46 protein-coding genes (1 of these 46 running past the window's edge) are annotated in these 57,671 nt (G+C 43.1%); 18 read left to right on the top strand and 28 right to left on the bottom strand.

Features of this window, described 5'->3' with window-relative positions:
• The 4 genes from NH399_RS19745 to NH399_RS19760 all read left to right on the top strand — a co-directional run.
• Nucleotides 1–958, top strand: a 958-nt coding sequence (locus NH399_RS19745; RefSeq protein WP_253042919.1) for a hypothetical protein, incomplete at its 5' end; no start/stop codon positions are given.
• A gap of 97 nt (nucleotides 959–1,055) precedes the next feature.
• Entirely contained in the window at nucleotides 1,056–3,827 is a 2,772-nt protein-coding gene (locus NH399_RS19750) for a hypothetical protein (protein ID WP_253042920.1), read from the top strand.
• A gap of 292 nt (nucleotides 3,828–4,119) precedes the next feature.
• Nucleotides 4,120–4,662 (top strand): gamma carbonic anhydrase family protein, encoded by a 543-nt coding sequence (locus NH399_RS19755; RefSeq protein ID WP_253042921.1) that lies wholly within the window; start codon nucleotides 4,120–4,122, stop codon nucleotides 4,660–4,662.
• A gap of 68 nt (nucleotides 4,663–4,730) precedes the next feature.
• The gene (locus tag NH399_RS19760) at nucleotides 4,731–5,909 is read left to right on the top strand and encodes a methyl-accepting chemotaxis protein (RefSeq protein WP_253042922.1); all 1,179 of its coding nucleotides are present in this window, start codon (nucleotides 4,731–4,733) and stop codon (nucleotides 5,907–5,909) included.
• On the opposite strand, the gene aroE is transcribed toward NH399_RS19760, so the two are convergent.
• Nucleotides 5,901–6,890 (bottom strand): shikimate dehydrogenase, encoded by a 990-nt coding sequence (aroE, locus tag NH399_RS19765; RefSeq protein ID WP_253042923.1) that lies wholly within the window; start codon nucleotides 6,888–6,890, stop codon nucleotides 5,901–5,903. The two genes, NH399_RS19760 and aroE, sit on opposite strands and share 9 nt — an antisense overlap.
• A 120-nt stretch (nucleotides 6,891–7,010) precedes the next feature.
• Between aroE and NH399_RS19770 the strand changes: the two genes are divergently transcribed.
• Nucleotides 7,011–7,373 carry a DUF3192 domain-containing protein gene (locus NH399_RS19770; protein ID WP_253042924.1) on the top strand — a complete coding sequence of 121 codons (363 nt, stop codon included), beginning with the start codon at nucleotides 7,011–7,013 and terminating at the stop codon, nucleotides 7,371–7,373.
• Nucleotides 7,374–7,415: 42 nt separating this feature from the next.
• Here NH399_RS19770 and NH399_RS19775 read toward each other — a convergent pair whose 3' ends face one another.
• Both NH399_RS19775 and NH399_RS19785 read right to left on the bottom strand, forming a co-directional pair.
• Entirely contained in the window at nucleotides 7,416–8,375 is a 960-nt protein-coding gene (locus NH399_RS19775; RefSeq protein ID WP_253042925.1) for an esterase-like activity of phytase family protein, read from the bottom strand.
• Between the two features lie 178 nt (nucleotides 8,376–8,553).
• The gene (locus NH399_RS19785; RefSeq protein WP_371876104.1) at nucleotides 8,554–10,485 is read right to left on the bottom strand and encodes a S8 family serine peptidase; all 1,932 of its coding nucleotides are present in this window, start codon (nucleotides 10,483–10,485) and stop codon (nucleotides 8,554–8,556) included.
• Between the two features lie 336 nt (nucleotides 10,486–10,821).
• On the opposite strand from NH399_RS19785, the gene NH399_RS19790 reads away from it, so the two are divergent.
• Nucleotides 10,822–11,343, top strand: coding sequence for a 3'-5' exoribonuclease (locus tag NH399_RS19790; RefSeq protein WP_253042926.1), 522 nt, complete (start codon nucleotides 10,822–10,824; stop codon nucleotides 11,341–11,343).
• A 29-nt stretch (nucleotides 11,344–11,372) separates the two neighbouring features.
• Here NH399_RS19790 and NH399_RS19795 read toward each other — a convergent pair whose 3' ends face one another.
• Nucleotides 11,373–11,753, bottom strand: a complete 381-nt coding sequence (locus NH399_RS19795; RefSeq protein WP_253042927.1) for a hypothetical protein — start codon at nucleotides 11,751–11,753, stop codon at nucleotides 11,373–11,375.
• 121 nt (nucleotides 11,754–11,874) lie between these two features.
• Between NH399_RS19795 and NH399_RS19800 the strand changes: the two genes are divergently transcribed.
• From NH399_RS19800 to NH399_RS19815, 4 genes are all read left to right on the top strand, one after another.
• A complete protein-coding gene (locus NH399_RS19800) occupies nucleotides 11,875–12,771 on the top strand; it encodes an AraC family transcriptional regulator (protein ID WP_253042928.1) in 897 nt (298 codons plus the stop codon).
• A gap of 128 nt (nucleotides 12,772–12,899) precedes the next feature.
• Nucleotides 12,900–13,634, top strand: coding sequence for a hypothetical protein (locus tag NH399_RS19805; RefSeq protein ID WP_253042929.1), 735 nt, complete (start codon nucleotides 12,900–12,902; stop codon nucleotides 13,632–13,634).
• Between the two features lie 349 nt (nucleotides 13,635–13,983).
• Complete coding sequence (locus NH399_RS19810; protein WP_253042930.1) at nucleotides 13,984–14,589, top strand: PEP-CTERM sorting domain-containing protein; 606 nt, start codon at nucleotides 13,984–13,986, stop codon at nucleotides 14,587–14,589.
• 173 nt (nucleotides 14,590–14,762) lie between these two features.
• Complete coding sequence (locus tag NH399_RS19815; RefSeq protein ID WP_253042931.1) at nucleotides 14,763–16,466, top strand: hypothetical protein; 1,704 nt, start codon at nucleotides 14,763–14,765, stop codon at nucleotides 16,464–16,466.
• A gap of 39 nt (nucleotides 16,467–16,505) precedes the next feature.
• Here NH399_RS19815 and rsmD read toward each other — a convergent pair whose 3' ends face one another.
• Nucleotides 16,506–17,126 (bottom strand): 16S rRNA (guanine(966)-N(2))-methyltransferase RsmD, encoded by a 621-nt coding sequence (rsmD, locus tag NH399_RS19820; RefSeq protein ID WP_253042932.1) that lies wholly within the window; start codon nucleotides 17,124–17,126, stop codon nucleotides 16,506–16,508.
• A 70-nt stretch (nucleotides 17,127–17,196) separates the two neighbouring features.
• Between rsmD and ftsY the strand changes: the two genes are divergently transcribed.
• The 6 genes from ftsY (at nucleotide 17,197) to NH399_RS19850 (ending at nucleotide 23,079) form a co-directional block, all read left to right on the top strand.
• Nucleotides 17,197–18,507 (top strand): signal recognition particle-docking protein FtsY, encoded by a 1,311-nt coding sequence (ftsY, locus tag NH399_RS19825; RefSeq protein WP_253042933.1) that lies wholly within the window; start codon nucleotides 17,197–17,199, stop codon nucleotides 18,505–18,507.
• A 112-nt stretch (nucleotides 18,508–18,619) separates the two neighbouring features.
• Entirely contained in the window at nucleotides 18,620–19,288 is a 669-nt protein-coding gene (gene ftsE / locus NH399_RS19830) for a cell division ATP-binding protein FtsE (protein WP_253042934.1), read from the top strand.
• Nucleotides 19,285–20,259, top strand: coding sequence for a permease-like cell division protein FtsX (ftsX, locus tag NH399_RS19835; RefSeq protein ID WP_253042935.1), 975 nt, complete (start codon nucleotides 19,285–19,287; stop codon nucleotides 20,257–20,259). The genes ftsE and ftsX overlap by 4 nt, the downstream gene beginning before the upstream one ends.
• Before the next feature lie 318 nt (nucleotides 20,260–20,577).
• Nucleotides 20,578–21,435, top strand: a complete 858-nt coding sequence (gene rpoH, locus NH399_RS19840; RefSeq protein ID WP_253042936.1) for an RNA polymerase sigma factor RpoH — start codon at nucleotides 20,578–20,580, stop codon at nucleotides 21,433–21,435.
• Between the two features lie 307 nt (nucleotides 21,436–21,742).
• Nucleotides 21,743–22,576 carry an ABC transporter substrate-binding protein gene (locus NH399_RS19845; protein WP_253042937.1) on the top strand — a complete coding sequence of 278 codons (834 nt, stop codon included), beginning with the start codon at nucleotides 21,743–21,745 and terminating at the stop codon, nucleotides 22,574–22,576.
• Nucleotides 22,577–22,692: 116 nt separating this feature from the next.
• Nucleotides 22,693–23,079: a hypothetical protein gene (locus tag NH399_RS19850; protein WP_253042938.1), complete on the top strand. Its 387-nt coding sequence runs from the start codon at nucleotides 22,693–22,695 to the stop codon at nucleotides 23,077–23,079.
• 43 nt (nucleotides 23,080–23,122) lie between these two features.
• Here the strand turns inward: NH399_RS19850 and NH399_RS19855 are convergent, their stop codons facing one another.
• The 4 genes from NH399_RS19855 to trxA form a co-directional block, all read right to left on the bottom strand.
• On the bottom strand, nucleotides 23,123–23,845 hold the full coding sequence (locus NH399_RS19855; protein ID WP_253042939.1) for an FAD-binding oxidoreductase: 723 nt from the start codon (nucleotides 23,843–23,845) through the stop codon (nucleotides 23,123–23,125).
• A gap of 12 nt (nucleotides 23,846–23,857) precedes the next feature.
• Complete coding sequence (ubiD, locus tag NH399_RS19860; RefSeq protein ID WP_253042940.1) at nucleotides 23,858–25,330, bottom strand: 4-hydroxy-3-polyprenylbenzoate decarboxylase; 1,473 nt, start codon at nucleotides 25,328–25,330, stop codon at nucleotides 23,858–23,860.
• A 43-nt stretch (nucleotides 25,331–25,373) separates the two neighbouring features.
• On the bottom strand, nucleotides 25,374–26,633 hold the full coding sequence (gene rho, locus NH399_RS19865) for a transcription termination factor Rho (protein ID WP_253042941.1): 1,260 nt from the start codon (nucleotides 26,631–26,633) through the stop codon (nucleotides 25,374–25,376).
• A 224-nt stretch (nucleotides 26,634–26,857) separates the two neighbouring features.
• A complete protein-coding gene (gene trxA / locus NH399_RS19870; RefSeq protein WP_253042942.1) occupies nucleotides 26,858–27,184 on the bottom strand; it encodes a thioredoxin TrxA in 327 nt (108 codons plus the stop codon).
• 257 nt (nucleotides 27,185–27,441) lie between these two features.
• Between trxA and rhlB the strand changes: the two genes are divergently transcribed.
• Entirely contained in the window at nucleotides 27,442–28,722 is a 1,281-nt protein-coding gene (gene rhlB, locus NH399_RS19875; protein ID WP_253042943.1) for an ATP-dependent RNA helicase RhlB, read from the top strand.
• A gap of 24 nt (nucleotides 28,723–28,746) precedes the next feature.
• Nucleotides 28,747–30,240: an exopolyphosphatase gene (locus NH399_RS19880; protein WP_253042944.1), complete on the top strand. Its 1,494-nt coding sequence runs from the start codon at nucleotides 28,747–28,749 to the stop codon at nucleotides 30,238–30,240.
• A gap of 16 nt (nucleotides 30,241–30,256) precedes the next feature.
• Here the strand turns inward: NH399_RS19880 and ppk1 are convergent, their stop codons facing one another.
• The 19 genes from ppk1 to NH399_RS19975 form a co-directional block, all read right to left on the bottom strand.
• Nucleotides 30,257–32,419, bottom strand: a complete 2,163-nt coding sequence (gene ppk1 / locus NH399_RS19885; protein WP_253042945.1) for a polyphosphate kinase 1 — start codon at nucleotides 32,417–32,419, stop codon at nucleotides 30,257–30,259.
• 88 nt (nucleotides 32,420–32,507) lie between these two features.
• The gene (hemB, locus tag NH399_RS19890) at nucleotides 32,508–33,515 is read right to left on the bottom strand and encodes a porphobilinogen synthase (RefSeq protein WP_371876105.1); all 1,008 of its coding nucleotides are present in this window, start codon (nucleotides 33,513–33,515) and stop codon (nucleotides 32,508–32,510) included.
• A 98-nt stretch (nucleotides 33,516–33,613) separates the two neighbouring features.
• Entirely contained in the window at nucleotides 33,614–34,519 is a 906-nt protein-coding gene (gene hemF / locus NH399_RS19895) for an oxygen-dependent coproporphyrinogen oxidase (RefSeq protein WP_253042946.1), read from the bottom strand.
• A gap of 11 nt (nucleotides 34,520–34,530) precedes the next feature.
• Nucleotides 34,531–35,097 (bottom strand): Sua5/YciO/YrdC/YwlC family protein, encoded by a 567-nt coding sequence (locus NH399_RS19900; protein ID WP_253042947.1) that lies wholly within the window; start codon nucleotides 35,095–35,097, stop codon nucleotides 34,531–34,533.
• Between the two features lie 136 nt (nucleotides 35,098–35,233).
• Complete coding sequence (locus tag NH399_RS19905; protein WP_253042948.1) at nucleotides 35,234–38,086, bottom strand: hypothetical protein; 2,853 nt, start codon at nucleotides 38,084–38,086, stop codon at nucleotides 35,234–35,236.
• A gap of 8 nt (nucleotides 38,087–38,094) precedes the next feature.
• A complete protein-coding gene (locus NH399_RS19910) occupies nucleotides 38,095–39,474 on the bottom strand; it encodes an ATP-binding protein (protein ID WP_253042949.1) in 1,380 nt (459 codons plus the stop codon).
• Nucleotide 39,475: 1 nt separating this feature from the next.
• Nucleotides 39,476–43,756, bottom strand: coding sequence for a contractile injection system tape measure protein (locus NH399_RS26015; protein WP_253042950.1), 4,281 nt, complete (start codon nucleotides 43,754–43,756; stop codon nucleotides 39,476–39,478).
• Nucleotides 43,753–46,224 (bottom strand): hypothetical protein, encoded by a 2,472-nt coding sequence (locus tag NH399_RS19920; RefSeq protein ID WP_253042951.1) that lies wholly within the window; start codon nucleotides 46,222–46,224, stop codon nucleotides 43,753–43,755. The genes NH399_RS26015 and NH399_RS19920 overlap by 4 nt, the downstream gene beginning before the upstream one ends.
• A complete protein-coding gene (locus tag NH399_RS19925) occupies nucleotides 46,221–47,024 on the bottom strand; it encodes a hypothetical protein (protein WP_253042952.1) in 804 nt (267 codons plus the stop codon). Before NH399_RS19925 ends, NH399_RS19920 begins: the two co-directional genes overlap by 4 nt.
• Before the next feature lies 1 nt (nucleotide 47,025).
• Nucleotides 47,026–51,063 (bottom strand): hypothetical protein, encoded by a 4,038-nt coding sequence (locus tag NH399_RS19930; RefSeq protein ID WP_253042953.1) that lies wholly within the window; start codon nucleotides 51,061–51,063, stop codon nucleotides 47,026–47,028.
• Nucleotides 51,064–51,077: 14 nt separating this feature from the next.
• The gene (locus tag NH399_RS19935; protein WP_253042954.1) at nucleotides 51,078–51,500 is read right to left on the bottom strand and encodes a GPW/gp25 family protein; all 423 of its coding nucleotides are present in this window, start codon (nucleotides 51,498–51,500) and stop codon (nucleotides 51,078–51,080) included.
• Nucleotides 51,501–51,503: 3 nt separating this feature from the next.
• Nucleotides 51,504–51,803, bottom strand: a complete 300-nt coding sequence (locus NH399_RS19940) for a PAAR domain-containing protein (RefSeq protein WP_253042955.1) — start codon at nucleotides 51,801–51,803, stop codon at nucleotides 51,504–51,506.
• Nucleotides 51,804–51,815: 12 nt separating this feature from the next.
• Entirely contained in the window at nucleotides 51,816–53,606 is a 1,791-nt protein-coding gene (vgrG, locus tag NH399_RS19945) for a type VI secretion system tip protein VgrG (RefSeq protein WP_253042956.1), read from the bottom strand.
• A 4-nt stretch (nucleotides 53,607–53,610) separates the two neighbouring features.
• Nucleotides 53,611–54,309, bottom strand: a complete 699-nt coding sequence (locus NH399_RS19950) for a LysM peptidoglycan-binding domain-containing protein (protein WP_253042957.1) — start codon at nucleotides 54,307–54,309, stop codon at nucleotides 53,611–53,613.
• 1 nt (nucleotide 54,310) lies between these two features.
• Nucleotides 54,311–54,499, bottom strand: coding sequence for a DUF5908 family protein (locus NH399_RS19955; RefSeq protein WP_253042958.1), 189 nt, complete (start codon nucleotides 54,497–54,499; stop codon nucleotides 54,311–54,313).
• 5 nt (nucleotides 54,500–54,504) lie between these two features.
• The gene (locus NH399_RS19960; RefSeq protein ID WP_253042959.1) at nucleotides 54,505–54,978 is read right to left on the bottom strand and encodes a phage tail protein; all 474 of its coding nucleotides are present in this window, start codon (nucleotides 54,976–54,978) and stop codon (nucleotides 54,505–54,507) included.
• A gap of 52 nt (nucleotides 54,979–55,030) precedes the next feature.
• Nucleotides 55,031–55,489, bottom strand: a complete 459-nt coding sequence (locus NH399_RS19965) for a phage tail protein (protein WP_253042960.1) — start codon at nucleotides 55,487–55,489, stop codon at nucleotides 55,031–55,033.
• A gap of 83 nt (nucleotides 55,490–55,572) precedes the next feature.
• Nucleotides 55,573–57,162, bottom strand: coding sequence for a phage tail sheath C-terminal domain-containing protein (locus NH399_RS19970; RefSeq protein WP_253042961.1), 1,590 nt, complete (start codon nucleotides 57,160–57,162; stop codon nucleotides 55,573–55,575).
• Nucleotides 57,163–57,181: 19 nt separating this feature from the next.
• Nucleotides 57,182–57,671, bottom strand: partial view of a hypothetical protein gene (locus tag NH399_RS19975; protein ID WP_253042962.1) — the 3' portion only. Its footprint extends 365 nt past the window's final position; 490 of the gene's 855 nt are visible here — the last part of the coding sequence; the start codon falls outside the window, past its right edge; its stop codon occupies nucleotides 57,182–57,184.

Raw genomic sequence — 57,671 nt, forward strand, 5'->3', positions numbered from 1 at the left:
TGCTGATGCTGATGCTGATGCTGATGCTGATGCTGATGCTGATGCTGATGCTGATGCTGATGCTGATGCTGATGCTGATGCTGATGCTGATGCTGATGCTGATGCTGATGCTGATGCTGATGCTGATAACAGCGTACCCTCCACAACATCAGAATCACAAGTATTATCCGACAATAAATCGCACTCCCCCCAGACAGAAATAAAACCAACAACACAACCTGTGTCGTTTGCATCAGAACTTAAACGAGGCTTGGCTATAACACTCGATCAACTACAATCAGGTATCACCGGCTGGAAACACCGTGATGTGCCTGTTTTTGTTTATGGCGTTGATGTGAAGGAATGCGAAGATGATGAACTAAGAGAGAATTTTCGCCATCGCATACATCTTACGACTTGTTGTACAGCATTGGAGTCATCCACTCAATCAGCCTGGGCGGGTACCAATCTGGCTCAAATAGAACTACCGAATCAAACCTCTGAACTGAGTGTCTGCGAGTTTTGCTTATCTAAGCTCAACTACCAAGGTTTTAACCTGGAGCCAGCTGATATTGCAACAAACTTTAACTTTGATGAATTTGTCCAATGTTATGATTCGCATTATTTCCCAACACCCAACTCGAGCGAAGAGAAAGACGCACTAACAACACTTCGCAATCGCTACCTGGAGTGGAAAGAAAATAATCCGCAGACTTCTCTGACCTGGGAGCAAATGCGTCAACACATCGATCCGAGTTGGCATGGGTTACTTTATTATTTTCAACAGCATGAATTATCCCTACCCGAAATCTACTACTCAGTCCCCACAGTAGATGGCGAAAGCTACAGCGCAATAATCGCCTGGCCAGAACTTAAACGCATTATTGTTGCCGATTACGAAGCCGAGCAGACGGCGGTTAACAAAGACGACTGGGAAGTTTGGACTTATAGCCAGGTGATGAGCAGTTTGTCTGCATAAACAGACTGCCCACCGAGCGCACACTTGCGCTATAAATCTCTTTCTTTGATATCAAATCCATATATAATCAGAGCATAATTTATACAAGGTGTGCTCTATGCGTTTATTGTGTGTTTGGTTGTTATGCTTTTTAGCGGTTATTGTTAACAATGTCTGGGCCTTCGATCCTTCCTTAAATTGGCAAACCCTTAGCAGTGCTCACTTTAAAATACACTACAGTGATGATCAGGAAGCCCTGGCCAAACGCACTGCCCGCCTGGCAGAAGCAATACACAATAAATTAAGTAAAGAAATCAACTGGCAACCCGAACAAAAAACCCATCTGATATTAACGGATCACACCGATCTTGCGAACGGTTACGCAACCTTCTTCCCTTTTAACCGTTCAGCTCTGTTTGTACATCCACCCAGCGCAGGCGCAATGGATTTTAACTCCTGGTTAGAAACCTTAATTCGCCACGAATACACTCATATTCTGCATCTGGACAAGAGCCACGGCCCAACAGAAAACCTGAAAACCGTATTAGGTCGATTTGCTTTTCTGTTTCCTAATAGCTACCAGCCATCCTGGTTAGTTGAGGGTTTCGCAACTTATCACGAAACGGATGCAACCCTGCATCGAGGTCGTGGTCAAAGCACTCTATTTGCCATGATGATGAGAGCCGAGCTCAAGCATGGGTTTAAATCGGTAGCAGAAGTTAATATGGCAAGTAGCAGTTGGCCACTCAATGCTCGCTATCTTTATGGTTATTACTTCTTCGAATTTTTAAGTGTGACTTATGGTAAAGATAAAGTGCAGTCACTTATCGAGAACTACAGTAATAACTTTATTCCTTTTATGTTAAACACCAGCTTTGAGCAAAACTTTGGCAAAGATCTCAATGCGTTGTGGAAAGACTTCGAAAGTTATTTGCGCAACAAACTCATGACCGTCAACGCACAACACTCTATCGAAGCGCTAACCGATGATGGCTTCTTTAAATCTGACTTTGCCATGAATGATGATGGTGAGCTGTTTATTGTTAAAAATGACGGTGTCCATCAAGCCGCTTTGATTAAACGCTCAAATAATGGTGACGAACAGCATCTGGTGGATATCAATATCTTCGCGAATATCGATCATCATCCCATCCAAGGTCTATTGATTGCTCAGCCCGAGTATTGCGATGAGTTTCGCCTTAATTACGATCTCTATCACTACAATGAACAAACTCATGACTTTACTCGCTTAACACGCTGCGCTCGTTATACTGAAGGTGTCTGGAGCAGCGATGGCGACTACATTATTGCACTCAAAGCAGAAAATGGGATCTTTCAGATTGATCGACTTTCGACAACAGGCCTTGTTGCAGAAACCCTATGGAAAGGCCAACAGGATGTCATCGTTTCTCACCTCACTTTGTCGAAAGATAACAAGACTCTGGCGGCATCGGTTCAGCGCTCAGGGCACCCTCGGGCTAACATTGAGTTATTCTCGATGGATACACGACAATGGCAGCGGCTACTAGCAGACAATGCTCACCAATGGCATCCAGATTTTATTGCCAATGATACTGCCATTCGTTTTAGTTCTGATCGTGATGGATCTTTTAATAGTTATCGCTGGGATCTAACAGAGCAGCAATTAACTCAGGAATCGACCAGCACCCAGGGTTTATTCAAAACACTCGCCCATGAAGGTAAGCACTTCTCTATTGGGTACACCCATAAAGGCTATGAAATATTCTCCTATCAGCCGACGGCTCAACCCATCGAGCTACAAACAGAATCTCGCTGGCATATCCCACCGCTGGTCACTCCAACCGAAGAAATAGACTTTACTATCACGCCTTATTCATCCTGGGACAGCCTGGCGCCTAAATGGTGGTTTCCCTTTGTTGTTGGTGATGGCGAGACGCTGGAAGTAGGGGCCCAAACCAGCGGCCAGGACGCGCTCGAAAATCACTTCTACTTCGCAGCGGTAAGCTTCGATGTGGAGCGTCTGTTCCCCAACTTATTTGCCAATTATTGGTTCAATCATCAGTGGGAATTTAGTATTCGTAATACCTTCGATGTAGATCCCGGCCCCAATATCGACTTCTTTGAGCGAGAACGAAAAGCCAAACTGGGTTATCACATTCCCTGGACCTTTGTGAATCATCAATGGGATCTGGAATTTGCAGTATCTGCTGAACATTCATCTTTTGGTCGTTGGTTCAATGACCAGGCTTTCTATGATGCTAAATTTAAAAACACCCTGGGCGGTATCGTATTGAGCTATAACTCCGCCCAATACTTTGCCCGCTCAATCAGCGCCAACGATGGTCGCAGCTTACGCCTGAGCCTTGCCAGCAGCGATATTTTTGATAGCAGCTTTTATGGCAAATCAGCGGTACTCGACTGGCGTGAATATATTCAACTGGTGGATGAGCATGCGCTGGCTCTGCGCTTTGTCGCCGCCAGCGCAGAGCGGGGCAGCCAGATATTTGAAATGGGCGGTAATTTTAGCGACTCCTATTTTCAGGTCTCACCCGGCATCATTCAATACAGCTATGCACTGCGAGGATACGAAGAAAACCTCTCGGCACTCAGAGGACGTCATTTACGATTAACCACGGCCGAATGGCGCTTGCCCATCAAACATATAGAACGCACTGCCATGGTACCGCCCATAGGGATAGAGGAACTCTCTGCTTCGGTGTTTTATGATCGTGGACGGGTTTTTGGTGGGGCAGGTGACAATACGTTTAGTAGCGCGGGTGTTGAACTGCACGCCCAACTAAGATTGTTTTACTTTTTGCCCATAACACTTCGGCTCGGCTACGCTGATGGTCATGATGACCAGCTAGGACAACAAGAAACTTATCTGAGTTTTGGTACCAGCTTCTAAGCCAAGGATACCCGTCACTTTTTAGACTTCTGTGGGAGACCGCATCCACCCACAGAAGCCGTTTAATGCGCCTAAGCCCAAAGGCTCTATCTAGAGGCAAAAAATCAATATGGACTCCTATCTGCCAAGTTTCGCCATGACGATTTTTTAATCACAGATTTTTGAGCTAAGATCCAGACATCAGGCCCTGGATAGCTTGTGGAAAACTTAACAAGCTGCTTGCTGTTTTGCAGCAAACCATTACAATTCAGCCACTAATAATAAAATACAAGTCAACATATAGAGGATTATCATGGCCGTACGCGCTTTTGGTGACATAAATCCAGAGTTAGGGCAGCGAGTATTTGTCGACCCTACCGCATTGGTAGTGGGTGCTGTATCCCTTGGTGACGACAGCTCGGTATGGCCGATGGCAGTGATTCGAGGGGACGTCCATTCCATTAAAATTGGCGCCAGAACCAGTATTCAGGATGGTGCAGTTTGTCATGTGACTCACGCTAGCCATTACAATCCTGACGGGCACGATCTGGTTATTGGTAGTGATGTGACCGTCGGCCATAAAGCGATGCTCCATGGTTGCCGAATCGAAGACAGAGTATTAATTGGTATGGGCTCTGTGGTTATGGACGATGTACATATTCACTCTCACGTTGTCTTGGGTGCTAATAGTGTTGTTCCACCAGGACGAGAACTGGAAGGTGGATTTTTATGGGTTGGCTCGCCAGCGCGCAAAATTCGCGAACTCACTGATGAAGAAATCGCATTTTTTGAATATTCAGCAGCGAACTACGTAAAACTCAAAGACCAATATCTTATCCCTCCGAAACAAAATTAGACTCCTCCTCTCTGCTTTTTCTATTCTGGGCTACACTTAGGTTCATAGCGTTCTTTTACTAGTAGCCCATGGAATCCAAATCATTTGATATAAAACCCATTCTTGTCAGTATTTGTGCTCTGGGAGTTTTGGCTGCGGTTTTATTTGAGATGAAGTGGATGGCTATCGCCTTTGTTATTGCACTGTTAGTAGCCGTTGCTTTTAGTTTAAAGAAATCAACCACACCAACACCGGAAGTGCCAGTAATCATGCCAGACACCCAGAACAACTCGGATGATTTAGAAGCATTAGAGCAGATCGTTAGTTTTAACGAAAATGAGCTTGCGCTTATCAACGAGCGTTTAGAACAAGCAAGTGAAATAATAGACAATGCTGGCAGCCAATTGTCAGGTAGCTTCACCGGGCTTCACGGTTCCTCAATGTCACAACAGCAGTTATTGTCGGAACTGATATCAGAGATCTCGAAATTGACCGAATCGGTGAATGTAGAACATCTGGAGTTAAATAACTACGGTGACACCATCCGCCATTTATTCTCCACTATGGCACAATCCATCGACGAAGCGCGTAAAGTGGGCGACGATATCAATCGTAAGTTTTCCGTTGTCATGTCTAACCTCGACAAAGTGAACTCACTGCTCAATGACATCAATGGCATTACCGAACAAACCAACTTGCTCGCACTTAACGCAGCCATCGAGGCAGCAAGAGCAGGTGAGGTTGGACGCGGCTTTGCCGTGGTAGCCGATGAGGTACGAGCCCTGTCACGTAATACTCAGGAATTCAGTAACAACATCGCCATACAGATCAAAGATATGAGCACATCGCTTGCCGATATCGATAAGCATGTCGAAAAGATATCAAAAATGGACGAGCATACGGCTCATGACGCCAGCAACAAAATCGAGAGTTTATGGCAAGAAGTCACCGAAACAATTAATATCGCACAAGACAAAAGTAATCACGTGAATGAGCTGGTCGAAAATATTAAGAATCACATTAACGAAGGCATTACCTCATTGCAATTTGAAGATATGTTGCAACAACTGCTCGCCTATCTAAGACAACGGGTATCTGAGATGACGGATTTTGCATCACAATCTCGCAGCATATTAATAGATAACCGAGAGCAAGAGTCCATAAAAAGCTTTCGCGAATTACTCAACAAAAAAACGCAAGAACTTCAGGGTATGCGCTCAGCCGTCAACCAAAAATCAATGGACTCGGGTGACGTTGATCTATTCTGACGGGATCGTGAGTGTCTGAGTATCTGGCATTTTTCCATGCCAGCAGAAAAAAGAGAGAGCCGCCTGCTCAACCAACATTCCCCAACCATCATAACTTGCCAGGCACCCTTTGTTTTGGCAATAGCTCAAAAAAGCCTCCGCTCGTTGACCGTAGCTTATGTCATAAACACATACAGAAGACCAATCACTTAAGTTCAATTTTTCTAACCACACCTCGCCTTGCGACGACATAGTATTGATAACCAGATCAATCGAAGACAAGGCGTCTTGTTCTGTATTCAATACCGATAAATTGGAGTACTCAGCAAACTGTCGTTTCAACTCCAATGCCTTTGACAGCGTCCTGTTTACCAAAAAAACATCAGCTCCTGCCAGCAATAATTGCGGCAAAATTGAACGCGAAGCTCCACCTGCGCCAAGCACCAGCACCGCTTTTCCTGCTATAGAAATATCCTTATGTTTCAAGTCGTTAATTAAACCAGCCCCATCGGTGGTGTCGCCCAATAACTGTCCTTGCTGAGTCATAGACAGGGTGTTCACCGAACCACAGGCAGCAGCCACATCACTGAGTTGGTCGCAAAGAGCATGAGCAGTTTCTTTGAAGGGTAAGGTGATATTAAGACCAATACCGCCTTGCTCGAAAAATCGACGAACTCTGGTCTCGAAATCCTCGGGCGTTGCAAGAATCTTTTGATAGTCGAGCGATAGCCCGCATTGCTTAGCAAAAGACTGATGAATAACTGGTGAGCGACTGTGCTCGATAGGATTACCAACGACGGCACAGGTTTGTTTTTTGATATCGGTCATGGCTGAAAAAATATGAACAGTAGGATTCTGTTCAGTGTATCTCGGCAACTTTCCCTTGTCATTAAGCTTGGATTCACCTGAAGCAGGTATAATAACTAAAGCTTCTGTAGTAGCGGAGCCATTAGCCAGTATTCGAACAAGTGTTATAAATTTTGTTACTTTTCTGATGAACATCGTTGCATTTTTCTCATTATCATATTGGAAAGTGCAACCCATCGACCACTCGAAGGTTTATATGTCGATGGAATTCGAATAACGCATACACCATACCTGACACGGGGGAAGTCAAAGAAAATGATTAAGCAAAGTATCGTTGCCATCATCGCAGTATCAATGTTAAGCGGATGCGTAATCGCCGTAGGCGGTGATCATGACCGCTATTCTGGTGACTGGAAAGAAACCCAAGAAAAAAATCGTCAACTGATCAGCCAATTGCAAATCGGTTCATCCATTGCTCAAGTAAGTGACATACTTGGCGAAGCTGCAGACTCAGAAGGGTTTGAAAAAGACGATGGCCGTTACACCATCTTATATTATCGTACTCAACACCGTCATTCGGATGGTGAAACAACCCGAGACGAAACAACGCCCGTTATTTTTAAAGATGGCAGACTCTTAGGTTGGGGTACGTCTTTACTGCACTCCGTTGCACCTTAAATAGAGTATTAGCCATCGGAAGCTATCCGATGGCTTTTCTTATTATTGAGTAAAAGGATTTTTAAACAGCCATAATGCAGGACGATTATCTTTGGCATTCGACAATCGGCTATCACCATTATTGTCAATAATAATGGCAAGTTGGTTTTCGTTCATTGCTACACCTTCTGCCAATCCATAAATATCTTTATCGTATCCCCATTCTATAGAACGAGATATTTTTTCAAATGAGAAACAACGCTCTTTAGTCAGCTCAGGCCATTTCCTCTCACATATTTGATATTCATTTCTCTCTAGCGTATATAATTTTTTATCGCGAAAATACAGACCAGTAAAATCAACATTAACACCTTGTTCTGTTTTTATTCCTTTCGAATCTACAGTTATCTGAGAATCGCTTTCTGAATCAATTTGAATAAAAGCTCTTGGCTGGCGTTCTGCAACAACAAGTAATGAATCATCTGTTATCGTGATCCCTTCAAGGTAAGCGTTGTTATAAGCAAACAATCCCTTCTCAACGCCTTGTTGATATAAGTTTTTTGCAATCCACTGATAAGTTCCATCTTGCGCAACTTTTAACACCGAAAAATAATACTCGCTCGCCAAATAAATATTGCCTTCTTGATCGCAAGAAATACCTTCCCAATCAAAGCCACCAGTAATACCAAAGAGTTCAGCAAAGAATCGCTGTACCTGCATAAGAAATGGAAAGTCAGATGATGGAGGTTCAGGAACATCGGCTAAGGTTTTATACACCTTAGTATTAACGGCAGGGGAATCTTTCTGGATAGCTAGCTCGAAAACAACACGGCTGTGTTTATCTGAGACAAATAGCCAACGTTCATTGCAATAAGTTAAACCCGAAGGCTCTAGATTGTCGACACCATCAATAGCATACCCGCTAATCCATTCTAGTTCTGGAGTCGTTGCTTTGATAGGCGCAATAAAAAAGATAAGTAAGATAGATAAAAATATAACAGCGCTATACTGACGGGCAGACACAATGAGTTCCTTCACATGACCAATTTAATTGGCGGCATCATACCACGACAAAACATTGGGTTGGAAGAAAGCCCAGAAACAAGAAAGCGATTGAGCGGACCATTTACTGGGGGTGCAATGATTCACTCAACCACTTTCAAAACTATCTGGAGTGCAAAGCTATTACACTCCCTATCGATTACTGGTGCTTACCAGAAAGCGATAAACCATAGAAGGTACGATAAGCTCGAAGACCGATGTACCATTTTCCAGCTTGTGGATTACGGATAGTACAGGCTTCGTTATTACCATTTTTATAAGGGCGACAAGCGTAGCGGTTTGTGCCTGGAACCTGGCCATGATTTAGATACAGATCCGCATCACCATAACCACCAGTAATGTTAACATTTAGCTCAGATGTACCAGCAGGAACATCAATCACATAATATAACCACTGACCACGACTTGCATATAAGTTGCTATCGGTAAATTCGCCACCAGCATTACCGCCACCATTTGACTCATCATAAGATACTTTTAAGTTAGCACCAGAGAAAGCCGCATAGCCACGCAACATGATTTGATAGCGTCCAGTGTTTGGCTGATCGATAACACAAGTTTCGTTGTTGCCATTTTTGTAAGGACGGCAGTCGTAGCTAGAAACACTTGGCTTTGCACCCGACTTAACATAAAGGTCAGCATCACCAGAACCACCAGACAACGAAATACTTAAGTTGCTAGCACCTGCAGGAACATCAACGTAATAGTGAAGCTCTTCGCCTTTTGCCGCTGAGGTAGAAACACTCTGGCCATTAGTTAGCTCATCATCACCAGGCTGGCCACCGCCGCCTCCACCACCATTACCACCAGAACAACCATTCTGATTTAAGTAGTCATAAGCTGATTTCGCTTGCACTAAACCAAAACCATAAGCTTGGTCACGACCATTAGCTCCAAGATCTTGAGCTGTTGCGTTTAATGCCTGACGAATATCTGCATTAGTACAGCTTGGGAAGTGACTCCATACTAATGCCGCTACCGCAGATACGTGAGGTGTTGCCATTGAAGTACCCGACCAGGCCGCGTAACGATTGCCAGGCAATGTTGAATTAACATTAACACCGGGAGCTGCAATTTCTACCTGTGAATTTTTCTGCGAGAAGTTGGCGACATTTTTATTTCGATCAATAGCAGCAACAGACATAACCATGTCGTATGAAGCAGGAAAAGAAAACGCATCATTACCACTTGCTGTTCCATCATTACCAGAGGCAGCAATTAATAAAACACCATTGTCGTATGCATCTTGGAACGCTGCTCTTTCTGAAGAACTTTGTCCACCACCGCCTAAGCTCATGCTAATGACTTTTGCGCCAGAGTTAATACACTGCTCTACAGCAACGGCCATATCAGAGCCATAAGCCCAGTTTCCACTATCGTTAAATACTTTTACGATATGCAAACCAACTTGGTCACTAGGATTTACACCAACAACACCAACGCCGTTATTACCAATAGCAGCAATGGTTCCTGCAACGTGAGTACCATGACCATGGCCGTCGTTATACCAGTCTCCAGTGTCATAACCTGTACCAGTGTTATCACTACCACTGATGTTAGAACCATTGTATGGACGCAAATCTTCGTGGTTGCGATCATAACCTGTATCAGTAATACAAACTTTTACCGATGCAGTATTCGCATCACTGACTTTGTCACCTTGAACCATTCCAATACCATAAGGTACCGATTCAGCTTGAGGAGAAATACTAGAATTAACCAATGGCTCAGGATAATGACGCAATGGATCTTTTTCGATTGACTCAATCACACCAGAGCTTTCTAAGTTTTTCATTTGCTCTGCTGTCAGGATAGCAGCAACAGCATTGCCACGAACAAGAGTCTGTTTAACTTTACCGCCGATGGATGCAATACGTGATTTATTTTTTTGCGCTCTTTGTGCTCGCTCGTATTTGCTCATCATTTTTGTAGAAGTTGCGTTGCCATCCCAACCTTCTTTAAATTTTACTACGTAACGCTCGGGCTGATTAGCCGAAGCAGCACATGCAGTAATCACGAGTGATGAAACGATCGCTTTTTTAAAATGATGACGTAGAGTATTTTTATGCACGCTATTTCTCCTGAATATTTATTATCATCTATTGATAGATAATGTCCTTAAGAGACTTCTAACATCGACGACAAACCAGACTAGAAAACTCTCAATTCGAGTAATGGCAGGCAGACTAAAGTTAAAATAATTTTTTTATTGGAAGCAATTCACATTTTTATCGACAAATTTATTTTCTTTTTTGTTCGCGTTTGTAATTTGATAACCCGGTCTCAAATGAATAAATAATTTGCCTGCGCTAATAAATATTCGTAACGGAATAAAACTTTGTGTAAAATTCACATTATCAAATAACCTATTTTTTGAATGGACTTTAACAAGGAGCAACTAGCCCTTATGACTATTTTTGTAGTGGATGTAGAAAGCGACGGCCCTATTCCAGGTGATTACTCTATGATTTCTTTTGGTGCTGTTGTATTAGATGAATCACTGGAACATACTTTTTATGGTCGTATGAAACCCATCAGTGATCAATGGATTCCTGAGGCACTCGCTGTTTCTGGATTTAATCGCCAAGAAACACTCGAATTTCCAACACCAGAAAAAACTATGAACGAGTTCACACAATGGATTGCCGAACATGCTCGTTCACGACCACTGTTTTTTAGTGACAATAATGGTTTCGACTGGCAGTTTATCAATTGGTACTTTATTCATTTTACGGGTAGCAATCCTTTTGGTTTTAGTTCAACCAATATAGGGTCGTTATATAAAGGCATGGTGGGAGATATGTTTAAAAACTTTAAACATTTAAGAAAAACCAAACACACGCATCATCCCGTAGATGATGCAAAAGGAAATGCCGAAGCATTACTGTATATGAAAAAAGAAATGGGTTTAAAAATCAGTTTGAAGTAAAGCGGCTCTCACCGCTTTACTTTATAAAGTTACTTAATCACATCCAGATCATACCAAGGAGTGGGATTAATAGGGCAACGAAAACGTACACCGTCCTTGGTGATCGTTACTTTGGAGACTCGTTGCTCACCTGGCTCTAGAGGAAACATATCTAAAGTTTCTTGAGACTTAAAATTCTGTATCTGAAAACCGACCAATTTATCGGACTTGTTGGTTACGACAAACTCGTACTTACCAGGCTTTAGGCCTGCAACCGTTTCATGAGCCGAAAAATAACCGCTGTACTCATCCAGATGAATAACTGTTACGCCATCCGCTCGGGTTTTAGGCGTTCCGGCGTGGGTAATAGAGGATAAGGTAACTGCCAGCAAGACCAGACCAATAACACTTAACTGTCGAAATATTTTCATGTTTAACTCCTAATTCACCAAAGGGGGATTGATTAATCACATACAGGAGTTACTATAAACTTTTAAAAAATACGAGCTATGCCTATTAGTATCGATTTATTAGCAGATCGTCCAAACCATTATGAAAGAAGACGCTTTAAGTAATATTTTACGAGGTTTACGCTTAACCGCCGAAATCTACCTTCATACCGACTTTTGCGGAACCTGGGCGGTCGACACATCAGGGCAGCGTCAGGTGCCTTTTCATCTGATTAACTCAGGTCAAGCCTGGCTCCATCAACCAGATCAGAAACCAATACCACTTAGCAGCGGCGATCTGGTGGTGTTTCCACACGACTCACCTCATACTCTGTCAAACTCAGCGGTCGAGCCTGACAAAGCACTCGTTAATCAACTTACCGACAATGCTCAGGACTTACCAACCACCAATATGGTTTGCGGCTTCTTTGATTTCAACAGCAGTCAATCGTGGCCCTTACTCGATTCTTTGGACAATACCATTCTGTTGTCATTACAAGACACTCGCAAAATAAGTAACACCATGATTCTGATGAATTTACTGATCAGCGAGTTAGAAAATCAGCAGCAGGGTAGTGGTGTTGTGGTGGATGAACTGGCCTATGTTTTGTTTATTCACATACTGCGCAGCCAAATAGAGAAGGGCATCAATCAGGGTCTACTGGCAGCCTTGTTTGATCCCAAAATAGGAATAGCACTGAATAAAATACATCAGCAACCGTCAACCAGCTGGACGCTGGAACGGCTAGCCCAAGAAATAGCAATGAGCCGATCTGCCTTTGCCGATAAATTTAAACATCTGGTCGGAAAGACCCCTATGCGTTACCTCGCAGAGTGGCGCATGCGGCAAGCATCTGAACTTTTAATGTCCAGCGATCTTAATGTTGCGCTAATTGCAGAGGAATGTGGTTATCAGTCAGAAGTCGCGTTTCGTAAAGCATTTAAGAGCATCATAGGTCAAACACCAGGCCAATTTCGCAGCACTTTGCTTAAGGAATAAACGCCCAAAAAACATAATCTCAACAAGAGGTTATATTTAGCAAAAATTGACATGCTCTTGCTAAAAGCTTGGTTTATACTTAGCGCCCAATGAAGGACACTCTCTATTTCTGCAAGAAGGAATTTGCTATGCAGCAGCGTATCTTGGTATTGCTTATCAGTCTGGGCTTATTACAAGCCTGCACCCAACCTTTGCCTTCTAATAAACATCATTATGCAGGCCATTGGAAAAACCATCAGACCTCTCTGCAGATTTCTACCGAGGGGAGGTTAAACTACCAATCGACAAAAGCGCAGCAAGAATATTCTGGCTCAGTTGATCAACTGACCGACAAAGCTATTAAAGTAAGCCACTGGTTTTCTAAGCAGTCACTCATTGTTAATGAGCCTCCTTATTTGGAAGATGGCTACTGGACAATGATCATTAATGGAGAAAAGGTATTTCGTACTGATGAGCAAGGCGAGTTACCTAAGCCAACGCAAGTCCCTCCTATTGCCAGATTACAAGCATTATCAACCAGTCAGTTACATCAACTTGCCAATGCCATCACCCAGATGGATTACAAAGATTATCTTGATCAGATGTCAGATGACTACAAAAACCAGTTTACAGAACAACAACTTATCGAGCTTTATCGCCCCTTTTCTGAGCGCAATATCGACATTAGCCAATATATGATTGGAGACATACAGCTGGTCGAAGAACCGAATCTGAACGAAGAAGGCGTACTGACCATAAAGGGAAAGTTTGATAACAACGACACGCCTTTATCACTCAAATACGATGTTTCCTTTATCTATTATCATCCCCACTGGAAGTCTCTGGGTATGAACATCGTAATTAATGCAGAAGAAAGTATTTAAGACGCTTTAGCGAGCTTTATATAACACTTTTGTGTCAAAATGTTTTACAAAAAACCATCTCATAAATAGGTCTTCTCGGGAAAAATCTCCAAACCGCGATATCAATCTTAAATATTTGAACCACTTTCAATAGTGATAGTATAAAAAACCACCTCAAAATCTCATTTTGATAAAATCGTACAAAATATTGTCATCGAAATTTACAAAGGCTCATAATCTCAGGCAGCTGTCAACAAAATTATATTTCAACTCACTGATTTAAAACGGTAATTTTCACACTGGCACATCTCCTGCTTAGATAAGAATTGTATTTATACAGAATCCTTCACATTTAATAGGAGATGGGGTAATGAGTAAGCTTTGGAATCGCTTTATAAAATCCGCAGGACTGGTTGCATTATTGGCATTATCAAACTCTGCATTTTCAACTGTTTTAAGCTTTGATGACATCACAGGAAACACAGGTTTCACCAACCTAAATGGCACTAACTACGGACAGCTGAACTGGAGCAGCGACTGGTATATCTTACATACACCAACCTATACTCCTTCTGGTTATCAGACTGGTACCGTTTCTGGTGACTATGTTGCTCTTAATGGTTTTGCTAGTGACGTAGAAATTTCAGACGGTCTGTTTGATTTTGTTGGCGCTTACTTCACAGCGGCTTGGAACGACGGCCTGCAAATCGAAATTACCGGTTTCTTAAATGGTAGCCAGGTTAACCAACAAACCATTACTGTTGATACTTCTGGTCCAACTTGGTTCAACCTTAACTTCACAGGTATCGACTCTTTGTCTTTCCAATCTTTTGGTGGCGTACAGAACAATAACCTGAATGGTTCTGGTACTCACTTCGCAATGGATAACTTCACCTACAATGTACCAACTCCAGGTTCATTAGCACTATTTGCTCTAGGTGGTTTATTCCTGGTAGCGCGTCGTCGCATGTCTTAATCTAAAAAACTGCTCGACCAAAAGCCTGCTTTATGCAGGCTTTTTTATTGCTTTCTTTTTCTCTTCATTTCAATAAGTTATTCATCTCAATATAGATCTATAGTTATGCAATAAGTTGCATACAATTAATCCTCATTTTTTGTGTGAAACACAACTCTATTGCGAGGCTCAGCATGTATCCATCCATATCCCTGCTTATGAGGATATTCCTACTTGGCATCATCAGTATATTTTCAGTTTTCACCTACGCCACAAGCTTTGAAGAACGGCGACAACTCTTTATAGAACACGCACTGGATAATCCCAATGGCGACAGTTTGGTCATCGCCGCGCAGGCAGGCTTACCCCTGAATCAGCAGCATTTACAAGCATTGCTGAATGATCTGGATACCATCGAGTTATCGGATTTTCGCTTAATCAAACTGATACGTATCTTGAACTACACCCGAGACTACGACGCCCAGATATTACCCATTATGTCACGCTTTCCTTATTGGCTGACTCGCGGCGAAGACACCCGTGTTTATTGGTCAGAAAATCACATGATTATGTGGATGTCATCATCTTGGTTGATGTATGAAAGAGAAGGCTGGTCCATTGAAGCCAATTTACGACAACGCTTAGTACATTACTTAAAACTTAAAGTTGAATACGGCTACTACGAGTTTTTCTCGTCGGTGTACTTTCCTTACACCATGAGCGGCTTATTGAATCTGGCAGATTTCGCAGAAGATCCTGAGATCAAAATGCTGGCCACTCAGGCAGTGAAGCGACTGCTTAAAGAGGTGCTTATGGCAACCAATGATCAAGGTGCCTTTTTTCCCGCGGCAGGGCGCAATAAAACAAATAAATACACCAGTGCGTACGGTGCTAACCACAATAAAATTATTTATCTGCTTACCGGAATGGGTCATCCCGCTACGACAGCGTCAACAGGAAGCGGCATACTCGCTACCACAGAAGTAGATATGAATGACGTGCTTAATTCATGGCAACCCCAAGTTAACACTCAACTAATAATGGGGCATTCGTTCGGGCAATTCGATGCTCTATTGGCCCCGCTACCTAAACAGGATAAATACATTTTTCAATGGAGCGCAGGAGGCTACTTTCATCCTGATGTTGCCGAAGATACTTTATGGATGCTCAAGGAATATGACCTATGGGACCATAAAAACTTTGATGAGTTTCCAGGCTTCTCTGGTTTTCCTGGCTGGATCGCCAAAGCAGGCGCCAAAGTTCTTGCATCCATCACTCGCAGCTCTGTATTAACAGGCGCCAAGGTTCATATCTATAAAAACCAATCGAGCATGTTGTCATCAGTGCAAGATTATTGGAGCGGTCGTTTAGGCCATCAGCAATGGCCGTGGGCAGCAACAACTGGAACCATTGCTGTATGGACACAATCAGGAGCAGTAAAAAGTGACTGGCATCAACGCAGCTCATCGAATGTTAATACCCACCTTCCTTATATCAAACAAAACGAAAACGTCGCTTTGATCATGTACAAAGCTAACAATGACTTAAGCCTGTTTGGTTTTAATGACCAGGACGTTTCACTCTATTGGCCCACAGAACGCTTTGATGAAACACGAGCCCATGATCATTGGGTACTAGGTAGAGAGGGGGATAGTTATGTAGCTGTCAGACGTCATTGCAAAGATACTCAACAATCCATTATGGCCTGCGCCATCGACGGACAGACATGGGCAGTTGTTGTGGGCAACCAATCTACTCACGGCAGCTTTGATCAGTTTGAAGCGGTTATTCGAGCAGCTCAATATTCGCAAAAATGGAAATGGAATTGGCGACAATGGCGCTATGAATACTCTGGCAGCATTAAAGTCGATGGAAAATCCCTAGCCAAAACCTGGTAAACCCTAGCAAAGAGGCTGGAGTTCCCTATAAGGCAGGGCTTAAGCCTCTTCTCCCTCTGTTGGCAATTGTGTCACTTCCAACAGATAAAACTCGAGCCCACCCACCTGTTTCTCTTTTGTTAACTCCCAGTTATCAGGAAAAGAAACGGGATCCGAATGTCGCTCTCGCTCCACATAAATCTGTGTGCCTTGCTGCACAAATCGGGAATTATTAATCAGTACCAGAATGTTATCGAGGTACTCCTGGTAAAAAGGCGGATCGATAAAAATGATGTTGTAAGGCTGTTCGTTCTTTTTCGCCACAACCTCGGCACTGGTATTGAATACACGTGCATTCGAAAATTCCAGCTCGCGCAAGTTATTATGGATGTTATCTGATGCCTTACGGTTCTTTTCGACAAAGACAACTTCTTTGGCACCACGCGACAAGGCTTCAATACCTAAGGCTGCACTGCCAGCAAAGAGGTCAAGACAACGTGCACCTTCAATATCGTACATCAACCAGTTAAATAGAGTTTCGCGCACTCGATCCAGAGTAGGTCGCAGACCTGCTGATTCCATAAACTTGATGCGTCGGCCTTTCCAGCGCCCACCAATAATTCGAACTTGGCCAACACGGCCACTTCCACTTTTAGAAGGCTTTCTCGTTGATTGGTGCATTAGGTCTCTACTGCTTTGGTTGCGAAAATGGTACGATAGCGGCCAGTTTTTTACTGAATGCTTTAGCTCTATGTCAGATAGTAACGATTCTAACACAAAGAAAAAGTCCGGTGGCCTGTTTGGCTGGTTTCGACGCGATAAAAAACCAAAAGCCAAGCCTGAAGCCGAGAAAGAGATAGCACCCGAAACAGAAGCCTCCCAAGCCGAGGCAGAAGAGGTAGCACCTGAACCAGAAATTGCAGAGCCAGAGGTGCAAGAAACAACCGTTATTGAGCCTGAAGTTGCTCCAGAGTCTGAGCCTGCTCCAACCCCAGAGGTTGAAACAGTTCAGCAAGAAGATGAAGCGGAATCGACAGAAGTTGCTGAAACGGAAATAGCAGAAGAAGTTGTTGAGGTTGGTGACTCCCCTACAGAGAAGCCAGAAGAAGTTCAGCAGAAGCCAGGTCAGAGCCAGGGCTTTTTTGCCCGCTTAAAATCAGGACTCACTAAAACCCGCTCTAACTTAGCCGAGGGTTTAGCCAGTTTAGTTTTAGGCAAAAAACAAATCGACGATGAATTACTGGAAGACATCGAGACTCAGCTGCTGACTGCCGATCTGGGTGTAGAAGCCACTTCTGCCATCATTGAAGAATTGACTCAGCAAACCGCTCGTAATGAACTAAAAGATTCAGAAGCCTTAATGCAGCGACTCAAGCAATTGCTTCAAGAAATGGTCGAGCCTGTTGCCCAGCCGCTGACTTTTTCTCGAGACGAGCATAGCCCCTATGTCATCTTGATGGTGGGCGTTAATGGCGTTGGCAAAACAACCACCATAGGTAAGCTTGCCAAGCATTTGAAACAGCAGGGTTTGTCGGTCATGCTTGCTGCAGGTGATACCTTCCGCGCTGCTGCTGTTGAACAGCTACAGGTCTGGGGTTCACGTAATGATATTCATGTGGTCGCCCAACACGAAGGTGCTGACAGTGCATCGGTGATCTACGATGCCTTAGCATCCGCTAAATCTAAAAATGTAGATGTATTGATTGCTGATACCGCAGGACGCCTACATACCAAAAGTAACTTGATGGATGAGCTGACTAAAGTTAAACGCGTGATGGGCAAAATCGATCCAACCGCGCCACATGAAGTCATGTTGGTCGTCGATGCAGGAACCGGGCAAAACGCTCTTAATCAGGCGGAACAATTTGATAAAGCCGTAGGTCTCACAGGTATTACTCTGACAAAACTGGATGGAACGGCAAAGGGCGGTGTTATTTTTGCGCTGGCCAGAAAATTCAATATCCCCATTCGCTTTATCGGCGTTGGTGAAGGCCTTGATGATCTAAGACCATTTTTTGCAGATGAATTTATTGAGGCTTTATTTTCTCAAGAAAGTGAGTAGTCGCCAACACCAAAGTCTAGACAAAATGAGTACAATCAAGGCAATCACTTAACCAATTAATGGACCAGTTAATGATTCTGGTCCTTCATAATAACAAGATAAAACGGTTTACATGATTCAATTTAACGGGGTTTACAAGCGCTATCCTAACGGCCATGAAGCGCTCAAAAATGTGAATTTCACTCTAGATAACGGTGAAATGGCCTTTCTGACAGGGCATTCTGGGGCAGGAAAAAGCACCCTGTTAAAACTGATCTGTGTGATGGAGAAATCAACCACAGGCCAGGTTCTAATCGACAATGTGAATGTCAGTCGTGTGGGTCGCCGCAAAATTCCTCATATCCGCCGCAATATCGGCATGATCTTTCAGGATCACCGTTTACTTTTTGATCGCACCGTATTCGACAATGTCGCGCTCCCACTTATTATTGCAGGCTACCCTCACAAAGAAATCGGCCGCCGAGTGCGAGCGGCTCTTGATAAGGTTGGCTTGCTATCAAAAGAAAAACTGCATCCGATCATGTTGTCGGGAGGGGAACAACAACGAGTGGGTATCGCTCGAGCCGTTGTTAACAAACCACCATTACTGCTAGCCGATGAGCCAACAGGAAACCTGGACCCGGAGCTATCCGCCGAGATCATGGGGTTGTTTGAACAATTCAATCAGGTGGGTGTTAGCGTACTGATTGCATCTCACGATTTGGGTCTTATTGCGCGCTTACCTTATCGCGTTTTAACGCTTAAAGAAGGCAGTATCATTCGAGATGGAGCGGACGCATGAGCAAACCAGCAGAAAAAGGCGCCCACTTTTCATCGGGTAGTACACTCTCTTCACGTCTAAAAATGACCTTACGCCAACATGTGCAAGAATGCCGTGGCGGCTTGCGCGAAATTGGGCGCACACCTTTATCAAGCCTGATGACTGTTGCGGTACTGGCCATAGCACTCGCTTTGCCCGGCGTGTTCCATATATTTCTTAAGAACGCGCAAAGTGTCTATCAGAACTGGGATCAAGCCACCCAGATCACGCTTTATCTTAAAGACTCGACAACGGCCAAAGCATCCACCGATCTCGCGGACAGTTTGCGTAATCACGCCAATATCGCGGAAGTTCGCTTTATTGGCAAAGAGCAAGGACTGTCGGATTTTATGCAGTGGTCAGGTTTTGGTGATGCTTTAAACCACCTGGAAGATAACCCACTGCCCGATGTGCTGGTTATCACGCCCACTCAAAGCCACAGCACTCCAGAAAAAGCCGAAGCACTGTCATTAGAGCTAGAAGTACACCCAGAAGTAGACATTGCTAAAGTGGACATTCAATGGCTACGACGACTCTACGCCATTATGAACATCGCCGAAAAAGCCGTGTTTGCTCTCGGTGCGTTATTAAGTTTGGCGGTACTGCTCATCGTCGGCAACACTATTCGCCTGGCCATCCAAAGCAAGCGAGAAGAAATCCAAATCATTAAGTTGGTGGGTGCCACCGATGCCTTTATTCGCCGCCCATTCCTTTATAACGGGATCTGGTACGGCATCTTTGCTGGTTTGCTGGCCCTCATTATGGTCAACGGCAGCGTTTATTGGCTTAGCGATCCGGTACGACAGCTTGCAGGACACTATAACAGCCAGTTTGAGTTGAACGGGCTATCCGCTATAGACGTGCTTAAATTACTTGGTATCAGCACCGCGTTGGGCTTTGTTGGCTCCTGGTTATCGGTTGGTCGTCATATTCGAGAAATCGAGCCACGCTAAACGGGCGCGGCTCCCCAACAATCCTCCGGTCCAGCGCATATAATCATTCTTGAGTAGTGCGACTACCTGATTTCCTTATAAAAAATCCCAAAATGGTATGAAATCACCAGAAGTGTAAAATCTTGTTTCAGTAGGCTTGAATTGAGCAACTTTCGGCACAAAAATGTGACCAAGATAACGGATAAACTATTGAAACTTTTCAGCACTCTGGCACTCTATAGTGGTGAGTGCTAAAAATTAGCACTGGTGAAAGATCAATGCTAGAATTGGCGCTGTGAGTTGATTAAGCTCAGGACGAGCGTTGTATTAGGAGAACCAATGAGTAACCCATTATTATCAAACAGCATGGCTCTTGCAGTCCCTCAGGGGAGTATTGAAGCTTATGTTCAAGCCGTTAATGCCGTATCGGTACTGAGTGCCGAAGAAGAAAACACGCTAGCACGCCGTTTTCAGGAGCAGGGCGACCTCGATGCAGCTCGTCAGCTGGTGCTATCTCATTTGCGTTTTGTTGTTCATATTGCTCGTAGCTACAACGGTTATGGTCTACCGCAAGCCGACTTGATTCAAGAAGGCAACGTAGGCTTGATGAAAGCAGTTAAGCGTTTTAATCCTGATGTAGGTGTACGCTTGGTTTCTTTTGCCGTTCATTGGATTAAAGCCGAAATTCACGAATTTGTATTACGCAACTGGCGTATTGTTAAAGTAGCCACCACCAAAGCTCAGCGTAAATTGTTTTTCAACTTACGAGGTGCCAAACAACGTTTAGGCTGGTTTACTAACGATGAAGTCGAAGCCGTTGCAAAAGATTTAGGCGTTAGCACTGAAGAAGTGCGACGTATGGAAGGTCGATTGAATGCTCGCGATGCAGCATTTGACGCACCGAATGATGACGATGATTCTGCTGCCTTTGCACCAGCACAGTATCTAGAAGATACGTCAGCTGATCCGGCATTAGTCTTAGAGCAAGACAACTGGCAAAACCATCACGAAGCCAAATTGTTGAGAGCCTTAGAAGCTCTAGACGAGCGCAGTCGAGACATTCTTCAATGCCGCTGGTTAGACGATAATAAAACCACATTGCAAGAGTTAGCCGATAAATATCAAGTATCTGCTGAACGTATTCGACAGCTAGAAAAAAATGCTATCAAAAAGTTAAAAGAAGCCATCGTTGGCTAAAGTTAACAACTAAAAAAAGCGTCTATCCAGGCGCTTTTTTTATATCTAAACATTCGAATATCTCAAATCAGCTAATAAGTTGTTACCAAAATAAACACTCTCTAATAACCTACCTCTAATAGCTATATCAATTTGAACTACACTTAAACAATAGTGTTATCTTTTCGCGCCGACAAAGAAAAGCACTGCTGTATTCGCCTTATGTTTATTCACATAAACACGCTGCTTCCGAATGGCTTTTCTTAACATCGGTTAATATTTTTATTTCGTAGTCATTATATTAGGTATCGCCCGGAGGAAATTGACTATGTCCAGATCAGCAATCTTGCTGCTTAGTGTTCTTATCTTCTTGCTGACAGCCTGCAACAGTGAAGCACCACAACAAAAGCAGCAGCCCACTCAATCTAAACCTGCAGCAGCAAGCGTCGAAAAAGCTCCTAAGGTCGACTGTACTCTCAACATGGGCTGGGATCCTTGGGAGCCCTACATGTATTTAAGCCCTGATGACTCGGTGAGTGGTTTAGATATAGAAATAGTCAGAGCTCTTGCCAACAAAGCGGGTTGCGATGTTAAGTTTATTCAAGATGACTGGATGAGTTTATTACAGCAACTTTCTCTGGGTAATATCGATTTGGTCGCAGGTGCATCGGTTACAGAAAAGCGTAAAGAGTATGCTTTATTCTCAGCCCCTTACCGCCAAGAAGAGTTTGCGCTTTATATCCGCAATGGAGAAGGTGAAAAATTTGCAGGTAACTTAAGCTCCATTTTATCCAGCGGCAAAAAAATTGGTATCACAACAGACTACATCTATGGAGAGGAGGTCAATAACTTTCAGGATGATCCCAAGTACGCTGAGCAATTTATCGATGCGGCAGTAGGTGAGGTGAATTATTATAATTTGCTTCAACACAATATTGATGCATTTTTAGAAGATCCTTTTGTTGCTACCTATAACATAAAGCGCAAAGGCATCGTTAAACAAATTGAGCCCCTTGAGCTGAAAATTCATAGTGGCGATGTTCACTTAATGTTTAGTATTAAATCCGTTGATCACAGAGTGGTTGAACGTTTTAACGAGGCGTTAGCATCCATTAAACAAGATGGCTCTTATCAAGCAATACTGAACAAATATTCTATGTAACTTAAGCCCCGGCTTTGCCGGGCCTTTTATTCCTACATTACAACTTTTGCAAACTTCCATTTGTCGGTGCGCTTTGGTACTTTGTTATCATTCCAGGTGCCAAATAAAGAGTACTGATGCAAAAAGTTAAACAGATATTTTTAGTGCTACTAGCCGTTAGTATCGCTTTTGTTTTGGTTAATATTCTTTACTCTTTTATTGAAGGCATTCGACTGGATTGGTATTGCACGGAATTACGCGAAGGCAATGACTGCTATCAACCAGATTGGGTATTACATCCCACATGGCTGATGTCTTTCATAGGTTTTCTGGCTGCTACACTGTCTATGGTATTAACCATTATCTTCATCCCTAAAGAAAAATTTAAAAGTGCGATCCTGACGTTCTTGCTGGGTGCCATTGCCGCATTACCACTGCTACTGACTGGCTATATTCCTTACCTTGTCGCTTTGCTCACAGGCATCGCGGCGGTATTGTTAATAAAAAACAAATACCCCGAATAAATGCCTGCCGCTCAGCGATAAAACAGTGTTGCTATTAAGAGCGTTAAATGTTTTCACCCATCTCGCGTTTAATATCCAACATATCAGAGTAAATCTGCTCTTTAGGCACACCCACATCAAGTAAATCCTGATACACCGCCATCACCATGGCTTCAGAACCACTCACATAGAAATCATACTGAGTATAATTAGACAATTGAGCCAGTGCCGCTTTATGTACTAAGCCGGTCGCACCCTGCCAGCTTTTATCGTCACCAGAAATCACTGGCGTAAAATGGAAATGCTCATAGCTTTGTTGCCACTGTTCGGCCAACGTCTTTAAATAGAAATCACCTTCTGACTGAGCTCCCCAAAACAGGTGCATAGCGCGCTCGTCCTTTTGTGCAAATGCCGACTCTATCATCGCTTTAACTGGTGAAAACCCAGTACCACCGACAATAAATACTGATTCACGAGGTGATTGACGCAAAACACACTGCCCCATAGGAACTTGAACATGGGCTTTCTTGGTGGTTTTAAGCTGATCAAGAATGTGCTCAGCCAGATCATGACCAGGTATCAAACGAATATGTAATTCAAGATGGCTGATTTCTTCTGGAGCATTACCAATAGAAAAGGGGATCCAGCGCCCACCTTCCACCTGAAGCGTCAGGTACTGTCCACCTTGATAATCCAATGTTGCTAACGCATCACTGGTTAGCTTAACTCGGTAAACGTCTTGTCCCAGTAAAGCAATGTCTGCTACCTGGCAAAAAATTTCTTGCACCTTGTGCTCCAATTATTCATCTAATATGTTGAGTTGATCCCAGATGTCATCAACTCGTTGCTTAACATCATCACTCATGGTGATCACTTCCCCCCATTCTCGGGTAGTTTCACCAGGCCACTTATTCGTAGCATCAATACCCATTTTAGATCCCAGCCCAGAGACGGGCGATGCAAAATCAAGATAATCAATGGGTGTATTTTCAATCATAGTCGTGTCTCTCGCGGGATCAACACGTGTGGTGATTGCCCAGATCACATCTTGCCAGTCTCGAGCATTCACATCATCGTCAGTGACTATCACAAACTTGGTGTACATAAACTGACGCAAGAAGGACCAGATCCCGAGCATCACGCGCTTGGCATGACCTGGATATTGCTTTTTCATGGTAACCACCGCCATGCGATATGAGCATCCTTCTGGCGGCAAATAAAAATCAACAATCTCAGGAAACTGCTTTTTTAGAATCGGCACAAACACTTCGTTGAGGGCCACCCCCAAAATGGCAGGCTCATCGGGTGGACGTCCTGTATAAGTGCTGTGATAAATCGGATCTTTGCGCAGTGTGACTCGCTCAACCGTAAACACCGGGAACTCATCCACTTCGTTGTAGTAACCAGTGTGATCGCCAAAAGGCCCTTCTGGCGCCATATCATCAGGATAAATATAACCTTCCAGAATGATCTCAGCGCTGGCAGGAACTTGTAAGTCGTTGGTCTGGCAAGCCACCACTTCGGTTTTAGAACCACGCAACAGACCAGCAAATGCATATTCGCTCAAGGTGTCTGGAACTGGCGTCACAGCACCAAGAATGGTTGCAGGATCGGCCCCCAAAGCAACGGCCACAGGAAAAGGCTCACCAGGATGAGCTTGCTGCCACTCTTTGAAGTCCAGAGCGCCACCGCGATGAGAAAGCCAACGCATAATCACACGGTTTTTACCAATCACCTGCTGGCGATAAATCCCTAGATTTTGACGCGCCTTTTCTGGCCCTTTGGTAACAACCAATCCCCAGGTAATCAAGGGGCCAGCATCGCCTGGCCAACAGGTTTGTACTGGGATTTTGGCCAAATCAATCTCATCACCTTGCCAAACGACCTCCTGACAAGGTGCCTTTTTGACAACCTTAGGTGCCATATTCAGTACTTGCTTAAAAATAGGCAGTTGGCTCCAGGCATCTTTTAATCCCGCAGGAGGTTGCGGTTCTTTCAAAAATGCTAGTAGCTCACCAATCTCACGCAAAGCTTCAGTACTTTCTTGTCCCATTCCCAAAGCCACACGCTCAGGAGTACCAAACAAATTGGCCAGCACTGGCATGGTGTGTCCTTTAGGATTTTCGAATAACAACGCAGGGCCGCCTGCTCGCAAAGTGCGATCAGCGATTTCGGTCATTTCCAGATTGGGATCTATGGATTGAGAAATGCGTTTTAGCTCACCACGCTGTTCCAGCAAGGCGATAAAATCTCTGAGGTCTCGATATTTCATAAGAGGGCGTTAGGAGGGTGCTTAAGAGAGCACCATGAAACGCCTATTGGCGTTTCATGGAGTTGAAAAAGTCTTCGTTGGTTTTGGTCATGGCCAACTTATCGACCAGGAATTCCATCGCTTCGATTTCCTGCATAGGATGAACAATCTTACGTAAGATCCACATCTTTTGCAGTTCGTCAGGTGTTGTTAATAAATCTTCTTTTCGCGTACCAGAACGATTGATATTAATCGCTGGGAACACTCGCTTTTCAGCAATCTTACGATCCAGGTGCAGTTCCATATTACCGGTACCTTTAAACTCTTCGTAGATAACTTCGTCCATCTTGGAACCCGTATCGATAAGAGCCGTCGCAATAATCGTCAAGCTACCGCCTTCTTCGATATTACGAGCGGCACCAAAGAAGCGCTTAGGTCGTTGCAATGCATTGGCATCAACACCACCAGTTAATACTTTACCAGATGATGGAATCACAGTGTTGTAAGCACGAGCAAGACGAGTAATCGAATCTAATAAGATAACAACGTCTTTTTTGTGTTCAACCAATCGCTTGGCTTTTTCGATAACCATTTCGGCTACCTGAACGTGACGACTGGCTGGCTCGTCAAAGGTTGATGCAATCACTTCACCACGAACCGAACGTTGCATTTCGGTTACTTCTTCCGGTCTTTCATCAATCAACAAAACAATCAAGTTGGCTTCTGGGTGGTTTCCGGCAATAGACTGTGCAATGTTCTGCATCATCATTGTCTTACCTGCTTTTGGTGGTGATACCACCAAGGCACGTTGACCTTTACCAATAGGAGCGGCTAAATCAATAACGCGAGCTGTAATATCTTCGCTACTACCGTTACCACGCTCCATACGCATACGATCTTCAGGATGTAGCGGCGTTAAGTTTTCGAAAAGAATTTTGTTCTTAGCATTTTCGGGGCTGTCGTAGTTGATGTTATCAACCTTCAACAAAGCAAAGTAACGTTCGCCGTCTTTAGGTGGACGAATTTTACCCGAGATAGTGTCACCCGTACGCAAATTAAAACGGCGGATCTGGCTTGGTGAAACATAGATGTCATCAGGACCAGCCAAGTAGGAAGAGTCGGCACTTCTTAGAAAACCAAATCCATCAGGGAGGATTTCTAAAACGCCGTCGCCAAAAATGTCTTCACCACTTTTAGCGTGAGCTTTTAGAATTGCAAAAATGATATCCTGCTTACGCAGGCGCGCCATATTTTCCAGACCCATCTGGGTTGCCAGATCATTTAAAGATGCGGCAGATTGTTTTTTCAGTTCCGTTAGATTCATGATAGAAAAATTCTGATTTGTTGATATTAATAGGAAGTTAAATGGTTACAAAAGACGTGTACTATTATCGGGGTCAATCTTCGTCAACGCCCGTATGTCCATGTTTTAAGCCCGAATTGATCTCAGGTCTTAAAGAAAAGCTAAGGCAAACTTAGCATTAAAACTATAGCCTGTCCAGTATCTTTATGGAAATAGAAAGAGGCCGGTGATACCGGCCTGAGAGCTTAAATATTGCTATCTAGGAATGCGATGAGTTGAGACTTATTAACGGCGCCAACTTGCGTCGCTTCGGCATTGCCATCTTTAAATAACATCAAGGTTGGGATGCCTCGAATACCAAACTTAGTCGGTGTATTACGATGCTCATCAATGTTCAGCTTAGCGATTTTTACCTTACCGTCGTACTGTTCTACCAGCTCATCTAAGATCGGCGCAATCATTCGGCAGGGTCCACACCATTCTGCCCAATAATCCACTAAGACGGGAATATCAGATTGAAGTACTTCTTGTTCAAAACTATCATCGGTGAGGTGGACAATTTTGTCACTCATTTGCCGAGTTCTCCTGTGAAAAGTCAAATTCTGTTAACTAGAGTATAATTGGGCTAAGTGTGACAAATTTCAAGGGAAAGCGCAAAAGCTGCTTTCAAAGGCAGAAAAAGCACATTACACTGCCCCAACTGGAGTATACACATAGGCTGACAAGGCCCAACTATAGCCAAAGTATTTCAAAGTGCAGCCAACACCGTTGCACTTTAAAAGGCGACAGGTATATAAGCTCACTAGAAATAAAATAAGGCCACAAGCCTATGACAAAGCATTTATCGAAAACAACGTTTAAAACCATTGGGTTAGACCCACGCCTGGTAAGAGCCCTGGCGGATATGAATTACACCCATTGCACCCCCATTCAAGCCAAAAGTCTGCCCATTGCCCTAGAAGGCGAAGATGTATCAGGCCAGGCACAAACTGGCACCGGCAAAACCATTGCCTTTCTTCTTGCCACTCTCGACGAGTTATTAACACTACCTCAAGATGCCAACCGCCAAGTTAATGAACCTCGCGCCATCATCATGGCCCCGACTCGTGAGCTAGTGGTACAGATCTACGAAGACGCTCAAAAACTCATAAAGCACACACCAATCACTGTCGGTGCTGTTTATGGTGGTACCGCCTACGATGAACAACGTACTATGCTGGAGCAGGGAGTCGACGTTTTAATCGGCACCACTGGCCGACTGATCGATTACTACAAGCAAGGCGTCTACTCATTACAAGCCATTGATGTGGTGGTGTTAGACGAAGCGGATCGTATGTTTGATCTGGGCTTTATCGCCGACATTCGTTATCTGTTCAATCGTATGCCAAAACCCGAAGAGCGGCTGAATATGTTGTTTTCGGCCACCTTGTCTCATCGCGTCAACGAGCTTGCTTATGAACACATGAACTCCCCTAGACCGGTTTCTGTAACACCAGAACAAGTCACCGCCACGCGAGTAAAAGAAGCACTCTACTATCCAAGCAATAACGACAAAATTGCTTTATTGTTGGGTTTGCTGAACAAACATCAACCACAAAAAGCCATGGTGTTTGTGAACACCAAGCGCGAAGCCGAAAATGTCTGGAACACCATCAAAAGCAATGGTTGGAAGATCGGCATGCTGACAGGTGATGTGCACCAAAAGAAGCGCCTGATGCTATTGGATCGCTTTAAAGAGGGCACGATTTCAGTCATGGTCGCGACCGATGTCGCCGCTCGAGGCTTGCATATTGATGATGTCACTCATGTTTTCAATTATGACCTGCCCGATGATCCCGAAGATTATGTTCACAGAATTGGCAGAACCGCTAGAGCAGGTGCCGAAGGCGATGCTATCTCTTTTGCTTGCGAAGACAGTGCGTTTTCTCTGCCGGCCATCGAAGAATATATTGAGCATCCTATTCCGCGTGCTGAGGTCACAGCCGATTTACTCCCCGAAGTGATCGCGCCACCACCACAGCGTCGACGTCGACGTCCACCCAATAGAAACAGCGGACAGCGTAGAAGAAATAATAATCGAGACAAGTCCTCTCAAAATAACTCAAATTAACAGTCGGAGTGGTTATACGGTTATATGAGTATCGAAAGTGGGTTAAACATTGCTGTTTTGGATCTAGGCTCCAATAGTTTTCATTTAACACTCGCCAAGGTTCTCAACAACGATGTAAAAGTACTGGGCAAGTTTAAAGAAAAAATTCGTCTGGCAGCGGGTCTGGACGAACAGGATAACTTAACCCCCGATGCTCAAACCCGCGCACTCGAGTGTCTCAAACAATTTGCCCAACGTTTGCAGGGACTCGATAAGCAACATGTAAAAGCCGTCGCCACCCATACTTTTCGCAAAGCCAAAAATGCCGATGACTTTATAGACGAAGCCGAGAAAGTGCTTGGCTTTCCTATTGAGATCATTTCCGGTCATGAAGAAGCCCGCCTGATCTTTACAGGTGTGAGCCAGTATCAAGATAACCCACAGAAAAAACTGGTGGTTGATATCGGCGGTGGCAGCACCGAATTTGCTATCGGAAATCCTTTTGAACCTACGCTTCTCGACAGCCTGCAAATGGGTTGCGTTTCTTTTGCCAAACGCTATTTTACGGATGGCAAAATCACAGCGGCCCAGTTTCAGCAAGCCGAAACCGCAGCACAGCTAGAACTGCTCTCAATACAGGATGTTTACCTGCGAGAAGGGTGGGAAGTTGCTTTTGGTTGCTCAGGTACCATTCAGTCAATTCTCAGTCATATTCATGAGCGAGACGCTAACCGAGCCTATATTACTTTGGATGATCTGCTGACACTGAAACAGCGAGTGTTAGAATTTGAGAACCTTTGCGACTTATCTATTGAAGGCATTGCCGAGTTAAGACAAGAAATTCTGCCCAGTGGTCTTGCTGTTCTATTAGCTATTTTCCGCAGTATGAAGATCAAGCGTATGGAAGTGGCTCAGGTAGCCCTTAGAGAAGGATTACTCTTCGAACTTACTGGGCGTAAAAACAATTATGATATTCGAGAGCGTTCCATCAATGGGTTAATGTCGCGTTTTCATATTGATCTTAACCAGGCTCGACGAGTCAATAACACCGCTCTTGCCCTATGGCAGCTGACCAAAGAAGAGTGGCAACTGGATGATGAATATTTTCATCAGATGTTGAGCTGGGCTGCGCGCTGTCACGAAATTGGCCTAACCATTAATTTTAGCCGTCAACAGAAACACAGCGAATACTTGATGATCCACACCGACATTGTCGGATTTACTCAACGCCAACAAAATATTTTAGCTCTGTTAATACGCGCCTTTCGACGCAAGTTTCCACTGCAGCGATTTGCAGAGATTCATGATGAGTCGCTCAGGCTAAAAATGATTCGCCTCGCACGTTTGCTGCGTCTTTCAGTACTGTTCAATCATCGACGCCGAGATGTCGAGCTCCCTGATTTAAACATCCACCTGCAAGACGAAGAGATGATACTCGAGTTCCCACCAGGGTATCTGGATCAACATCCTTTGTTAACTGCCGATCTGGAACTCGAACAAAAGTTTTTATCGATGGTGAATTTAACCTTCAAATATTAAGAACTTCCGCTCTTAATTACTTGCTAAGTGTATCGAGTAAAATCTTTTGTGCTCTTAATTTAGGTTCATCATCTTCGCAGCGTGTTTTTTGATAGCTACCATCACTTTGCAACTCCCAGCTTTGCTGATTATCACTCAAGTAATATTCGATAGTTTCATCAAATAACCGTTGAGCCAGTTTTTTATCGGTTATCGGAAAGCAGGTTTCGACTCGATGATAAAGATTACGATCCATCCAGTCGGCACTGGATGCATAGACTTTCAAATCACCGTTATTAGCAAAACAAAACACCCGAGAATGCTCTAAAAAGCGCCCAACTATTGAACGTACATGAATATTTTCGGATACGCCTTTAACGCCTGGTCGCAAGCAGCAGATCCCACGAACAACCAGATCCACTTTAACGCCAGCCTGAGAGGCTTCGTAAAGCTTCTGGATCATCTTCGGCTCTGTGAGCGAGTTCATGCGAGCCTTAACAAAGGCGGGTTTGCCTGCCTTATGGTTAGCAATTTCTTTGTCGATATGATGACTTAAACTGGATTGCAAGCTGAAAGGCGCTTGCAAGATTTTATTCATTTCGTAGGCTTTGCCCATTCCCGTCAGCTGCAAAAACACCCGTAATGCATCTTCACATAACGATTTATCCGAGGTTAATAAACTGATATCTGTATACAGTCGAGCGTTTCCGGCGTGATAGTTACCGGTGCCCAGGTGAGCATAGTGACGCAGCTTTTTCTTTTCTCGTCGGGTTACAACACATAGCTTGGCATGGGTCTTATAACCGACAACACCATAAACGACCAAGGCTCCCGCATCCTGAAGTTTGCCAGCTAATTCGATATTAGCTTTTTCGTCAAACCGCGCTCGTAACTCAACAACCGCAGTCACTTCTTTGCCCGCTCGCGCGGCATCAATCAATGCTTCGACAATGGCTGACTGAGATCCGCTGCGATAAAGCGTTTGCTTAATCGCCATCACATCGGGATCGCTTGCTGCTTCGCGAATAAAATTAATAACCGGCTCAAAACTCTCGAAGGGATGGTGCAATAAGATATCTTGCGCCTTAATGGCTTCAAAAATACGCGCACGTTTGCCTGACAATATCGCTGGCACGGAAGGCTTAAAGGGTTTGAACTTTAAGTCGGGTCGCTCGAGCATTTGCGTCAAACTCAGCATTCGATTGAGGTTAACAGGGCCAGACACTCGATAGAGTTCGTTTTCGGTTAGATTGCATTTTTGCAGTAAAAACTGCGCGACTTTGTCAGGGCAGTTATCGGCAACCTCCAAGCGCACGGAAGTTCCAAAGTCTCGAGATTGCAACTCTGCTTTTAAGGCACCAGCCAAGTCTTCGATTTCATCTTCATCAACAAACAGATCACTGTCTCGAGTCAAACGGAACTGATAGCAACCTTTGACTTTCATACCCGGAAACATTCGTGACGCGTTGGCATGGATCACCGCAGAAAGAAAAACAAAGTTAGCGCCTTCATCACATATTTCGGCTGGCAGCTCGATAAGACGCGGCAAAGAACGCGGTAAATGAACCACCGCATAACCACTGTCACGACCAAACGCATCTTTGCCCTCAAGGGTTACAATAAAATGCAAACTTTTGTTGACCAGACGTGGAAACGGGTGTGCTAAATCAAGACCGATAGGACTAATAATCGGAGCGACTTCATTAGTAAAATAATTTGTCAGCCACTCACTTTGCTTTTTATTCCACTGACTGCGGCGCAAAAAGTGAATACCTTCTTCCGCCAGCTTGGGCAACATCACATCGTTAAAAATACGATACTGCTCTTGCACTAATTGATGGCAGCTTTTGCTGATTTCATTCAAGACCTGATTGGGTGTCATGCCATCAGGGCCTACACGCTGTGGATTGCGTTTTGCCCAGTGCACATAGGAAGCAACACGCACTTCAAAAAATTCATCCAGATTATTACTAAAGATAAAAATAAAGATGAAGCGCTCAAGTAAGGGCAGATCTTCATCCAATGCCTGCTGCAATACACGCCAGTTAAACTGTAAGAAACTTATCTCGCGATTAATGTAGAGCTGCGGATCAGAAAGGTCCTTTTTGTCGATGGCTTCTGCCTGTGGCTGCTCTGCCAGATATCCAGACAGACTGCGCATTTCATCCGTGGGATCCGAAGTGTGTATCTCATCAACCATCAACAACAACCTTATAGTTCTTCAAGAGAAAAGCACTGCCAATGCATGACAGTGCGTTAAATGGTTGCCTGGCTAACGCAGATTTAGGCTACGCATTTAGCCATTGAGCAACCTCTCGTGCATAGTAAGTTAATACTGCATCAGTACCCGCTCGCTTAAAGCTCATCATGGCTTCAAGTACACAGGCTTTTTCGTCCAACCAGCCATTTTGAGCAGCGGCTTTTAACATGGCATATTCGCCACTGACGTGGTAAGCCATCACAGGCACACCGAATTCATCTTTCGCTCGACGAATGATATCCAGATAAGGCATGCCGGGTTTCACCATCACCATATCGGCACCTTCTTCGAGATCCATCGCAATTTCATGCAAGGCTTCATCGCTGTTGGCAGGATTCATCTGGTAATTCTTTTTATCGGCTTTGCCCAAATTACCGGCCGATCCCACAGCATCACGAAAAGGCCCATAAAAAGCCGAAGCGTATTTAGCAGAATAGGCCAAAATCTTGGTGTTTACATAGCCCTCTACCTCTAATGCCTCGCGGATGGCTTCAATGCGGCCATCCATCATGTCGGAAGGGGCAATCACATCAACGCCAGCTTCTGCTTGAGACAATGCCTGCTTAACCAGTACATCCACTGTGTCGTCATTGAGCACATAACCATTATCGTCGATGATGCCGTCCTGACCGTGGATAGTAAAAGGATCCAGCGCGACATCAGCAATGACCCCAATCTCAGGAAAGCGTTGCTTAATCGCTCGAATGGTCGTTTGAGCCAAGCCATCAGAGTTATAAGCTTCTTCGGCTAGCAGTGACTTTTTATCGGCTTCAACCACCGGAAATAACGCAACGGCGGGTACTCCAAGATTCGCCAAAACTTCAACTTCGGCGAGCAGTTTGTCGATAGAAAGACGCTGGATACCAGGCATAGAAGCGATGTCTTCGACTTGGTTATCGCCAGGCAGTACGAACATGGGATAAATTAAATCGTTAACGCTTAATTCGTTTTCTGCTACCAGACGTCGCATAAAATCATCGGTACGATTACGTCGTTTGCGTGTTAACGGGTAATGACCAAGGTTAAATCGACTCACGCTGCTGCTCCTTGATAGTGTATTGAGATGATATTACAACGGAATGACAAGGACCGGAGGCCCTTATCTTTAATTCTTTAAAATCAAATGATTAGAAACTACTCAACCCATTCTTTATCTTGCAAATAATGAGTATAAAGCTTTTCTTCGGCGCTGCCTGCTTCTGGTTGCCAGTCATAGCGCCAGCTGACAGCCGCTGGCAAGGACATCAGAATAGACTCCGTGCGTCCCCCTGTCTGTAAACCAAATAGAGTACCGCGATCATAAACCAGGTTAAATTCAACATAACGCCCACGACGGTAATGCTGAAACTCCACTTGACGGGCTTCATAAGGCAGTTGTTTGCGGCGCTCCAGAATAGGGATATAAGCTGGTAAAAATTGATCGCCAACAGCACGCATAAACGCAAAGCAGGTTTCAAAATCCCAACGATTCAGATCGTCAAAAAATAAGCCACCGATACCACGGGGCTCGTTGCGATGCTTGATATGAAAATACTCATCACACCATTGCTTAAACTCTGGATAAATCTCTGCGCCAAAGGGCTCACAAGCCTCTTTCGCCTGTTGATGCCAATGCTGGCAGTCTTCATCAAAACCATAATAAGGTGTCAGATCAAAGCCACCACCAAACCACCATACTGGGGTTTCACCTTGTTTTTCGGCAATAAAAAAGCGCACATTCATGTGGGTTGTCGGCGCCATCGGATTTTTAGGATGGATAACCAACGAAACACCCATTGCTTCAAAAGATCGACCTTTTAGCTCGGGGCGAGCTGCTGTCGCCGAGGCGGGTAAAGACGCACCTTTAACGTGAGAAAAGTTAACGCCACCTTTCTCGATGACTTCTCCCATTTCGATCACACGCGTGCGACCACCACCGCCTTCTTGACGCTGCCAACTGTCTTCATGAAATTGAGCCACTGGTTCTTGAGCAGCTAACGCCTCACAAATAGTGTCTTGCAACTGCATTAAGTAGCTTTTTACTGATTCTTTATCAATCATTGAACACCTTGTTAATGTCGTAAAATTTTTCCTGTGAGCAGATCAATAATCTGTGAAGCGCTACTGGCAGAACCGGATTGCCCTGGCAATATCCAGTCGACCTCTTGATAAAACTGACGCACACAGGGCCAGCGTGCCGTCAATACAGGCTGTCCTGCTCGATTAGCACTGGTCGACACAATGGGGCCCACACGTCGGCAAATTTCACGACTCAGAGGGTGTGTGGTGATGCGTACGGCAACAGAAGAATGTTGGCCAGAGATCCACTCTGGTGCATAAGATGCAGCGGGCACAATCCAGGTTGTCGGTTTGGCAGTATGCTTCTGGATCATCTCTTGTTGTGCTTCAGTTAGCGGTTCTATCAGACCAGACAGCTGTTCGAGATGATCGGCAATAACGATCAAGCCTTTATGCATGGGCCGTTGTTTTATGCGCAAAATACGTTCGACAGCCGATTGCTGAAAAGGATCACACCCGAGTCCCCAGGTGGTTTCCGTAGGATAGGCAACCACACCGCCAGCGCGAATAATGCGTGCAGCAAGACTGGCATGCCATTGATAAGGGCAGGAAATGCTCACAGACAATAATTAACCGTTTAATTTAGGAGCTGTGTTGCCTTAACAATATTACTCAAAGGCAACCGGGATATATGACAGCATTATTTCACACTGGATACTCAGTTTCTACCCTCTACAACCCGTTAACTCCAGCGCTTTAAGGCATGGTTCCTTCGGCCTGTTTATTAACATAATAAAGGCCCCCGGCGGCGACCATCACCACCACCATCAACAACAGTGCTAACTCGGCGTTCTCTTTCCAATAACGGTCACACCCCAACATCAAAACAAAAAATCCAGCAATCATTCCAATATAGCCAAGGTAGAGCCATATATTGCTTTTTATCCATTGACAGATCTTGCAAGAGGTTCGAGCACCAATAAAAGAGAGTAACAATAGTCCAACCATGATTTTAAACATCAAGCGTGCCGTCCAGCGCTCGGTACATATCCACTGGCAGGTATCCGGCGGTAACTTTTTAGCCACCCATGACTCGAACATCGTTTGATTATCCTGCTCAATTAAAAAGCGCGAAATTTTATCAGCAACCTGTTCATAATTAGCATCTCCCGTGGTTGGCACAGGCCAAAAACCGACACCACCAAAATTATGTTTGGCATAAATCAGATCATCCTCAAATTGCCGATAAGGCTCTCCCTCAGCCGCTTTAGAAAAAATATCCGTTGGTATCAATACAGGGATCACTTTACGTAAAGCGTTGCTACGGGCCTCTCCTTTAAATTCGTTTTCAATAACTTGCCGTAACTTCTTTTTGGTGTTGGTTGTGTATTCCGGTAAATAGATCAGTACGTAATCCAACACATGACCGTTTGATTGCTCACTGCCCAACACACATTGTTTTTTCTTTTTGCCACCATCCGTTCCTGACATCATTTGTGAAGTGGCTCCTGCCAGCAAGTGACTGCATAACCCAATATTATTGAGCTCACCTTCAATATCCGCTTCCGACATGCACTTCATCGCCTCGCCGCAAATACTGATATCCAACAATAAGTTAATTGTCAGGTGAGGGAAGTCTTCTTTTAGAGTGAGTAGTTTGGCGATAAGATTGTTCGCCGCTTCCAGTTGATCATTATCATCAGGTTGATAATCTTCGAGATAAAAGGTGACACCATCGAGTGTTAGAGATTTTTTTCCAGTCCAAAACGCGGGTTGTTCATAATCATAAATCAGCAGTTGAGAGCGTACTTGTCCAATCGCTTTATCAATCGTCTGATCGTTCCAGTCAGCCCACTGAGCTAAACGCACAACGACATCGGCCTTGGTGTAATGAACATGAGCCTCGCCAATAAACTCATCTCTGACTTTGTTCCATCGTGTAATGTCTTCAAAATCACCATTGGCTTCAACGGTTAGCCCCTGAAACCCGATACGCGACAAATAACTGTAATCAATCGAGTTGGCAGGTTTCTTATTATCACTCTCCGAATCAGCCTCTGGCGCTGGCCAATAATTACCTGGAAAAAATCCATAAGTAATGCGACCGTCTTCAATGTCTTTAAGACAAGGACAGTCAGGCTCAGGGAAAACATACCCCGTCAGTTGCGGCAACTTGCCTGCTAATGGAAACAGCTTAGGCTCGATTTGATAGCTACTATCAACGGCCAGTAAGGCACGGATAACATTGCTGTAAAGCCGTTTGGTGGGGTAGGGCTGCTGGGGTATCACCTTTAATGCATTGAGCAAAGGCTCCGAAAATTGGAAATACACCGTGTTATTGTTGTTCAATCTTTTCCATGCTGCATCATCAAGCAACCATTGGTAATGCCGGGCACTTGATAAAATGGCAGAAAGTACCACCGCATCAATAGACTCGACTTCGGCGCTCTCACTGGTTTTATCGGTTTTATCGGTTTTATCGGTTTTATCGGTTTTATCGGTTTTATCGGTTTTATCGGTTTTATCGGTTTTATCGGTTTTATCGGTTTTATCGGTTTTATCCGTTTTATCGGTTTTATCCGTTTTATCCGTTTTATCCGTTTTATCCGTTTTATCCGTTTTATCCGTTTTATCCGTTTTATCCGATGAAGATGCCTCAGAGGTCTGTGAACTACCACCCTGACTGTTTTCATTGGCCTTTGGCTCACTGCTCGCATTAGCAGCGGCGCTTTTTTTAACAGCATCAATCAACGCTTGCTGAGTCGAAAAAACAACGCCTTGCAGTGGTAGTAATTTTTCATAATAGGGCAGTATGGCGTAGTTAAGTTTCATCTCTTTAAAAGAATCTTCACTCAATATCCATTGCTCGCCTTCCGACAAAGCATCCAGTACGGCATTAACATAAGCACTTTTTTTTGCTTCGAAGGCTTCAGCTAATGGATAAAGTACCGCTTCGGCGCCAGGTTTATCAACAAAAGACTTTTCCTTCAGCTTTTTTAGATCAGCAAAAAACTGAGTGTCTAAATCAATCAAGGCGAGATCCTGTTCATTTACCTGATAGTAATCATAATGTTCTTGCACCTGAGCTTCTTGGCTCGCGTCTGCTTCAGTATAAAAAGAAGGGTTGCATTGGCGAATGATTTCGAGCACCCAGGCATTACTACCCGCATCGGGTTGAGAAGTAATCCAATTTTCTAATGCACTGGTGTCTCCAATAGCCTCACAGTCGGGCGTTAATTTGTTAAGAGCAGCCAAGTAGAGCAAAGAATCATAAAACTCGCTTTGCTGTTCGGGCACAAGGCTACTGCAAAATGTTTTAACCCATGATCGAGTAATCGGCCCAACGATACTGTCAGACAAAGGCTTACCTTTTTCTGATAACGTCTTTTGATAGTCGGTATTGTTTTGGTAGATGCCATAAAGTCCTACTTGAATAAGCATGCTTTCGATACGACTGTACTCTTTATCGGCGTGAAGAACTGCTTCACAGCTGGTTTCTTCAGCATTCTGAACATCAGCGATAGCACTAGCAATAGCAACCCAGGAGATAAAAAGTATCCCGAGCAAATAACGTAAATAAGGCAGCCCACTGGCAATTATTGGAGACATAAAGTTACCTATATGTTTTTCCCTTCCTTTCTCAGCTCTTTTGTCACCCCCAAAAACAAATCTCGTTGGCTCAGAGCTTGTCGTTCACTTCTTAACGCCAATATTGCGGCATGACGTATCACATTGGTAATGGCACCACCAGACAGTTCGTAACGTTCTGCTAAATCAATCAGATCGATATCATCCTCGAGCTGGCAATGTTGTCCCAGAGCATTTTTCCATAGGGTTAAACGCAACTGGGCATCTGGTATCGGAAAGTAAACCATCGATTGAAAACGTCGCGCAAAAGCATCATCCATATTGGCTTTAAGATTGGTTGCTAAAATAACAACACCACGAAAATCCTCGATTCTCTGCAACAGATAGGCGGTTTCTTGATTGGCATGACGATCATTTGAAGAACTGGTTTGGGTGCGCTTTCCAAAAAGTGCATCAGCCTCATCAAAGAACAGAATCCAATGTTTGTCTTCGGCTTGAGAAAATACATTTTCCAGATTCTTCTCTGTTTCGCCAATGTACTTTGACACTAAAGACGAAATGTCAATTCGATAAACGTCGGCCTTCGCCTTCGCACCGATAAGGGTAGCTGTAAGGGTTTTTCCGGTTCCTGGAGGACCATAAAACAAAGCTCTATAGCCCGGCTTAATATTTCGATCCAGTTTCCAATCCGACATAATGATCGATTGTTTATCAATCCAGGTATTAATTTGTTCTATCTCATTCATCACCGATGGAGGTAAAACCAAATCACTCCAGCTGAGCTTTGACTCAATGCGTTTAGCTGGAAAGTGGACATTATAATCTAGCTTGTTTTTTTCTCCTGTCGTCAGCAACTCAAGATACTCTGGCTTTAACATAAGTTTAGCGCTAGCGAAAGGTTCTCCGGCATCACTGTGCTCTATTAACAATATATGCTCCAGAATGGGTGATTGCCGAAACATCGACATGGCAGCCATTCTTTTGGTTAAGTCGTCACCGGACAACACAAATAAGGCCGTTTCACAGGTAGGTAAAAAACCTTGATGGTGCTTTCCATTCCAGCCACCAAACTCAGTAAAGTGTCTATCGAGATTTTTATTACGAATAAAAAAAGAATCTAACAGTTGAGGTTTAATATGAGGGGCCAGTGCTAATAACAAAACAAGCCGCTCTTCAACAGAAAGGCCATACTCCTGCAAAAATAACGAGTAAGGCGAGAGAGGATGCTCGATATCAGGAGCAACCAGACTATCCAAACTAAACTCACACTCTGTCTTTTGAAAGTAATCCTGTAAACGGGCCTCAATAATTGATGATAGCCAGACTAGATCTCGTTCTAAACAACGAAAAACATCATCAGCATTGTGATTCGAGACTGGATGTTCCGTGTGAAAAACTCTGGCCGTCATATCAGTTTCTCCAGGTCACATGGATGGGATGCTCCATCCATGGATGTTTGATGACAGAGAATCCCCAGGGCAATTGATCGAGTAACATATCAAAAGTTTCTTGATGCACCGTCAGCTGCCATTTATCGTCATCCCAATACAATACACCTTGTCGCTGTATAAAGGTCTCTCTGAGGCCCTGAATACTGGTTTTTCCTAGCGCACTCCAGTTTTGAATAACTGCGCTTAGTAGCCCTTCGATGATCTCTTGCTCTTTGTCAGTCAGTGACCGTTTTTTGGTGCTGAAGTCGATATCTAATCCACATAAAATATTGGATAAGCAATGGACCTCATGTTCATTCTCATCTTTAGAAACGATTGCATCTAGAATGGATAAGGCCTTCTGCTGATGTTGAATGCTAGTAAACTGTTCATCTTTAATAAGGCCGAACATATCAAAGAGTCGCGGCATATAAGTTGCGATGATCACAATGCCCGCATTATCGACAGAAACACTATCATAATCTCGTGACGTCTCAGGCTCTGTTTCAATAACGTCATCTTCGTAGACCAAGGGCCTGGTTGCATCAATAACTTCTTGAATATCAAAGTCATCATCAATTGCTTGATCCGATGCTAACTGCCTTATAATAGCTGCCTCATCTAAATGAATATTGCTTTTGCCGTTTTGTTGCTTGAACCAATGCAAGAGGTCACCAATAGCTACTCGGTGGCTAATATAGAACTGACGTTTATCGATCAAGTTACCCATAAGATAGAGCCACAACTGATGATATATTTCCTTCCTTCTACCCTGGTCGTTTATCAAAATTATCGCCTCGATAATTTTCTCTACTTTAGAAACCAGAGAAGGAGAAGACCACCGGTCAAGAAAGAAATAGAGTTTTGCAAACTCACTTTCACTTAGCTCTTGAATTATCAAGGGTAAATATTTTTTATTCTCTTTAAGAAATAACAACAGCTTTTCTGAAGAGAGCTGGCAAGCTATATCCAGATCGTAATGTGTTGCCTTAGCGATTTTTTCCAGCAGCTTTGTCAGTTCAGTATTATAGGAAAAGCTTTCATTTCTTAATGAATCTTTTTCGTTCGAGGGTTTGTCGTCGGGAACGCTATCGCTTTGGCTCTGAATAATACTTTCCAAGTTAATCATTTCTCCACGTACCATAGATATCAAAATCTCATGGTAGAACTTAACAGGATGTTTACTTTTTTTGGAGTATTCTTTTAGTCCTTCTACGAAACTACTTTTATAGCTATCGTCACCCAAGCAATGTAACTTAATACAGCGAAGAATTAGTGCGATGATAGAGTCAGGATAAGCTGATCGGCTAAATAGGCTGCTGTACCGTTTATCAAAAGCCATCGCTTTTGACAAACGATACAGCACATCATCATTAACTCTGGTTATTAGTGCTCTGAGCCTTTCACCGCTGACTCCAGAAGAAAGATAAGTGAGCAGTTCGTCGAAATTGTTTTTCCGATTAACGAAGTTTTCTATCTCATTTTCTCTGTGTTCTTCCTCTACCTTAGCTTCAGCTAGAAGCTCCTGAACAATGAGCTGAAACTCACTATTCAACAATCGATAGGGTAAGGCATTAAAACCAACCAGATAGTCAGAAACACTAACCCCATGCTGATAGGCCATCGTACTAAACATCTGTTTAAGGTAGCTTTTTTTATTAAAGAAAGATCCCTTCTTTTCCAGAGTATAGATAAGCCCCTGCTCTAATAGAAAGTGGTTGTCAGTGGCAATATCTAACGATGCACTTTTTTGATTATGTTGCCAAAGAAGACATTTATTCGCCCAACGAAGATAATCAACACCTTTTCCTACTGCCTCTTCCATGCACTCATGGAGAAATTTTTCGGGAAAATTCCGTACCCAATACTTTCTCTTATCAGGGTTTAAGCATTGTAGATATGATGAGGTTATTAGCTTTTTCTTTTCTGCATTAGATAACTTAAACCAAATATAGCCATCAAAAACACCCGCCAATAATTTTTGGAAAAACTCCTGAGCTTGGCTTTGGGATTGCGTCGTTTTAAACTTTACATCTTTAGTAGGATGCTTTTTTCCAACCAGGATTCTATCGACCTTTCTGCAGTCCGAAATCACTTCCTTGATCAAGTTGATGGATAGATTGGAAAAGTATACTTTCACTTTCTCTGCTTGACGAAAAAGGTCAGCAGTAAAATGAGCTTCATTAAGATAATTGACCTTGCTTAAAAGAAGGCTTAAAAAGTCTTGATAGAGTGCTTTTTCAGAGTACTCTGACTTGTTGCTCAATATACAATCGATGGAGAATATCCATTGCAACTCGTTGACTTCTCTAGCAGATAAATTAATGTTGAGCGTGCAGAAGATATTGGCGATTGCTTCAATATGCTGTAGTAACGATGGAGAAGAGGAGCATAGCTCTAGCCATTGGCGTTGCTGACGACTATCCAACACTTCGAATAGGCGCAAGGCCATTTGTCTATTACTAATCATAGAGTACAGCCAGTGCTTGTTGCGAGGTCCCATAGATAGCAACTTATCGATGTGTTGATAAATGCTTATGTTTTCTGTTGTTAGATGCCCCTTATTCAACATCTCTTCTACTGCCACAAGTCGCTCATCGTTCGCCATCAATTCTCGCTCTGATTCTTGTCCAGAGCCTGATGCAATACTGTCCTCTCTGATAGAGCTTTCAAGAATAGTCTCTAAATGAATAGTTTCTCCATCTAATAAGGTAGAAAACAAGTTTACCCAGAAGAGCGCTGGCTTATCCGCTTTCTTTGAATATTCCTCGCATGCTTTTATGATTTCGTTCTGTGGTTTTCCATATAAACAAGACCAGCTTATTAAAATCCACTGTTTCAGCAAACCAGGATCTTTGTTAGCCAAGTATTCATGGGCAGTATATTTTTCATTTCTGAGTCGGAATAAGATAGGATTGACCAATGCTTTACCCTGATCATCCATCTGTTTGACATCAGTTAAAACACTATCAATATCATTAACGACTTGATGGCCATAAAGCCAATAAGTGATCTTACTACTGACTTGAAGCTCTCTATTGGAATTATCAACTAACTTATCTTCCTCAAGCAGCTCGTTCAATAATTGCTTTATTTCTGTTTTTCCTTGCCAATCGGAGGAATATTGATTCAGAGTACTCAACACTTCATCATAACTTTGATTATTAGCACTTGCCGATTGCCTTATTACTCCCTTCAGGTAAGTTTTCCGATTAAAGTAACTTCCCCTATCATTAAAAATGTAGCTTAATGTGAAGGACCATAGATGTTCCTCCAGTCTACCTTGTTGACTGTGTAGATGCTTTTCGTCCTCATTGTTCTTGGACTTATCGATAACAGAAACTATGTAGTCCTTTTCTTCTGGTAATCTGAGATCGATAATGTCGACAAGTTTTTCTCTTTTAAGAAACTTAACAAGCCGACGACGAGTATCTGAATAATAGCTTAGAGATTCAATGTCCGACAATAGGTTCGATGCTTCTTGATGAATGAGTAAATTCCAGTGTTTGTTTAGTGAAGAGCTATCTAGCTGCCTGAAAATTTGGTAGAAGCTCAACAACCCTACATCTTCACCTAAAAGTGCTTTCTGAATGTTTTTCCCAAACGCCGTATTTTGCCAGGATTGACTGAACACTAGCTTTCGTAAATGCTCTTTGTGATCGTTATCAAGTAAGAGCAAATAACGATAGAGCAGAGAGTCAAGGTTAGCTCTGCCAGTTTCCGCAACGAGCTTGATAAGAACCGATGACCATAGCTGGTGATATCTTGAATAATCCAAGCTTAGAAAGTGACTGCGAGCGTAGTTTGATATGAGAACCATCAAACGATATACAGATTTATCTTTTTTACTATATTGTTTTAGCCAGTCTAGACGTTTTGCATCGCTAGAGGCCATAAGACCTGCGATTAATGCCTCACTATTAAGAGAGATGTCACCGTCTTGATTTAATTGCTCTCCGTCAATGAATGGTTTCGAGCTTACTCTAGTACTTTTCGCATGATTGGAAAGCGCCTGTTTCAGCTTCTCTTCTAGCTTTTCTTCAAAAACTTGCTCTACTTCTCGTGTTTTACAAAGTCCTAAATCGAGCTTGATTTCGTCAATTTGTAGCTCGTAGTCATGATACTTGTCGAACACTGACTCCACAATAGCGAGCAAATTCTGACAGACGAGAGACTCAATCTCTTTCGATATGTTATTCTGATCTGCCCCAGAAGAAGCGTGGAAGTCGAATAGTAAATTCTCCACATGATGCGATTTCACGCTTTTTTCTCCATCAAAATATTGCGGAGCTTCTCTGAAATGGGGTCAATGTCTTCTGGTTTGCATAAGTCAGACTCCAATAGCTTGAGCCATTTTTTATAGGCCACTTCAAACTGAAACATCTCTTTTATTGAGAGCCAATGAAATTTAGGAAGTATGTGCGCAGGACAGTTGAGTCGAATCGTCTCTTCGGTAAACTGCTGAAACTTGTTACTGCTGCACCGTGCAGTCCAGCTGGGCAGAACAATGCTAACAGTCATATTGCAAAAGGCTTTCTCTTCACTTGACCAATCATCTTGACTTCTCGGTCTTAACAGAAGATGCTCAACCACGTGCATGCCTTCACTTTCCAGGTTGATATGAATCAGGAACTGCTGCAATTTATTGACCGCAATAACGGCTTTATCATAAGAATCAAAGTCGGCAATTGTTCGCCATACTCTGCATTCAGCATCGAAAAACACGACTCTGAACTCATCTTGATGCCGTTCAGTGATACGATAGTTATCCAGGAATATTCCTTGGGTTAGCAACTTATCACTAATAAAGCTCTCACTGACTGGAAACTTGCCCTCAAAAGCTTCTCTAACTTTTTCTAAAGAATAGCTACCAAAAACTTCTCTGGCTTCAATATGGATATAATCATTACTGACGTCTTGAGTACTGATGCTTTCCGATGTCTCAGGAAAAGTGATCTCCTTACCAGACTCATAGCTATCCAGATTACCTTCGCTAAGCTGAATACCATTTCTAAAAATACCGAAGCTTAGGGAGTGACAGGAATATCTTTTAAAACCTAACAGGAGGCTGCATTTTAACTGCAGTCCAGAGACATTAGGGCGTCCCCATGACGCTTGCTTATAGTTAAATGCAGAAGCTCTGTCTCGAGTAACTTTCTCTATAAGATGCAAAAACCTTATTTTATTCTTAACAATCAAGCTTTCGAGTTGCGTATTAGTGTAATAATAGTTGTAGTGCCGCAGAGAATTTTGTGTAAAAGACTCGCCATACAGAGCTATAAAGTAGTCCAAAAGTCGACTTTTTCTGTCTAGTAGGTTATCAAACTTAGTATTAAGTTCTGACAAGATATCTTTTCTGTCCTCTAAGAATAACGACTCAATGTCACCCGCACTTTCGTTACTTAACTCGAAGTCTTTATAGCTTTGCTTAAAGCCCATATCGTTAGAGAATAGCTGCTTGATGTTGTTAATATAGGACACTCGATTAGCAATAATCTGATCAAAGATAAGCAGGTAAGCTTTTAACTGAGCAGCCTGGGCTTTACGCTCATTGCTCTCTGAGCGAGGTATGCCAAATCGATTAATTCCATAAGTAGCGGGAAAATCATTTTGTATCGAGCTGTAGCTTGACAAATCGATGTAATTGCCTCGAGGCTTTGAGTAAAGGTCAGTAGCGTTAAATTTTGCCCGTCTTAAAGATGAGTTTTTAAACACTAACTCTTCATAACGCACCTTCAATTGTTCAAAAGGTACAGATACGGAGCGCTTGTTAATAGACAATTTAACTTTTATGTCTTCTTGGCTCTCCGGAATTTTCAGACGTGTTTGTACAGAATAATTGCTCTTATCAAAATAAGGGACTGGTTTTCCATCAACCAAAAAAGACAGTTCAACAATGTCTTCTACACCATCGATTTCTTTCACGAAAGAAAAGAAACTGGATATCGCTATTTCTTTAAAGTCATCAGCGAGATCATCATCTTTAAAAAAACCGTGCTGAGTAAAAGGCCCTCGAAATAAGTGCTCTAAGTTAACCTCTTCACTCTCACCATAGTCACTGTACGAGAAACATTTTTTGCTACCAGAAATGTGTTGCAAGCACTGATAGTACAGCTCCGCCAGTATGTATTCGGGAGCTCGCTGGCTATTAATATCAATCTCTGCATGCAGCTCGCAGTACTGCTCATCAACAGTATAAATTTGTCGTAGATCTTCACCCATACTGCGATTGGCATGAAAAACTCGACTGACCTGCTCAATCAATGAACTTTTGTTATCAGTCAGAGTGTGCGATTCGGCCTGTTGATCGACAGAAACAATGATGTCGTACAGACCTGAAACTCCAGCCTCTTCTGTCGATAAAGGAATGACTCTTAAATCTTCTACCGCCGGTACTTGATCCAAAATTACTTTTTTTAGATCAGTAGTGGTCACTGCTTCTGAAGGAAAGATGTCTTCGGGAAGATGTAGTGCAAGCTTCTGAAAATCCAGTTCTTCATTCTTATTACAAAGATAATCAGGTACATTAAAATCAGCGTAGTAGCTCAGTTCGGTAAGCGCATAACAAAGTTGCTCCCAAATAGTGACGCCAGGATCATGAACATTATAATCCGTCCATAACTGGCCAGAAGTTTGTTGAGAAAGTTCGATGGCTAGCTTTCTCAATTCCGTAAAGCTTAGCGCATCTTGCTGTGCCTTCTGTTTGATATTTCTAATTGCCGAATTCATGAGGCACTCCCATTGTCCTGCTCATTCATCCAGCTTCCACTCATGTCTTCATCAAACCATAACTTGGTTATCGAGTAACGGATTCTGATGCCTTCGCCATAGTCGCAATTGCTACGGATCTGCAAATAGTATTGGTCTGACTGTTTATCCTTACGCCATCTCAATTTCAGACGATGGGCAAAAGAGTAGTAATAGGCGTGATGGTATTTCACCTTGTTTTTATGACCTAAGAAGTTGAACAACCAACCCTTAGGGTTGAAAGTATTCATTGCTATGGCATGCATTAAGGCATATTTTCCAGTGCCTTTGTTACCTGCTCCAGCAATGACCTCAAATGCCTGACAGCCATTTAAACCATCACTGATATCATGCCACTGGCCATCAGCCAAAGCGCTTTTTGTTTCTATGCCCCGACGTCCCTTTGATTTGATCACTCCATTAACATCAAGTTCACTTTCGGGGCTATTTGTATTGATACCAACTCTACCTTCAGGCGACAGTGAAATAACAGCCGACTGCTGCTCGCTGCCCGAATGTTGCCGAAACGACAACTGATCATTGGATTGTCCATCAAAACCAATAGACCAGTTGGGATACTGCACGTTGTTTATTTTATAGAAACTAACCAGGTTATCATTATCGCCAAGAGATGATATTTCTAATCCATTCTCCGGCGACTTGTTAAATCCTTCATCGACAATATTGAGCTGAGAGTCAATCAAGTCAGAAAATTGATCAGAAGAAGGGAGTGCTCCTTTTTGGAAAAAACTTTTGAGAGTGCTGCGATTACGTTTCGCCATATCAAGTCACTCCCTTAATAATAAAGTTACTGCCAATTTCAAGCTCATTAATTCCTGTAATGTCGGGCTCTACTGGAAAAGTAACATCAGCAACCTCAATGGAGTGGCGAGCATCTGGTAGTGGAAGGCTCCAGGGGAACTTCGCTTTCACTCCCGAGCTTTTGCGATCGGAGTCTACCGTATCGACCAGCGTATAAAGCCGCTTATCATGCTCATAGATGTGTAACATGGAGAAGTTAGTAACATACTGAACGTACTCTCTTCGGCGGATAAAAGATTCCACGTCTTCCTCTGTAATACGCCAACCGAAATGACATTGCGTACCCTGGCTATACCAAGGACTAATGTACTCCGAAAGCTCTCGATTCAGTTGGCTTACATAGAGCCCGCCGAGAGAAGCATTTTCGAATTTGACGGAGCAACGTACTTGTACTCGCTCGTAAGAGGGGTTTCTAACTTCAATCTCTGCAAAAGGTGTCGAGAGATTCCCAACAAATTCATAGATTCTTTTTAACAAGGTACTGTTCGCCATCAACCTGGTTTCTGGCTGACAGTTTGCTGGTAAATTTGGCACAACAAGTATCAATAGATGCCCGGGCTTTAATTCAAGAGTATCCGAGCATAGATTGGCAAAACATTTGACTATTTGTAACTCGGGAAAGTGTTCAATAATCAACAACTCGTAGTCCAAGGGCGTAACGGCTCGAAATTTATGCTTGAGCCTCTCCGATATTCTTACAACTTGCTCTTTTTTACTGTGACTGAGCAATGCTTTCTTTTGTTGATAAATAGATACTAAAGATTTAATGTTTTTTTGTTCGGCTTGTTTTTTCCATGCCGTGACTTTATTAACTCTTTCCACTGCTGTAGACATCTTTTTTACTTCTATGACATTAGCAACAACACGAATAAGACTAGAGTAGTGTTCAAGATCGTCACTCGTGCTGACTCTCAACCAATAATTCGATGCAATATCTGGGCTACTGTCGCGGCGCATATTGCTGGGCAAGGATAATGAAATCAACCCTGACTTCAACAAACCTTGGGTGTCATCAGACAACACATTGTCTTTGGGCAATCGCTTCCACCCATCATAGGACAAATAGAACCACTGTATATTGGGGTTATTTCTGCGCACTGGATGACGAGAATTTTCGGCCATGTGAAAAAACAGACTAAGATTTTTTGGCAGAGCGTGGCAGTTAAAACCGATGAATAAGTTACCATCATAAGCATAACGAGGAATGAAACTAAGATGAGAACGCTGCTTTCCTACATCCAAATTAGCAAACGAGTGAATATGGAAAACGTTATTAGCACCTGAATGTTCTACTTCTTTCAGATTAAATGTATCAATGACATCTCTTGCATGATAATTAACTGAAAAGTCATTGATAATCGGAGTGTAAGGCGTATTGGGAAGATTTCTTTTGAGCTTCTCTTTAACCTTAGCGTTAAAAGCAATGGTGTCGGATAAGAGCACAGGATACTCTCTATGTCCAAAGACCATATCTGGCTCATTGATCTTCATTTTATAATGACCATTGCGCGCTTCGTTTGCCAACCGGAACATTTGCTCGCTGATCAGGTTGTTAATTGCTTGAAAGTGCTTGTTCTTGGAAAAGTGTATTTGATGATGAGAAGCCAGGCGCTCGCCTTCTTCTTGTTGAGAGAATAAATGTTTCTTATCAATAGGAACCCACTTCCCCTCACTGAGAAGATCTATCGAAACAGTAAATGACTGATTATCAACTTCACTGTACTGCTGATAGTATTCTCTAAATCCACCATAGATACTTGGTAGATCTCCCCACTCAATATTTAAACTGACAGACTCGAGTTTTTTAAATGCCATCTCATAACTGGCAAAAGCAAAGTATGAGTTAGAGGAGGGCAGAGGTCCAAAAGGCTGAAAAGGTTTGGTTGCATCCAGTTGCCCATTGTGATTATACAAATTCAACTTTCTTAGTTGTTTGACCTTAACATCAATCGCAATGTTGCTAATGATTAACTCACTGAACAGCGAGTAGGGAAAGAAGTTTGCCTGATGATTAATACAACACTTAACAACAGGTTTAGTACACGATAGCCCTTCTCCATGGATAGCCTTTTGGTAACCTATGATAGCTTCCATTCCTGGGTGCAAACTTAGGTGGATCTTCATACCCCAGTTTTGAGATCCTGATATAACAGGTTCATAGCTATATTCTTGAAATGACAACCAACCATTCTCTCCCGTTACTTCTATCCTAAATACATTCTTAAAGATTTTGTAATAACTATAGAGGCTATTCTTTGACAGTAACTCTTTAATGCTTTTGCATACCTCGGGTTCAGAGATTTTCCAGTTATTATCTAATAATGTTACTATGAATTCGCGATCAGACTGGCTTAGCCAACGCATACCGGATATCAGGTGACGCCCATACAAACTGCCAAATAAATCAAGCAGGTGCTCACGGCTGGTTGTTTTTGCCATCTTTGCCATAAGAAAGTACTTCAGTAAGTTGACTCTCTGGGCTTGTAGTGGCTGACAAAAAAATTGATTAATCTGAAACTCTGAATAACATGAAAGCAACGAATTGATAGTACCTTTCGTATTTTCAAAGCCAGAGGGATACTTTTTCAGCAGATGTTCAAAAACGATATATAAACAGTCATTGTTTATTGATGACCAACTGGATTCGGCATTGTCCTCTTTACGGTCTTTACACTCTTTCAGATAGTCACTTAACGCCATGTTCGCCGACTTGTAGTCGAGAAACTCAAACTCTATTTCAATGTCTCTTTGCCCTTCTCTCAGCGAAAGCACCTGAGAGGAAAATGCAATTCCGATATCAGCATCTTTACTTTCTATACTGTTTTGGTAGGGTTTCTCTTCACCAAAGAGCGGCCACTCTTCAAAAGCCTGTTCTCCTTCTCCCATTGGACTTGTTTCTGGATTGTTAACTGGTATATGACTGGCTTTGATGCGGGTGACATAATCCATTAAGCTTTCAGGAGAAATATAACGGTCTCTTTGTAAAAATAGAGTATGCAAATTATTAACTCTAACATCACTGAGCAAACACTCATCATTGGCTTGATAGAGAATATCCTTTAACTTCTGATCTTTATCTTTCGAGAATAGGTCACCTTTCTTAATATATATTTGGGTAGCTTCATCAAATGGTGTCATTAACAAGTAAGCTTTATCTTTTTCCTGCTCTTCACTTCTTAGTTTGAGTAAATCAAAATAGTAGAAATCGCGGTGGTCTTGGGTAAAGTTATTAATTTTTTTCTGAACCTGCTTATACAACTGCAAAAAGCTGATGAGCAAACCGATAGAAGGTTCAATGGTTTGGCTGTTAAGTGTGGCACTTTTATAGGGAGGGATCGCGGTTTGCAACATTTTGATAGCACTGGTCAGTGAATAACAAATAGCTTTTAATTCATTAACGCTGCTTTGCTTACCAATGGTTCCTGTGATTCTTGAAAGCGGAAACTGCTGCAATCCCCCTTGAGATTCAATTCTCCAGACAGAAGAGAAGCCTTCGAAAGAAGGTTGAAAAGGAATGTCATAAAATAGATCTAGATATTGCAGGATAGAGCCTAATGTATGAACGTCGGCAACTAACTTTTCATTGATAAGGTTTCGAATGCGCTCAGCCAGTTTTACCCCAGTCTCGTTGCTACCTTTTAGCAATCGTAACATCCATTGATTAATCTGCTGTGCACTCTGATAGGCCCGACCAGCAATATCTAAAACTTGTGCACTATTAAGCCGAGAAATATTATTTTCGAGCATCTGAGTGTTAGCACTCATGATTTCGGCCATAACGACCATGTCATTGTTTTCAAATAAAGAAAACCAGTTGCCTTTCTCAGTAAGGTTTAAATCAAAGTATTTAATATAGCGTGAGAACTCACTGGCATACGACAGTAAGTCCTCGAATGTCATTTCGTCGATATTGAAATAATCAGGAGCCAATGCCCTGGGAAATCGATTATCCCGACGCGTCACAAAGTGACGATGTATAATTTGGTCAACTTTATTCATTGACCGGCTCTATTTTATCCAAGTGCAAGATTGGTTCCCTCCTTGAAGTAAAAGGGAAATACCATATTGCTACGAGTATTTGTTCGGCGAATAAAATACTCTATATTAATTTTTAACAAACCCTCGTAATAATCTTCAGCTTCGACTTCGATGTTTTCTACTTTTATCCGCGTTTCAAAAAATAGAATGGCTCTTTTTACAACATCGATGATTTCTGTAACGGTACTTTCATTAAAACTTTCGAAAACCAGTTTTTTCAATCCACAGCCAAAGGTTGGCTGCATCACCCTTTCTCCTGGCACCGTTGATAATAAAATAGCCAGGCTTTGTCGAATATCTTCAGTATCCGAAACTAACGAGACATTACGCCCTGCTGACTCAAAAGTAGGAGGAAAACTCCATCCTCTGCCGAGAAACATCTGATCTTGGTTAGGCATGGATTAACCTCCTATCATCACGGTAGCGCAACCAGCGACAATAACGCCGCCATGAGCCGTCGTATCGCCCATTCTTGCCGCGGGTTTATTGCTGATCATGACCGTTGCCGAACCTTTAGCAACCGTATCGGGTGGCCCAACACATACACAGCTGTCTCCAACAACAGATGCAGGCAATTTGCCAATTAATACTGTAGGCACACAAGGACCAATCACCGGGCCTCCTACATGCGGAATGGGAGGTACTCCAGGCGTTTGCATAGGGCAAGTGTGCATATCAGTGATACGAGCAGCTGGGGGCATCTGTTAATCTCCTTAGTTGATCATGACCATGGCACCTTTGATGGTTGTTTGCCCTGAGGCCGAGACCTCAGCCGTCGCATTACCTTTTGCAGTAAAACCAACATTGGCTGTATGACTCACATTGAGTCCTTCTACGGTGACATCTTGTTGCGATGTCATACTGATTTTGCCCACAGCATCAACACTGACTTCGCCTTTTGCAGAAATTTTTATGTCTTTTGGCGAATCAAGAGTGATCCCATCACTGTTTAATACCATCGAGTTATCATTAACATCAGTGAGCGAAATCGATTTTTCATCGTCATTGAAAATAAGGCTGTTGCCATCGGGGGTTTTAATGGTGATGATTTGTTTGTCATCATCGAACTCTACGGTGTGTCCGCTTTTTGTTACCAGCGCTTTAGTAAAATTATCCGCCGTCAAGTCATAGGCCGCTTTATGGTTGCTGCTGTAAACGCTGCCTAAAATAATGGGGTGAGCAGGATCATTATTTAAATAGCCAAGAATGACCTCATCACCAATTTCGGGGATAAAAAATAAACCAAAACCTTGTGACGCATAAAACTGAATCAGCCTTGCCCAAACACCTTCCGTTTCGGCTTGCAGTACGGGCACACTGACCTGTATTCGATACTCTCCATTAGGATCTTGATCGAGCTGTTTAACGACACCAATATGCAGTCCTTCAATACCGGGCAAAAAGCCGTTCGTCAGTGGCGCAGGAATATCTCGCTTCTCAGCAAACAGTTCTGCCGATAGACCAAAGTCCACTTCGGTAAACCAGCTGCCATCCGATATGGAATGACGAACGCCCGACACAAAAACCGACCCATTGAAACGTTCGCCAACACCTTTTAGTTCGATCAAAGAGCCCAGTGTTGCTTTGGCACTGCCTTGAAATTTGATGTGTCCGACAATTTTAGAAAGCGCTGACTTTCTTTGCTGTCCGGTAGCCCAATCTTTAAGAGCACCACTTTCAAGCGGTGTCGAAGTTTGTAAACGATAGGAATCCAGCCCAATGATATCTGCCAGATCACTGGCACTGAGATTACCCTGGCTATTCAGTGTTTGCTGAGAAATAGGTTCTTCAACAATGGCTTGGCTGCTCATGTCCCAAGAAATACCTTTCACCTCGGTATATTGAGACATCGCATCCACTTTGGCAGAGAACTCAATAATATCTTCGCCATAAGTGACCGTTAATACGTCATCACTGGTGTCTGCCGGACTTTTTATGGCAACGGTTCCATCGGTAACCATCACGAGCAGACCATTGGCTTCTGCTCGTGTCAGGATAAAATCCCAATCCGATGCATTGTATTGAACAAGCTCACCATACTGTACCGTTGTTGCCGTCACATCAGCTGTTAATGTGCTGTAGTTACCAATGATCTGACTCAGGATATCGCTGTCTTTCATATCCACATAATTAGCATTTTTGCGGCCAATAGTTGTTGCTACAGCAGCATCCCGGCATTCTATAGAAAGCCTGGAGTAGTTATCGCCACTGATACTCACACCATGCTTAATTACAATACCTTCGTAGATTTGAGTTTCGTCATCACCATAACCGGCTTTGATAGTGATTTTTTTTCCTGGTTTAAGATCATCACCATCACTGATAGCAAAGCTTTGGTCTGCCATCTCGCCATCTAGCACAACAATCGTTGCGCGGGATATTTTGTTAATTCGATGACAAGTTTCAACAGAAACGATATCGATGTCATCAGACACTGGGCTACCATCACTCAACAAGGAGAGCTTAACAACGCCAGTAGAATTCAGTTCGGGAGAGTCAGCCATATTGCTATTCCAACGGCGGGAATTTTAAGCGCTGCCCAGGAGTGAGCTGGCGAAATCCAGACATATTATTGATACGAGCAATTTCCTTGTAATAAGATTCATCACGATAAATCTGATAACACAATAAAGGCAGTGTATCTCCCGCTTTTACTTCGACCATGTGAGTCAGGTCGGGGGACGATTTATTAGCGAGTAGGGCTTCTTCTTTTTTACTCATAAAGCCAACAAAAGCTAATTTCACTTTTGCCCGTAATGGCTCACCACTGGGTTTGAATACGGTAAACTCTGTCGACATAGACTCAAGGCGACCAAAAAAAATCAAGCTGCCCCATAGCAAGCGCACATGGCTCGGTTGGTGATCATTGCCATCATATTGATAGACTATTGAGTTCAATTGCTGGATTTGGGTTTTAACATCGGGTGATCCCAATCCTGGTATCGGCAAGTTCACAACACCGGTGCCGTCGATGACGATATCAAAGTTGACTTTTTCGGCATTAATGGCGCTAAATTTAGATTCAGATCCCAACTGCCCCATGGTTTTTTTATGGTTGTAACAAATAGAGTGTTGATGGCTATAACTGGAAGGATTTAACATGACTTCAAAACTGTCACTGGAAGAAACCGTCACCGAGCCATCGGTCTCGAGAGTGCATTGGGTGATGGTTAGCTTTTTCTTTAGCCCAGTACTTAAACCTGCCATATCATCGCTCTCTTATACTGGATAGACTGTCTTCAATCATGCGGCGACATTGATTAAGAATCTCTTCTTTGGCTTCCTCCAAGTCAGAACAGGGATCACCAGACTTCTTTTTTTTCGAGGTGTCTGACTCAGAATCATCATCCTGTTCAATATTTGACTTGATCACTAGGTTTTTCACATCGACTGGCATAGTGACTATAAAATCCTATTAGAGTAGTTATAACTAAGTTCTATTTTTTCGATGGCAACTTCATTCTTTGTCGAGTTAAATGCTTCAAGATCCCAGTTAACCGGATAGGCATTGGCGAAAGACCAGATACGCACGGGAATCGAGTTTTCGTTATTTAAAAATATTAACAACGGCATAGGTACGATAGGCACCAGAAAGTCGGCTTCCAAAACAGACTTGCACCAAATAACAAGGGGTGAAGTCAATTTGGCGACCCCGCGCTTCAGCACCAATTTAGGATGCTTAACCGCTTTAGGCAGTCGATGTACGTAACGATTTTCTCCGCCTTCAACGATATCTTCTGTTTCGATTTCGGAACCAATACCACTGACTTCCTGAAACGATGAGTCTGCAAATCCCGCCGTGGCAGAAAAAACCACTTTAAACTGGAACGCGGGAGGAGGGTAATCATTCGAAAAAAGAAAGCTACTTATCGACACCTAGGTTTCCCTATGTTGCAGCCGTCAGCCAGAAGCTAACGGCTTTCCGTTGTTACGAGTTGGCAATGGTTAATCCTTCATGAGCAATTTCGATTGACTCAATAGCGACTTCATTACCATCCGACTTAAGATCCGTTCCAGTAATTTTGGTTGGCCACGCATTAGATAATGTCCACACCATAGTGGGTGAACCTGTTTCATCTAATAAACTAATGGTCACTGGAATACGTTTGATCGTATTCATCTTTATTTGACTGAACCAGTCCCAGAATTTGTTATCGGATTTAAAGACGCCTTTCTTCATTGTGATGTTACCCGACTTTTGTATGCCCGGCATTTTCACTGTTGAAAAAAGTTTGCTGTCTCCACTTCGATACTCAATTATTTGAGCTTCAATATCCAAACCAGATACTTCTTGAAAAGACAATACTTCGCTATCCCACTTTACCTGAAAGTGAAACTTAGGAATCGGCCATATACTCGTGGATTGTGCGCTTCCGTCATCAGCCATTGTTAACTACTCCTCTACATTGAGTTTTATTCAATCATTCGAGTCATTGTTAATACTTCTTCTAATGAAACTCATTCGCCAAACTAAGATTTTTGCATTTGTTGCTGGAAAGTAATCTCGATGAATTCAGCCGGACGAGTGATCGCCACTAGTACAGTGACTCGTAAAATACCTTCCAGAATGTCCTCGGGTGTCATGGTATCGCCCAATCCCACATGCACACTGAAGGCATCATCGGGGGATGATCCGGCTAAACCACCACGCTTCCAAATGCCTGTTAAAAAATTTTGAATCATACTTTTAATAGTGACCCAGGTATTCGCATCGTTGGCTTCAAATACGTAAGCTTTTGTGGCCAGACGAATCGACTCTTCCAACATGATCATGGTTCTTCGAACATTGATGTAACGCCAGTCCAAACTGTTGCCATCTAGGGTTCGAGCTCCCCATACCAAGGTTCCTTCACCAATGAACTTGCGAATGGCGTTGATCGACTTACCATTCACATCCACATTGAGGTTTTCTTGTTCATCATGAGAAATATCTACGCTTGGTTGAACAACAGCACTTAAACTGACATTGGCAGGTGCTTTCCATACGCCTTTTGCGTTATCAACCATCGTATAAATGCCTGCCATTGCAGCGGCCGGAGGCAATAGATTCAGTTGGTCGGTCAGATGTTCTTTAATCAGTTTATAAGCCAGACTCATATTAGTGAGACCATTATCAACGGCTTTTTTCTTCGCCAGAGTTTCGGCATCGGTTCCAGAAAAGTCATCGGTGATCTGGTTGACAAGGTCCGCCTGAGCTTGAGCATCTTCTGGTAGGCTGTCACCAGTGAGATTCAATTCGTATTGAATAAGCGCCTTAAGATCATCAGGTTTGTCAATATTTTCAAAGGATAGGTCAGCGGCAGCTAATATAGAGGTCTGTAACCAGGGATAGTAGGTAGCACAAAAGGCAGGAAAGTTTGTAGCCATCTGATTACGAAATTCTTTAATGCAGTTTCCTCTAGAATCCTGTTGAGCACGGTCGCCGTTATAAACATCCAGAATCGCAAAGCGATTTTTCATGGTTTCGCCGCAGTGAGCAACAGCAGCCTGTTGAAGTTTAAAACATTGAGCGCCTTTGCTTTCACCTTCTGCTTCGCCGTCACCTTTGATGGCCACAGCTTCTGGGATAACCACCATAGTGGGCTCTTGTTCTTTAACCAAGGTTTCAATTCCACCGGCTAAGGATGACTCTTCAATATCATCCTTATAGCTGCCAACCGAAACGATATAACAGGGCCCGCCACCATTCTGGAAAAATAACAACATACTGCGATAGAGCATGTAGTTATTGTCAGGACGTTTGAGATTGTACTTCTTTTCTTTTTCTGTATCGTTGTCTTTGCCTTTGACGGTAATGTCAGCCTCAACATCATCTAATGTTCCGCCATCGGGTGCCGCTACAGCTTCTAATGAAAATTTTTGAGGAGCACCAAAGCCGTAGTATTGATGAAACTCCGCCATGGACGATATACGCCAGGGCTTGTTCTTTAGGCTTTTGTTATTGTTATCCGCTTTCTCTGTATAACCTATAAAGGCAGGGACAGCGGTTGCTACTTCAACAACAGAATTTGGGAATGCGTTTTTCTCTACTATATAAACACCTGGAGTCTTCATTGCCATGGTCTTGTCCTTTCAAACCTCATAAGTTAACGAATATTTCAGATACATCGACTTTTTCGCCATCTAGAACGGATGAATTGATTTGACGATTCGATGCCACCGGTAGGCGCTTAACAATCACCCGATTAAAATCACTTTTTGTTTCTTTTAACTGCAAACGAACATTTGAATATTGCTTTAGTGCAATGGGAAGTTTCGACATATAAACAGACGCACGTTTATTATTGTCAATCACTTCGGTACCCAAAAAAGAAAACTGTTGATTGTCATCCAGATCAATGATCGAATAGTCATTGCCACCTGAGTTATCAATCAGCCAGTACTTCCAATAAGTTTTTCGACTTTCAAAATAAACTTTGTAATAAACAGTATTGTTTGAGTTGTCAGACTGCTCAAGTAAGCTTTTTAAAGAAATCTCGATAACAGCTAAAGGCGTATTAACAAAATCTCTCTCAGAAAAAAGATCCGTATAATCTTTACTATCAATTGAGATAAGATCACTATCACTT

This window comes from Pleionea sp. CnH1-48, from assembly GCF_024124665.1.
Taxonomy (GTDB): Bacteria; Pseudomonadota; Gammaproteobacteria; order Enterobacterales; family Kangiellaceae; genus JAMXSB01.

What these genes read in the sequence shown, in the direction of transcription:
- NH399_RS19750 (WP_253042920.1), top strand. Translation starts at nt 1,056, where the DNA reads ATGCGTTTATTGTGTGTTTGGTTGTTATGCTTTTTAGCGGTTATTGTT.
- NH399_RS19755 (WP_253042921.1), top strand. Translation starts at nt 4,120, where the DNA reads ATGGCCGTACGCGCTTTTGGTGACATAAATCCAGAGTTAGGGCAGCGA.
- NH399_RS19760 (WP_253042922.1), top strand. Translation starts at nt 4,731, where the DNA reads ATGGAATCCAAATCATTTGATATAAAACCCATTCTTGTCAGTATTTGT.
- aroE (WP_253042923.1), bottom strand. Translation starts at nt 6,890, where the DNA reads ATGTTCATCAGAAAAGTAACAAAATTTATAACACTTGTTCGAATACTG.
- NH399_RS19770 (WP_253042924.1), top strand. Translation starts at nt 7,011, where the DNA reads ATGATTAAGCAAAGTATCGTTGCCATCATCGCAGTATCAATGTTAAGC.
- NH399_RS19790 (WP_253042926.1), top strand. Translation starts at nt 10,822, where the DNA reads ATGACTATTTTTGTAGTGGATGTAGAAAGCGACGGCCCTATTCCAGGT.
- NH399_RS19795 (WP_253042927.1), bottom strand. Translation starts at nt 11,753, where the DNA reads ATGAAAATATTTCGACAGTTAAGTGTTATTGGTCTGGTCTTGCTGGCA.
- NH399_RS19800 (WP_253042928.1), top strand. Translation starts at nt 11,875, where the DNA reads ATGAAAGAAGACGCTTTAAGTAATATTTTACGAGGTTTACGCTTAACC.
- NH399_RS19805 (WP_253042929.1), top strand. Translation starts at nt 12,900, where the DNA reads ATGCAGCAGCGTATCTTGGTATTGCTTATCAGTCTGGGCTTATTACAA.
- NH399_RS19810 (WP_253042930.1), top strand. Translation starts at nt 13,984, where the DNA reads ATGAGTAAGCTTTGGAATCGCTTTATAAAATCCGCAGGACTGGTTGCA.
- NH399_RS19815 (WP_253042931.1), top strand. Translation starts at nt 14,763, where the DNA reads ATGTATCCATCCATATCCCTGCTTATGAGGATATTCCTACTTGGCATC.
- rsmD (WP_253042932.1), bottom strand. Translation starts at nt 17,126, where the DNA reads ATGCACCAATCAACGAGAAAGCCTTCTAAAAGTGGAAGTGGCCGTGTT.
- ftsY (WP_253042933.1), top strand. Translation starts at nt 17,197, where the DNA reads ATGTCAGATAGTAACGATTCTAACACAAAGAAAAAGTCCGGTGGCCTG.
- ftsE (WP_253042934.1), top strand. Translation starts at nt 18,620, where the DNA reads ATGATTCAATTTAACGGGGTTTACAAGCGCTATCCTAACGGCCATGAA.
- ftsX (WP_253042935.1), top strand. Translation starts at nt 19,285, where the DNA reads ATGAGCAAACCAGCAGAAAAAGGCGCCCACTTTTCATCGGGTAGTACA.
- rpoH (WP_253042936.1), top strand. Translation starts at nt 20,578, where the DNA reads ATGAGTAACCCATTATTATCAAACAGCATGGCTCTTGCAGTCCCTCAG.
- NH399_RS19845 (WP_253042937.1), top strand. Translation starts at nt 21,743, where the DNA reads ATGTCCAGATCAGCAATCTTGCTGCTTAGTGTTCTTATCTTCTTGCTG.
- NH399_RS19850 (WP_253042938.1), top strand. Translation starts at nt 22,693, where the DNA reads ATGCAAAAAGTTAAACAGATATTTTTAGTGCTACTAGCCGTTAGTATC.
- ubiD (WP_253042940.1), bottom strand. Translation starts at nt 25,330, where the DNA reads ATGAAATATCGAGACCTCAGAGATTTTATCGCCTTGCTGGAACAGCGT.
- rho (WP_253042941.1), bottom strand. Translation starts at nt 26,633, where the DNA reads ATGAATCTAACGGAACTGAAAAAACAATCTGCCGCATCTTTAAATGAT.
- trxA (WP_253042942.1), bottom strand. Translation starts at nt 27,184, where the DNA reads ATGAGTGACAAAATTGTCCACCTCACCGATGATAGTTTTGAACAAGAA.
- rhlB (WP_253042943.1), top strand. Translation starts at nt 27,442, where the DNA reads ATGACAAAGCATTTATCGAAAACAACGTTTAAAACCATTGGGTTAGAC.
- NH399_RS19880 (WP_253042944.1), top strand. Translation starts at nt 28,747, where the DNA reads ATGAGTATCGAAAGTGGGTTAAACATTGCTGTTTTGGATCTAGGCTCC.
- ppk1 (WP_253042945.1), bottom strand. Translation starts at nt 32,419, where the DNA reads ATGGTTGATGAGATACACACTTCGGATCCCACGGATGAAATGCGCAGT.
- hemF (WP_253042946.1), bottom strand. Translation starts at nt 34,519, where the DNA reads ATGATTGATAAAGAATCAGTAAAAAGCTACTTAATGCAGTTGCAAGAC.
- NH399_RS19905 (WP_253042948.1), bottom strand. Translation starts at nt 38,086, where the DNA reads ATGTCTCCAATAATTGCCAGTGGGCTGCCTTATTTACGTTATTTGCTC.
- NH399_RS19910 (WP_253042949.1), bottom strand. Translation starts at nt 39,474, where the DNA reads ATGACGGCCAGAGTTTTTCACACGGAACATCCAGTCTCGAATCACAAT.
- NH399_RS19920 (WP_253042951.1), bottom strand. Translation starts at nt 46,224, where the DNA reads ATGAATTCGGCAATTAGAAATATCAAACAGAAGGCACAGCAAGATGCG.
- NH399_RS19925 (WP_253042952.1), bottom strand. Translation starts at nt 47,024, where the DNA reads ATGGCGAAACGTAATCGCAGCACTCTCAAAAGTTTTTTCCAAAAAGGA.
- NH399_RS19930 (WP_253042953.1), bottom strand. Translation starts at nt 51,063, where the DNA reads ATGAATAAAGTTGACCAAATTATACATCGTCACTTTGTGACGCGTCGG.
- NH399_RS19935 (WP_253042954.1), bottom strand. Translation starts at nt 51,500, where the DNA reads ATGCCTAACCAAGATCAGATGTTTCTCGGCAGAGGATGGAGTTTTCCT.
- NH399_RS19940 (WP_253042955.1), bottom strand. Translation starts at nt 51,803, where the DNA reads ATGCCCCCAGCTGCTCGTATCACTGATATGCACACTTGCCCTATGCAA.
- vgrG (WP_253042956.1), bottom strand. Translation starts at nt 53,606, where the DNA reads ATGGCTGACTCTCCCGAACTGAATTCTACTGGCGTTGTTAAGCTCTCC.
- NH399_RS19950 (WP_253042957.1), bottom strand. Translation starts at nt 54,309, where the DNA reads ATGGCAGGTTTAAGTACTGGGCTAAAGAAAAAGCTAACCATCACCCAA.
- NH399_RS19955 (WP_253042958.1), bottom strand. Translation starts at nt 54,499, where the DNA reads ATGCCAGTCGATGTGAAAAACCTAGTGATCAAGTCAAATATTGAACAG.
- NH399_RS19965 (WP_253042960.1), bottom strand. Translation starts at nt 55,489, where the DNA reads ATGGCTGATGACGGAAGCGCACAATCCACGAGTATATGGCCGATTCCT.
- NH399_RS19970 (WP_253042961.1), bottom strand. Translation starts at nt 57,162, where the DNA reads ATGGCAATGAAGACTCCAGGTGTTTATATAGTAGAGAAAAACGCATTC.